Source organism: Intrasporangium sp. DVR, assembly GCF_040365325.1.
Lineage (GTDB): Bacteria > Actinomycetota > Actinomycetes > Actinomycetales > Dermatophilaceae > Intrasporangium.
The window spans coordinates 168,832-224,208 of record NZ_BAABZW010000009.1; the positions used below are offsets into that span (position 1 = coordinate 168,832).

At 72.0% G+C, this 55,377-nt stretch carries 55 protein-coding genes (2 of these 55 cut by a window edge); 32 read left to right on the top strand and 23 right to left on the bottom strand.

What is annotated here, in order from left to right:
• Both efeO and efeB read left to right on the top strand, forming a co-directional pair.
• Window positions 1-1,049, top strand: the 3' portion of a protein-coding gene (gene efeO / locus ABWV20_RS09175; protein ID WP_353354737.1) for an iron uptake system protein EfeO. 85 nt of this gene lie to the left of the window's left edge; the window shows 1,049 of its 1,134 coding nt (coding positions 86-1,134); its start codon lies beyond the left edge, outside the window; it ends in the stop codon at window positions 1,047-1,049.
• Entirely contained in the window at window positions 1,046-2,344 is a 1,299-nt protein-coding gene (efeB, locus tag ABWV20_RS09180) for an iron uptake transporter deferrochelatase/peroxidase subunit (protein ID WP_353354738.1), read from the top strand. The genes efeO and efeB overlap by 4 nt, the downstream gene beginning before the upstream one ends.
• A 17-nt stretch (window positions 2,345-2,361) precedes the next feature.
• Here efeB and ABWV20_RS09185 read toward each other — a convergent pair whose 3' ends face one another.
• Window positions 2,362-3,468 (bottom strand): diacylglycerol/lipid kinase family protein, encoded by a 1,107-nt coding sequence (locus ABWV20_RS09185; protein WP_353354740.1) that lies wholly within the window; start codon window positions 3,466-3,468, stop codon window positions 2,362-2,364.
• Between the two features lie 55 nt (window positions 3,469-3,523).
• Here ABWV20_RS09185 and ABWV20_RS09190 point away from each other — a divergent pair, with 55 nt between their 5' ends.
• The gene (locus ABWV20_RS09190; RefSeq protein WP_353354742.1) at window positions 3,524-4,081 is read left to right on the top strand and encodes a DinB family protein; all 558 of its coding nucleotides are present in this window, start codon (window positions 3,524-3,526) and stop codon (window positions 4,079-4,081) included.
• Window positions 4,078-5,136: a Gfo/Idh/MocA family protein gene (locus ABWV20_RS09195; protein ID WP_353354743.1), complete on the top strand. Its 1,059-nt coding sequence runs from the start codon at window positions 4,078-4,080 to the stop codon at window positions 5,134-5,136. Before ABWV20_RS09190 ends, ABWV20_RS09195 begins: the two co-directional genes overlap by 4 nt.
• A 165-nt stretch (window positions 5,137-5,301) precedes the next feature.
• Here the strand turns inward: ABWV20_RS09195 and zwf are convergent, their stop codons facing one another.
• Window positions 5,302-6,735: a glucose-6-phosphate dehydrogenase gene (gene zwf, locus ABWV20_RS09200; RefSeq protein ID WP_353354744.1), complete on the bottom strand. Its 1,434-nt coding sequence runs from the start codon at window positions 6,733-6,735 to the stop codon at window positions 5,302-5,304.
• Window positions 6,736-6,933: 198 nt separating this feature from the next.
• Here zwf and ABWV20_RS09205 point away from each other — a divergent pair, with 198 nt between their 5' ends.
• The 3 genes from ABWV20_RS09205 (at window position 6,934) to ABWV20_RS09215 (ending at window position 10,107) form a co-directional block, all read left to right on the top strand.
• Window positions 6,934-8,169 (top strand): endonuclease/exonuclease/phosphatase family protein, encoded by a 1,236-nt coding sequence (locus ABWV20_RS09205; protein WP_353354745.1) that lies wholly within the window; start codon window positions 6,934-6,936, stop codon window positions 8,167-8,169.
• A gap of 202 nt (window positions 8,170-8,371) precedes the next feature.
• Complete coding sequence (locus ABWV20_RS09210; protein ID WP_353354746.1) at window positions 8,372-9,271, top strand: ABC transporter ATP-binding protein; 900 nt, start codon at window positions 8,372-8,374, stop codon at window positions 9,269-9,271.
• Window positions 9,268-10,107 (top strand): ABC transporter permease, encoded by an 840-nt coding sequence (locus ABWV20_RS09215; RefSeq protein WP_353354747.1) that lies wholly within the window; start codon window positions 9,268-9,270, stop codon window positions 10,105-10,107. Before ABWV20_RS09210 ends, ABWV20_RS09215 begins: the two co-directional genes overlap by 4 nt.
• Before the next feature lie 109 nt (window positions 10,108-10,216).
• Here ABWV20_RS09215 and ABWV20_RS09220 read toward each other — a convergent pair whose 3' ends face one another.
• The 5 genes from ABWV20_RS09220 to ABWV20_RS09240 are packed head-to-tail and all read right to left on the bottom strand — an operon-like array spanning window position 10,217 to window position 13,013.
• Window positions 10,217-10,960: an energy-coupling factor ABC transporter ATP-binding protein gene (locus ABWV20_RS09220; protein ID WP_353354748.1), complete on the bottom strand. Its 744-nt coding sequence runs from the start codon at window positions 10,958-10,960 to the stop codon at window positions 10,217-10,219.
• Window positions 10,957-11,721 carry a cobalt ECF transporter T component CbiQ gene (gene cbiQ, locus ABWV20_RS09225; protein WP_353354750.1) on the bottom strand — a complete coding sequence of 255 codons (765 nt, stop codon included), beginning with the start codon at window positions 11,719-11,721 and terminating at the stop codon, window positions 10,957-10,959. The genes ABWV20_RS09220 and cbiQ overlap by 4 nt, the downstream gene beginning before the upstream one ends.
• A gap of 4 nt (window positions 11,722-11,725) precedes the next feature.
• Window positions 11,726-12,028, bottom strand: coding sequence for a PDGLE domain-containing protein (locus ABWV20_RS09230; RefSeq protein ID WP_353354751.1), 303 nt, complete (start codon window positions 12,026-12,028; stop codon window positions 11,726-11,728).
• Window positions 12,025-12,714 carry an energy-coupling factor ABC transporter permease gene (locus ABWV20_RS09235; protein ID WP_353354752.1) on the bottom strand — a complete coding sequence of 230 codons (690 nt, stop codon included), beginning with the start codon at window positions 12,712-12,714 and terminating at the stop codon, window positions 12,025-12,027. The genes ABWV20_RS09230 and ABWV20_RS09235 overlap by 4 nt, the downstream gene beginning before the upstream one ends.
• 59 nt (window positions 12,715-12,773) lie before the next feature.
• A complete protein-coding gene (locus tag ABWV20_RS09240) occupies window positions 12,774-13,013 on the bottom strand; it encodes a hypothetical protein (RefSeq protein ID WP_353354754.1) in 240 nt (79 codons plus the stop codon).
• Between the two features lie 312 nt (window positions 13,014-13,325).
• On the opposite strand from ABWV20_RS09240, the gene ABWV20_RS09245 reads away from it, so the two are divergent.
• The 10 genes from ABWV20_RS09245 (at window position 13,326) to ABWV20_RS09290 (ending at window position 25,155) form a co-directional block, all read left to right on the top strand.
• A complete protein-coding gene (locus tag ABWV20_RS09245) occupies window positions 13,326-15,068 on the top strand; it encodes an HNH endonuclease signature motif containing protein (protein WP_353354756.1) in 1,743 nt (580 codons plus the stop codon).
• Between the two features lie 130 nt (window positions 15,069-15,198).
• Window positions 15,199-16,524 carry a serine--tRNA ligase gene (gene serS / locus ABWV20_RS09250; RefSeq protein WP_353354757.1) on the top strand — a complete coding sequence of 442 codons (1,326 nt, stop codon included), beginning with the start codon at window positions 15,199-15,201 and terminating at the stop codon, window positions 16,522-16,524.
• A gap of 57 nt (window positions 16,525-16,581) precedes the next feature.
• On the top strand, window positions 16,582-18,009 hold the full coding sequence (locus ABWV20_RS09255) for a dihydrolipoyl dehydrogenase family protein (protein ID WP_353354758.1): 1,428 nt from the start codon (window positions 16,582-16,584) through the stop codon (window positions 18,007-18,009).
• A 24-nt stretch (window positions 18,010-18,033) separates the two neighbouring features.
• Window positions 18,034-19,038, top strand: a complete 1,005-nt coding sequence (locus tag ABWV20_RS09260) for a Gfo/Idh/MocA family protein (protein ID WP_353354760.1) — start codon at window positions 18,034-18,036, stop codon at window positions 19,036-19,038.
• Window positions 19,035-19,988, top strand: a complete 954-nt coding sequence (locus tag ABWV20_RS09265; RefSeq protein ID WP_353354761.1) for a TIM barrel protein — start codon at window positions 19,035-19,037, stop codon at window positions 19,986-19,988. The genes ABWV20_RS09260 and ABWV20_RS09265 overlap by 4 nt, the downstream gene beginning before the upstream one ends.
• Before the next feature lies 1 nt (window position 19,989).
• Window positions 19,990-21,006, top strand: coding sequence for a 5-dehydro-2-deoxygluconokinase (gene iolC, locus ABWV20_RS09270; protein ID WP_353354763.1), 1,017 nt, complete (start codon window positions 19,990-19,992; stop codon window positions 21,004-21,006).
• The gene (iolB, locus tag ABWV20_RS09275) at window positions 21,003-21,923 is read left to right on the top strand and encodes a 5-deoxy-glucuronate isomerase (protein WP_353354764.1); all 921 of its coding nucleotides are present in this window, start codon (window positions 21,003-21,005) and stop codon (window positions 21,921-21,923) included. Before iolC ends, iolB begins: the two co-directional genes overlap by 4 nt.
• Window positions 21,920-23,905: a 3D-(3,5/4)-trihydroxycyclohexane-1,2-dione acylhydrolase (decyclizing) gene (gene iolD / locus ABWV20_RS09280; RefSeq protein WP_353354765.1), complete on the top strand. Its 1,986-nt coding sequence runs from the start codon at window positions 21,920-21,922 to the stop codon at window positions 23,903-23,905. The genes iolB and iolD overlap by 4 nt, the downstream gene beginning before the upstream one ends.
• Window positions 23,906-24,087: 182 nt before the next feature.
• On the top strand, window positions 24,088-24,231 hold the full coding sequence (locus tag ABWV20_RS09285) for a (2Fe-2S)-binding protein (protein WP_353354766.1): 144 nt from the start codon (window positions 24,088-24,090) through the stop codon (window positions 24,229-24,231).
• 9 nt (window positions 24,232-24,240) lie between these two features.
• On the top strand, window positions 24,241-25,155 hold the full coding sequence (locus tag ABWV20_RS09290; RefSeq protein ID WP_353354768.1) for a YncE family protein: 915 nt from the start codon (window positions 24,241-24,243) through the stop codon (window positions 25,153-25,155).
• 27 nt (window positions 25,156-25,182) lie between these two features.
• Here ABWV20_RS09290 and ABWV20_RS09295 read toward each other — a convergent pair whose 3' ends face one another.
• Window positions 25,183-25,917: a sulfite exporter TauE/SafE family protein gene (locus tag ABWV20_RS09295; RefSeq protein ID WP_353354769.1), complete on the bottom strand. Its 735-nt coding sequence runs from the start codon at window positions 25,915-25,917 to the stop codon at window positions 25,183-25,185.
• Between the two features lie 100 nt (window positions 25,918-26,017).
• On the opposite strand from ABWV20_RS09295, the gene ABWV20_RS09300 reads away from it, so the two are divergent.
• The 6 genes from ABWV20_RS09300 (at window position 26,018) to ABWV20_RS09325 (ending at window position 31,383) form a co-directional block, all read left to right on the top strand.
• Window positions 26,018-26,260 (top strand): hypothetical protein, encoded by a 243-nt coding sequence (locus ABWV20_RS09300; protein ID WP_353354770.1) that lies wholly within the window; start codon window positions 26,018-26,020, stop codon window positions 26,258-26,260.
• A 50-nt stretch (window positions 26,261-26,310) separates the two neighbouring features.
• Window positions 26,311-27,153 carry an HAD family hydrolase gene (locus ABWV20_RS09305; protein WP_353354771.1) on the top strand — a complete coding sequence of 281 codons (843 nt, stop codon included), beginning with the start codon at window positions 26,311-26,313 and terminating at the stop codon, window positions 27,151-27,153.
• A gap of 127 nt (window positions 27,154-27,280) precedes the next feature.
• Window positions 27,281-27,721: a YciI family protein gene (locus ABWV20_RS09310; protein WP_353354772.1), complete on the top strand. Its 441-nt coding sequence runs from the start codon at window positions 27,281-27,283 to the stop codon at window positions 27,719-27,721.
• Between the two features lie 62 nt (window positions 27,722-27,783).
• The gene (locus ABWV20_RS09315; protein ID WP_353354773.1) at window positions 27,784-29,079 is read left to right on the top strand and encodes an RNA polymerase sigma factor; all 1,296 of its coding nucleotides are present in this window, start codon (window positions 27,784-27,786) and stop codon (window positions 29,077-29,079) included.
• A 79-nt stretch (window positions 29,080-29,158) separates the two neighbouring features.
• Window positions 29,159-29,998 (top strand): uracil-DNA glycosylase family protein, encoded by an 840-nt coding sequence (locus ABWV20_RS09320; RefSeq protein ID WP_353354775.1) that lies wholly within the window; start codon window positions 29,159-29,161, stop codon window positions 29,996-29,998.
• Entirely contained in the window at window positions 29,983-31,383 is a 1,401-nt protein-coding gene (locus ABWV20_RS09325) for an amidohydrolase family protein (RefSeq protein ID WP_353354776.1), read from the top strand. The genes ABWV20_RS09320 and ABWV20_RS09325 overlap by 16 nt, the downstream gene beginning before the upstream one ends.
• Here the strand turns inward: ABWV20_RS09325 and ABWV20_RS09330 are convergent.
• Window positions 31,312-32,394, bottom strand: coding sequence for a TerC/Alx family metal homeostasis membrane protein (locus ABWV20_RS09330; protein ID WP_353354778.1), 1,083 nt, complete (start codon window positions 32,392-32,394; stop codon window positions 31,312-31,314). The two genes, ABWV20_RS09325 and ABWV20_RS09330, sit on opposite strands and share 72 nt — an antisense overlap.
• A 146-nt stretch (window positions 32,395-32,540) precedes the next feature.
• On the bottom strand, window positions 32,541-32,957 hold the full coding sequence (locus ABWV20_RS09335) for a Crp/Fnr family transcriptional regulator (RefSeq protein ID WP_353354779.1): 417 nt from the start codon (window positions 32,955-32,957) through the stop codon (window positions 32,541-32,543).
• A 179-nt stretch (window positions 32,958-33,136) separates the two neighbouring features.
• Here ABWV20_RS09335 and ABWV20_RS09340 point away from each other — a divergent pair, with 179 nt between their 5' ends.
• Window positions 33,137-34,282 carry a DUF8462 domain-containing protein gene (locus tag ABWV20_RS09340; protein WP_353354780.1) on the top strand — a complete coding sequence of 382 codons (1,146 nt, stop codon included), beginning with the start codon at window positions 33,137-33,139 and terminating at the stop codon, window positions 34,280-34,282.
• Between the two features lie 24 nt (window positions 34,283-34,306).
• Here the strand turns inward: ABWV20_RS09340 and ABWV20_RS09345 are convergent, their stop codons facing one another.
• Entirely contained in the window at window positions 34,307-34,867 is a 561-nt protein-coding gene (locus ABWV20_RS09345) for a cysteine hydrolase family protein (RefSeq protein ID WP_353354781.1), read from the bottom strand.
• Window positions 34,868-34,914: 47 nt separating this feature from the next.
• Here ABWV20_RS09345 and ABWV20_RS09350 point away from each other — a divergent pair, with 47 nt between their 5' ends.
• Both ABWV20_RS09350 and ABWV20_RS09355 read left to right on the top strand, forming a co-directional pair.
• Window positions 34,915-35,781: an RNA methyltransferase gene (locus ABWV20_RS09350; protein WP_353354782.1), complete on the top strand. Its 867-nt coding sequence runs from the start codon at window positions 34,915-34,917 to the stop codon at window positions 35,779-35,781.
• 48 nt (window positions 35,782-35,829) lie between these two features.
• Window positions 35,830-36,465 (top strand): VOC family protein, encoded by a 636-nt coding sequence (locus ABWV20_RS09355; RefSeq protein ID WP_353354783.1) that lies wholly within the window; start codon window positions 35,830-35,832, stop codon window positions 36,463-36,465.
• A 35-nt stretch (window positions 36,466-36,500) separates the two neighbouring features.
• On the opposite strand, the gene ABWV20_RS09360 is transcribed toward ABWV20_RS09355, so the two are convergent.
• Window positions 36,501-38,168, bottom strand: a complete 1,668-nt coding sequence (locus ABWV20_RS09360) for an HAD family hydrolase (RefSeq protein ID WP_353354784.1) — start codon at window positions 38,166-38,168, stop codon at window positions 36,501-36,503.
• Complete coding sequence (locus ABWV20_RS09365; RefSeq protein ID WP_353354786.1) at window positions 38,165-38,593, bottom strand: MmcQ/YjbR family DNA-binding protein; 429 nt, start codon at window positions 38,591-38,593, stop codon at window positions 38,165-38,167. The genes ABWV20_RS09360 and ABWV20_RS09365 overlap by 4 nt, the downstream gene beginning before the upstream one ends.
• 193 nt (window positions 38,594-38,786) lie before the next feature.
• On the opposite strand from ABWV20_RS09365, the gene ABWV20_RS09370 reads away from it, so the two are divergent.
• Window positions 38,787-39,098: a metal-sensitive transcriptional regulator gene (locus tag ABWV20_RS09370; protein WP_353354787.1), complete on the top strand. Its 312-nt coding sequence runs from the start codon at window positions 38,787-38,789 to the stop codon at window positions 39,096-39,098.
• Window positions 39,099-39,181: 83 nt separating this feature from the next.
• Here the strand turns inward: ABWV20_RS09370 and ABWV20_RS09375 are convergent, their stop codons facing one another.
• Complete coding sequence (locus ABWV20_RS09375; protein ID WP_353354788.1) at window positions 39,182-40,528, bottom strand: choice-of-anchor B family protein; 1,347 nt, start codon at window positions 40,526-40,528, stop codon at window positions 39,182-39,184.
• 217 nt (window positions 40,529-40,745) lie between these two features.
• Between ABWV20_RS09375 and ABWV20_RS09380 the strand changes: the two genes are divergently transcribed.
• From ABWV20_RS09380 to ABWV20_RS09390, 3 genes are read left to right on the top strand one after another with little or no spacing between them, the layout of a single operon-like run.
• The gene (locus ABWV20_RS09380; protein ID WP_353354790.1) at window positions 40,746-40,961 is read left to right on the top strand and encodes a heavy-metal-associated domain-containing protein; all 216 of its coding nucleotides are present in this window, start codon (window positions 40,746-40,748) and stop codon (window positions 40,959-40,961) included.
• Window positions 40,958-41,902: a DUF8832 domain-containing protein gene (locus ABWV20_RS09385; RefSeq protein WP_353354791.1), complete on the top strand. Its 945-nt coding sequence runs from the start codon at window positions 40,958-40,960 to the stop codon at window positions 41,900-41,902. Before ABWV20_RS09380 ends, ABWV20_RS09385 begins: the two co-directional genes overlap by 4 nt.
• The gene (locus ABWV20_RS09390; protein WP_353354792.1) at window positions 41,902-44,256 is read left to right on the top strand and encodes a heavy metal translocating P-type ATPase; all 2,355 of its coding nucleotides are present in this window, start codon (window positions 41,902-41,904) and stop codon (window positions 44,254-44,256) included. The genes ABWV20_RS09385 and ABWV20_RS09390 overlap by 1 nt, the downstream gene beginning before the upstream one ends.
• Window positions 44,257-44,418: 162 nt before the next feature.
• Here the strand turns inward: ABWV20_RS09390 and purB are convergent, their stop codons facing one another.
• The 3 genes from purB to ABWV20_RS09405 form a co-directional block, all read right to left on the bottom strand.
• On the bottom strand, window positions 44,419-45,828 hold the full coding sequence (gene purB, locus ABWV20_RS09395; RefSeq protein ID WP_353354793.1) for an adenylosuccinate lyase: 1,410 nt from the start codon (window positions 45,826-45,828) through the stop codon (window positions 44,419-44,421).
• Window positions 45,829-46,014: 186 nt separating this feature from the next.
• A complete protein-coding gene (locus tag ABWV20_RS09400) occupies window positions 46,015-46,806 on the bottom strand; it encodes a VOC family protein (protein ID WP_353354794.1) in 792 nt (263 codons plus the stop codon).
• Between the two features lie 4 nt (window positions 46,807-46,810).
• Complete coding sequence (locus ABWV20_RS09405) at window positions 46,811-47,323, bottom strand: low molecular weight protein-tyrosine-phosphatase (RefSeq protein WP_353354796.1); 513 nt, start codon at window positions 47,321-47,323, stop codon at window positions 46,811-46,813.
• Window positions 47,324-47,413: 90 nt separating this feature from the next.
• On the opposite strand from ABWV20_RS09405, the gene ABWV20_RS09410 reads away from it, so the two are divergent.
• Together ABWV20_RS09410 and ABWV20_RS09415 are read left to right on the top strand one after the other, a co-directional pair.
• Window positions 47,414-47,863, top strand: coding sequence for a hypothetical protein (locus ABWV20_RS09410; RefSeq protein ID WP_353354797.1), 450 nt, complete (start codon window positions 47,414-47,416; stop codon window positions 47,861-47,863).
• A 9-nt stretch (window positions 47,864-47,872) separates the two neighbouring features.
• Window positions 47,873-49,216, top strand: a complete 1,344-nt coding sequence (locus ABWV20_RS09415) for an MFS transporter (protein WP_353354798.1) — start codon at window positions 47,873-47,875, stop codon at window positions 49,214-49,216.
• Between the two features lie 59 nt (window positions 49,217-49,275).
• Here ABWV20_RS09415 and galE read toward each other — a convergent pair whose 3' ends face one another.
• The 6 genes from galE to cydD all read right to left on the bottom strand — a co-directional run.
• Window positions 49,276-50,292 (bottom strand): UDP-glucose 4-epimerase GalE, encoded by a 1,017-nt coding sequence (galE, locus tag ABWV20_RS09420; protein WP_353354799.1) that lies wholly within the window; start codon window positions 50,290-50,292, stop codon window positions 49,276-49,278.
• A 184-nt stretch (window positions 50,293-50,476) separates the two neighbouring features.
• Entirely contained in the window at window positions 50,477-51,115 is a 639-nt protein-coding gene (locus ABWV20_RS09425; RefSeq protein WP_353354801.1) for a peroxiredoxin, read from the bottom strand.
• 100 nt (window positions 51,116-51,215) lie between these two features.
• Window positions 51,216-52,121, bottom strand: a complete 906-nt coding sequence (locus tag ABWV20_RS09430; protein ID WP_353354803.1) for a M56 family metallopeptidase — start codon at window positions 52,119-52,121, stop codon at window positions 51,216-51,218.
• 14 nt (window positions 52,122-52,135) lie between these two features.
• On the bottom strand, window positions 52,136-52,549 hold the full coding sequence (locus tag ABWV20_RS09435; protein ID WP_353354805.1) for a BlaI/MecI/CopY family transcriptional regulator: 414 nt from the start codon (window positions 52,547-52,549) through the stop codon (window positions 52,136-52,138).
• 12 nt (window positions 52,550-52,561) lie between these two features.
• Window positions 52,562-54,370: a thiol reductant ABC exporter subunit CydC gene (gene cydC / locus ABWV20_RS09440; protein ID WP_353354807.1), complete on the bottom strand. Its 1,809-nt coding sequence runs from the start codon at window positions 54,368-54,370 to the stop codon at window positions 52,562-52,564.
• Window positions 54,367-55,377, bottom strand: partial view of a thiol reductant ABC exporter subunit CydD gene (gene cydD, locus ABWV20_RS09445; protein WP_353354808.1) — the 3' portion only. It continues 666 nt past the right edge of the window; 1,011 of the gene's 1,677 nt are visible here — the last part of the coding sequence; the start codon falls outside the window, past its right edge; it ends in the stop codon at window positions 54,367-54,369. The genes cydC and cydD overlap by 4 nt, the downstream gene beginning before the upstream one ends.

A 55,377-nucleotide genomic window follows, 5' to 3' on the forward strand; every position in this document is an offset into this window, starting at 1 on the left:
CGCCGGCCGACCCCCGCGCGATCACCGTCACCGCGAGCGACACGGCGTGCGAGCTGAGCGCCACCACGGCACCGGCCGGGACGATCACCTTCGGGATCGTCAACACGGGCACCAAGGTCACCGAGTTCTACGTCTACGCCGACGGCGACCGGGTCGTCTCCGAGGTGGAGAACCTCACGCCCGGACTCAAGCGGGAGCTGAAGGTCGAGCTGGCCGAGCCGGGCCGCTTCACGACGGCGTGCAAGCCGGGCATGGTCGGTGAGGGCCTCCGGGGTGACTTCACCATCACCGGCAGCGCGGTCAAGGGCAGCGCCGACGAGAAGGTCGCCCGGGCCATCGCTGACTACCGGGCGTTCGTCGCTGCCCAGTCCGACGAGCTGCTCGTGGGCACCGAGGAGTTCGTCGCAGCGGTCAAGGCCGGCGAGGTCGCCCGGGCCAAGGAGCTCTACCCGACGGCCCGCCTGCCCTGGGAGACCATCGAGCCGGTCGCGGAGAGCTTCGGTGACCTCGACCCGCGCATCGACGGTCGGGAGGACGTGGTCGAGGAGGGCATGGAGTTCACCGGTTACCACCGTCTCGAGAAGGACCTCTGGGTCGACGGCCTCCAGCGCGACTCGGCGGCCGTGGCCGACCAGCTGCTCACCGACGTCACCGAGATCGTCCGCCTCAGCAAGACGGTCGAGCCGACCGCGCTGACCATCGCGAACGGCGCCAAGGCCCTCCTCGACGAGGTCGCCACCGGCAAGATCACCGGCGAGGAGGAGCGCTACTCCCACACGGACCTCTGGGACTTCCGCGGCAACCTCCAGGGCTCGCAGTCCGCCCTGGAGACGCTCCGCCCCGTCGTCACCGAGCGGGACGCCAACCTCCAGCAGTCCCTCGACGCAGCCTTCCGCGAGCTGAACCGGCTGCTCGAGGCACACCGCGTCAGCGGGCGCTTCGTCTCCTACGAGACGCTCACCAGCGACGACGTCAAGGCCCTCACGGTCGCGCTCGACGCGCTCGCCGAGCAGGTCGCCAAGGTGCCCGGGGTGGTGGCCGCCACGTGACGGGCGCACCCGCGCCCTCCCGGCGTAGCCTCCTCGTCGGAGGCGCCGGCGTCGCCGGGGTGGTGGCCTCCGCCGCCACCGGGTATGCCGCTGGGCTCGCCACCGGGGACAGCGGCCCCTCGGTGGCCGGCTCGGATCGGAGCGGAGCGGCGGCGACAGACCTCGAGGCCGCCGTGCCGTTCCACGGCGCACACCAGGCGGGCATCGTCACCCCGGCCCAGGACCGGCTGCACTTCGTCGCCCTCGACGTCGTGACGAAGGACCGGGCCGAGCTCGTCGCCCTCCTCCAGCGGTGGACGCGGGCCGCCGAGCGGATGACCGCGGGGGCCGAGGCGGCGCCCGGGGGCCTCGTCGGCGGCGGCCCGCACCGGGCGCCCGAGGACACCGGCGAGGCCTACGGCCTGCCCGCCTCGGGACTGACCCTGACGATCGGTTTCGGTCCATCCCTCTTCGACGACCGCTTCGGCCTGGCCGGTCGCCGGCCCGCCGCGCTCCAGGACCTGCCCGCGTTCAAGGGCGACCAGCTCGACCCGAACCGGTCGGGCGGCGACATCTGCATCCAGGCCTGCGCGAACGACCCGCAGGTCGCCGTCCACGCCGTGCGCAACCTCGTCCGGCTCGGCTTCGGCATCGTCGCCGTCCGATGGTCCCAGCTCGGCTTCGGGCGCACCTCGTCCACCTCGACCACTCAGGCCACCCCCCGCAACCTCTTCGGCTTCAAGGACGGGACGAACAACCTCAAGGCCGAGGACCCCGCGGCGCTCGCCGAGCACCTGTGGGTGTCGCCCGACGACGAGCGCGACGGCGGCGCCTGGATGGCAGGCGGGGCCTATCTCGTCGCCCGCAGGATCCGGATGCACATCGAGGTCTGGGACCGGACGCCGCTCCTCGAGCAGGAGGAGATCTTCGGCCGGGACAAGAAGGAGGGCGCCCCGCTCGGCCGGGAGGCGGAGTTCGACGAGCCCGACTTCTCCGCGAAGGGTGCCGATGGTGCACCCCTCATCCCCGCGGCATCGCACGTACGCCTCGCCCACGCGAGCCAGCTGAGCGGCATACGGATCCTGCGGCGTGGCTACAACTTCACCGACGGAACCGACGGCGTCGGCCACCTCGATGCGGGTCTCTTCTTCATCGCCTACCTGCGCCATCCGGGAAAGCAGTTCGTCCCCATGCAGCGGGCGCTCGCGGCGCAGGACGTGCTCAACGAGTACATCGAGCACAATGGGTCGGCGGTCTTCGCCTGCCCACCCGGCATCCAGCCCGGGCAGTGGTGGGGCCAGCCGATCTTCACCTGACCCGGGCCCGCACCGGGTCAGGCGATCGGGACGCGGACGGTCAGGGCGGCAGGCCGAACCGTGGCGTTGACCTCGGTCGCCTCGCCGACGACGTCGCCGTCGACCTGGACCGGTAGCGGGCGGTCGACGCGGACCCGGATCTCGCGGCACACCTTGTGGTCCAGCGTCGAGTGGCCCTTGCGCTGGCGAGTCAGGACCCGGGCGATCACGGGGGCCCACCCGACGAAGCCGCGGGGCGAGGCGATGACGACGTCGAGCCGCTGGTCGTCGACGCGGGCGTCCGGCATGAGGACCAGCCCACCGAGCAGTCGGCCGCAGTTGCCGATGACGACGGCGCGGGCCCGCCGCTTGAACTCCGGCTCGGTGTCGAGCCGGACCTGCGCGCGGAACTCCGGGGACACGAGGTGCTTGAAGCCCGACACCAGGTAGGCCGCCCAGCCCACGCGTTGCTTGAGCGCCTCGTTGGTGGCCCCCATGATGAGGGCGTCGAGGCCCATGCCGCCCATGACGAGGAACTGCTGGGTCACCAGCTCGCCGCTCACCGGGTGACCGTTCGCGTCCATCTCGCCGATGACCAGCTCGCCCACGTCGATGCGGCGGTTGCGTCCCGTCAGCGCGACCCGGACCGCCTCGTCGAGCGCGTCGACCGGCAGATCGAGGTTGCGGGCGAGCAGGTTGCCCGTCCCTGCGGGGAGGATGCCGAGCGGGGTCTCGGTGCCGATGAGGGCGCACGCCACGGCCCGGACCGTGCCGTCGCCGCCCAGGCTGCAGACGACGCTGGCACCCTCGGCCACCGCTCGCTCCGCCTGCCCGGTGCCGGGGTCGGCCACCGTCGTCTCGTAGAAGAGGGGGTCGCCCCAGCCGCACGCGTGAGAGGTCGACGTGATCCGCTCACGGATCATCGGCAGGTCGGCGAACTTCGTCGGGTTGATGACGACGGCGGCCTGCTTCACCGTCGCGCTGCGTTGACGCGAGCGGAACTGGTCGCGGCTCGGCCGCCCCGCACCCCGACGCCGCAGGACACTCGTGGACCGGGCGGCGGTCCGCATGCCGACGACGACCCCGATGACGAGTGCCAGCACCACGACGCCGACGACGATCCACGGCAGGTAGTCCTTGAGCACCCAGAGAATCTACCGGAGCGTAGGGTACGGCCCGGACGGGTCCTACGCTGTGGGCATGAGCGACGTGAGAGCGCAGCCCAGTGACCCCGGCCCCGCCACCCCCGACACCGCCGACTGGACGTGGGTGCTGACGCGGCCCTGCCCGGACTGCGGCTTCGCCCCCGAGGACGTGCGCCCGGACGGCGTGAGCGAGATCCTGATCGACGCCGGACGCCGTTGGGCCGCGGTGCTCGACCGTGACGACGTGCAGGTCCGCCCGGCGCCCGGGGTGTGGTCCCCGCTCGAGTACGCCTGCCACGTCCGGGACGTCTGCGACGTCATGCGCGGGAGAGTCGAGCAGATCCTCGCCGGTGGTGGGGAGACGGCGCAGTTCGCGAACTGGGACCAGGACGCCACCGCCCAGGAGAAGGCCTACTGGCGGGCCGACCCGGCGGAGGTCCGCCGGGAGCTCGAGGTCGCCTTCGCCGCCGCAGCCGCCGCCTTCGCCCGCCCGACGCGGGAACAGTGGTCCTGGCCCGGGCTGCGCAGCAACGGGTCGCCGTTCACGGTGGAGACGCTCGGCCGCTACTTCGTCCACGACATCCTCCACCACCTCTGGGACGTGCGCGGATGAGTGCCGCGGAGGGAGTCCTGGCGAGCCGGACGCTGCCCGAGTCGAGGGTGCCCGACCCGCGCGAGGCCCCACCGATCCGGTGGGGCATCCTCGGGCCCGGCTCCATCGCCAACGAGTTCGCCCGGGCCGTGACCGCCGGGACGGCGTCGAGCATCGCCGCGGTGGGCTCGCGAGACAGGCAGCGGGCGCTGGAGTTCGCCGAGCGCCACGGCGTGGCCCGCGCCCACGGGTCCTATGCGGAGCTCGTCGCAGACGAGACGATCGACGCCGTCTACGTCGCGTCGCCGCACTCGGAGCACCACGACCATGCCCTGCTCGCGCTGGAGGCCGGCAAGCCGGTGCTCGTGGAGAAGGCCTTCACCCGCAACGTCACCGAGGCCCGCGCCGTGATCCGAGCGGCCGCTGCGGGAGGGCTGCTCGTGGCCGAGGCGATGTGGGCCCGCTACCTGCCGCACTACGACGTCGTCCGCCAGGTCATCGAGCAGGGCATCCTCGGGGACGTCGTCCTGGTCCGGGCCGACCACTCCCAGCTGCTCCACCCCAACGGTCCGGAGCGCCTGGTCGACCCCCGGCTCGCCGGGGGCGCGCTCCTCGACCTGGGCGTCTATCCGGTGTCCTTCGTCGACCACCTGCTCGGGCCCCCGGCGTCCGTGGCCGCCCGCGGCTCCCTCACCGACGGCGGCGTCGACGCCACGGTCGGCATCGTCCTCGCCTACGCGTCCGGGGCCGTCGCGGCACTGACGAGCTCGATGCTGGCGCGGACGCCCTGCGCTGCCGAGATCGTGGGCACCGAGGCGCGGCTCGAGCTGAGCGGACCGTTCTACTCGCCCACCCTCCTGCGACTGCTGACGCCGGACGGTGACCTCCTCGCGGAGCGTCCCGGCGCACTGCTGGCCCCGCTCCGGGGTTTCAGCTACCAGGCCGCAGAGTTCGCCCGCTGCCTCGCGTCGGGCGCCAGCGAGAGCGCCTACATGCCGCATGCGGCGACGCTTCGGGTCATGTCGACGATGGACGAGATCCGGGCCCAGGTGGGAGTTCGCTACCCGGGCGAGTGACCCAGCTCGTCAGCTCGTCAGCTCCGACCACGAAGCCGGGCAGTCGGGCAGTCGGGACTCGAGGACGGCGAGGTCCCGCTCGGCGAAGAGCCGAGGGTGGTAGAGGTCGGCGTCGGTGAACGTCCCCATCCACCGACGGTAGCGCCGGGGCCGGACAGCGTCCCCTCAGGCGCCCATGAGGTTGGGGTCGCGCCACGGCCGTTCGAACGGTAGCCGCCAGGCGAAGGGGGCGACGAGCTGGTGGATCTGGTTCGGTCCCCACGTGCCCTGCTGGTAGGGGCGCACCGGCGGCGGGTTGTCCAGCAGCGGCTGGCTGATCTCCCAGAGCCGCTCGATGCCCTCGGCGCGGGTGAAGAGCGTCGCGTCGCCACGGGCGGCGTCATAGATGAGCCGCTCGTAGGCCTCCAGCGCCGCACCAGCCCAGTCGGTCTCCACCATGGAGAACTGCATCGACAGCTTGTCCAGGGCCATCCCGGGCCCCGGACGCTTGCCGTAGAACGAGAGGGACATCCGGGCGCGGTCGGCGAGGTCGAAGGTGAGGTGGTCGGGGCCGTTGTCGCCGACGCCGGAGCCGGGCGGGAACATCGTCCGCGGCGGCTCCTTGAAGGCGATCGAGATGATCCGGGCTCCTTCGGACATCCGCTTGCCCGTGCGCAGGAAGAACGGAACGCCCGCCCAGCGCCAGTTGTCCACGAAGCACTTGAGCGCGACGAAGGTCTCCGTCTCCGAGTCCCTCGCCACCCCCTCCTCGTCGCGATAGCCGACGTACTGCCCGCGGACGACGTCGTGCGGGTCGATCGTCAGCATCGAGCGGAAGACCTTGTTCTTCTCCTCGGTGATGGCCGCCGGCTCGAGCGACGTCGGTGGCTCCATGGCGGTGAAGGCGAGCACCTGGAACAGGTGGGTGACCACCATGTCGCGGTAGGCGCCGGTGGCCTCGTAGAAGTCCGCTCGCTGCTCGAGCCCGAGCGTCTCGGGGACGTCGATCTGGACGTGGTCGATGTGGTTGCGGTGCCAGATCGGCTCGAAGAGCCCGTTGGCGAACCGGAACGCGAGGATGTTCTGCGCCGGTTCCTTGCCGAGGAAGTGGTCGATGCGGAAGATCTGCTCCTCCGCGAAGACCTCGTGCAGCTCGGCGTTGAGCCGGCGGGCGCTCGCGAGGTCGGTCCCGAAGGGCTTCTCCATGATGATCCTGCTGCGCTCGACGAGCCCGGCCGCCGCGATCTGGCGCACCACGGCCAGGGCCGCGGCCGGTGGCACGGACAGGTAGTGGAGGCGGCGGGCGCCCGAGCCGAGGATCTCCTCCGAGTCGAGGACGGCCTGGCGCAGCGCCGCAGGGCCGCCTGACCCCGGGACCCAGTGGATCCGTTCCGCGAACTCGCGGAGGTCCTCTTCCGTGCACGCACGCTGTGAGTGCTCGCGGACCGCCTGGAAGACATGGTCGAGGAACGCGTCCCGCGTCAGGTCCTCGAGGCTCGTCGCGACGAGCCGTAGCCCGTCGAGCAGTTGGGACTCGTGCAGGTGGAGGATCCCGGGCAGCAGCTTGCGCTTGGCCAGGTCTCCGGTGGCGCCGAACAGGACAATCGTCGTCGCTGGCATGAACCCACCCTGCCAGCGTGCATCCGCTGCGGGGGCGCAACGGGCGCACCTCCCTCGTCTGGTCGACCGGGGAAGCATGCTCGCGTCGGCGTGGATCCTGCTCCGCGGCCGTCGTTGCCCCTCCCCCTTGCCTGAGGTTCACCAGGAGGTCACCGCGTTACCCGTCGTCGAGCCCGCTGGCGGCCTAGCGTGGAATCCATGCGCACGCGCCATCGACTCACCCGTCTCCTCGCAGCGAGCGTGGCCGCTGCGACCGCGGCGATCGGCTTCGCCACCGTCCCCGCCGCCCAGGCGGCCGACCCACCCGGGAAGCCCGACATGGACGTCCGCTTCGCGACCTTCAACGCATCCCTGAACCGCAATGCCGCCGGACAGCTCGTCGCCGACCTGTCGACGCCCGCCAACGCCCAGGCCCAGGCGGTCGCCGAGATCATCCAGCGAACCAGCCCCGATGTGCTGCTGGTCAACGAGTTCGACTACGACGAGGGGGGCGTCGCTGCCGAGCTGTTCCGCGACAACTACCTCGAGGTCTCCCAGAACGGCGCCGACCCCGTGCACTACCCGTACTCCTTCGTCGCGCCCTCGAACACCGGTGTCCCGAGTGGCTTCGACCTCAACAACAACGGCGTCGTCGGCGGACCCGACGACGCCTACGGCTTCGGCTTCTTCCCCGGCCAGTACGGCATGGTCGTCTACTCGAAGTACCCCATCGACGACGGCGCGGTCCGGACCTTCCAGCACTTCCTCTGGAAGGACATGCCGGGCAACCTCATGCCGACGGAGTTCTACTCCCCCGAGGAGCAGGCGGTCCTGCGCCTGTCGAGCAAGTCGCACTGGGACGTCCCCGTCTCCATCGGTGAGCGGACCGTGCACTTCCTCGTCAGCCACCCCACGCCACCGACGTTCGACGGCGCGGAGGACCGCAACGGCAGGCGCAACAACGACGAGATCCGCTTCTGGGCTGACTACATCGCGTCCCCGACCCGGTCCGCCTACATCTACGACGACGCGGGCGGCACGGGCGGGCTCGAGCCCGGCTCCCTCTTCGTCATCGCGGGCGACCAGAACTCCGACCCCAACGACGGCGACTCGGTCGAGGGCTCCATCGAGGCGCTGCTCGGCCACCCGAAGGTCAACACGTCGGTGACGCCGTCCAGCGAGGGAGCAGTCGAGGCCAGCCTGCTACAGGGTGGGGCGAACCTCTCCCACACCGGCAACCCGGCCCACGACACGGCCGACTTCAACGACAACCCCGCGCCGGGGAACCTCCGGGCCGACTACGTCCTGCCGAGCGCGTCCCTCCGAATCCTCGACGCGGCCGTCTTCTGGCCGGTCCAGGCGGACCCGCTCTCGCGGCTCACCGGCACGTTCCCGTTCCCCTCGAGCGACCACCGGCTCGTCTGGGTGGACGTTCGTCTTCCCCACCACCGCTGAGACACAACCCAACCCGTATGCCGCTGGGCCCGGTCGCGCGACCGGGCCCAGCGGCATACGGGGCGTGGTCCACCGGCCCCGTCGGGGAGGAGCGTCAGGGACGGGACCCTGAGGTGGCTCAGGGTCGACTCCTCCCTCGTAGGGGTCGGAATCAGGCTGATGACCGATGTGCGCCGCGCGGTCGTCCGGCACCGTGGGCCACATGATCCACGTAGACCGACTGACCAAGCGATACGGTCCCTTCACGGCCGTCGACGACATCTCGTTCGAGGTGAGGCCCGGCCAGGTGACCGGCTTCCTCGGTCCCAACGGCGCCGGCAAGTCCACCGCCATGCGCATCATGGCGGGCCTGACGCCCGCCACCTCCGGCACCGCGACGGTCCTCGGCCGGGCCTACGGGCACCTGCCGAACCCCGGCCGCCACGTCGGGGTCCTGCTCGACGCCTCCGCCCAGCACGCCGGGCGCACCGGCCGCGAGATCCTCACCCTGAGCGCCATCATGATGGGCGTCGACCGCAGGAGGGTCGACGAGATGCTCGACCTGGTCGGTCTCACCGACAGGGAGGCCGCGCGCCGGGTCCGCAACTACTCGCTCGGCATGCGCCAGCGCCTCGGCATCGCCAACGCGCTCCTCGGCGACCCCGAGGTCCTCATCCTCGACGAGCCTGCCAACGGCCTCGACCCGGCCGGGATCCGGTGGATGCGCGACCTGCTCCGTGGCTACGCCGACCAGGGCGGCACCGTCCTGCTCAGCTCGCACCTGCTCAACGAGATCGAGCGCGTCGCCGACGAGATCATCGTCATCGGGCGCGGCAGGATCGTCGCGCAGGGCAGCAAGGACGAGCTGCTCTCCGGAGCCGGAACCTTCGTCCGGTCCACCGACGACTCGGCGCTCGCAGCCGCACTCGCGGTGGAGGACGTCACGGTCGCGCCCGCGGCGACCGGCGGGCTCCGTGTCGACGCCGAGCCGATGACGGTCGGGCAGGTGGCCGCTGCATCCGGGGTGGTCCTCGTCGAGCTGCGCTCCGGCGAGAGCCGCGGTCTCGAGGAGATGTTCCTCGAGCTCACGGCGGCGACGGCCCGCGAGGAGGTGGCGGCATGAGCACCACCGTGATTGCACCTGTGGGATCGCCGGCCGCCGAGTCCCCGCTGCCCGCGACAGCCCGGGTCCCTGCGCGGATCCGGGGTGAGCGCCCCACCGCGGCGATCCCCTTCTCCCGGCTCCTCATGGTCGAGCTGCGCAAGATGGTCGACACGCGGGCCGGGCGCTGGCTCCTCATCGGCATCGGCGCCGTCATCGCCATCGCGCTGACGATCATGTTCTTCACCGAGTCCGGTCACCACCCCTTCGCCGGGTACCTGCAGGCGACGACGATGCCGATGGCTGTGATTCTCCCCGTGGTCGGCATCCTCGCCGTCACCTCGGAATGGTCGCAGCGGACCGGCCTGGTCACCTACACGCTGGAGCCGCGCCGGTCGCGGGTGACGTGGGCGAAGTTCCTCGGCGCGATCATCGCCGGCGTCGCGGCGATCGGGCTCTCGCTCGCGCTGGCCACGGTCGTGCACCAGGCAGCGATCAGTCTGCGGGGCTACAGCGGCGAGTGGTCGCTCGACAACAACACGCTTCTCGGCGCGTCCCTCTACGTGCTGCTCGGTGTCGCGCAGGGAGTCGGTTTCGGGATGCTGCTGCGCAACACCCCGGCAGCGATCGTGCTCTACTTCGTCCTCCCGACGGCCTGGGCCATCGTCGGCGACCTCGTCAGCTGGCTCGACGGGGCAGCGAGCTGGCTCGACATGAACCGCACCATGAACGCGCTCTTCGTCGTCGAGTCGATGACGGGCGAGCAGTGGGCGCAGCTCGGCACCTCCGTCGCCGTGTGGGTGGCGCTGCCGGTCGCCCTCGGCATCTGGATGCTGCACCGGGCCGAGGTGAAGTAGCCGCCGACGCCCCACCCCGCAACACACCCGCTTACCGACTGCTCGCCTGCCCTGCAGGGCAGGCAGCCAGACGGTAAGCGGGTGTGTTGCGGAGTTGGGGCTGGGTCCGTCAGGGGGTCGGCACGGTGAAGCCGTAGGGCAGCTCGAGCCGGTGCCGGGCCATGAGCGCGGCATCGGAGAGCAGCTTGCGCGTGGGGCCGTCGGCAGCGATCACCCCGCCGGAGAGAACCACGGCGCGCTCGCACAGCTCCAGGGCATACGGCAGGTCGTGCGTCACCATGAGGACGGTGACGTCGAGCGACCGGATGATGTCGGCGAGCTCCCGGCGCGACGCGGGATCGAGGTTCGAGGACGGCTCGTCGAGGACGAGGATCTCCGGCTCCATCGCGAGCACGGTAGCCACCGCGACCCGCCGCCGCTGACCGTAGGACAGGTGGTGCGGCGGACGGTCGGCGAAGTCGCCCATCCCGACCTCGTCCAGCGCCCGGTTGACCCGCGCCTCGAGCTCCGTGCCCCGAACGCCGAGGTTGGCCGGCCCGAAGGCGACGTCCTCCCGGACGGTCGGCATGAAGAGCTGGTCCTCGGGGTCCTGGAAGACGATGCCGACCCGGCGCCGGATCTCGGCGAGGTTGGGCCTGGTCACCGCCAGGCCGGACACCGTGACCGCGCCGGCCCCGGCGGCGAGGATGCCGTTGAGGTGCAGCACCAGCGTCGTCTTCCCGGCGCCGTTGGGTCCGAGCAGGGCCACCCGCTCACCCCGGGACACCTCGAGGTCCACGCCGAAGAGCGCCTGGTGCCCGTCGGGGTAGGCGTAGGCGAGTCCCCGCACGTCAAGGACCGGCGTGCCGCTCATGTCGCCAGCACCGCCACCGCGCTCACGACACCACACGTGACGGGAAGGAGCCCGCTCGCGGCCCATTGCCCTCCGGTGGCGGTGAGCGGCCGCAGGGTCGGCAGCCGCCCGGTGTAACCCCGGGACAGCATGGCGAGGTGGACCCGTTCGCCACGCTCGTAGGAGCGGATGAAGAGCGTCCCCATCGTCGCGCCGAGGGCTGGCCACTGGCGCACCGAGCGGGCCCGGAAGCCCCTCGACTCCCGCGCGATCCGCATCCGCCCGAGGTCCGCGGCGACCACCTCGGTGTAGCGCAGCATGAAGCTCATGATCTGCACGAGGGGCTGTGGCAGGCGCAGCTTCTCGAAGCCCGCGACGATGTCCCGCGCCTCCGTCGTCGCCGCGAGGAGCAGTGAGGCGAGGACTCCGAGGGTGCCCTTGGCCAGGAGCGCTGCCGCCGCCTCGAGGCCCGGCTGGGAGACCTCTACCGGGCCCACCACCGTCCGCGGTCCGGCCGCGACGAGGGGCAGCACGACAGCGAAGACGACGAACGGCACCTCGATGACGAGTCGCCTCGCCAGGTGCCGCCACGGGACCCGCGAGAGGAGGACGGCACCGGCGAGCGCGAGGAGGTGGGCGGCATACGGCCAGAAGACCCCGCGCGGAGTGGACACGACCGCGAGGACGTAGCCGACGAGGGCGACGATCTTGGCGTGCGCGGGGAGCCGGTGGACGGGGGAGTGGCCGTGGAAGTGGAGGGTGTGGCCGTGCGGGGCGCCCACGGGCTCAGTCCCGGTCCGGGTGGCGGCGCCGCAGGAGGAGGACCAGCCCACCCATGAGGAGGCCGGTGACGATGACCCCCAGGACTCCGGCGATCCCACCCGAGAGCCGGGAGTCCTCGACGCCCTGGGTCCGGTAGTCGGCGAGGGGGCTGCCGGCTGCGCCGCTCGGCTGCGCCGTCTCGGCGAAGCCGAGGACCCGGGCCACGTGCTCGAGCCCGTCAGGGCTGCGCGACGCGAACCAGGACAGCACCCCGGCGACGAGCAGGGTCACTGCGATCGCGATGACGGCGAAGCGGCGCAGGCTCATGCTGAGGCGCCTTGCCGGATCTCGAGTGGCTGCCCGGAGCCGACGCCTCGTGCGCCGGCGACGAGGTCGGGGCGGACGGCCATGACCGACCCGACGACGAGGGCGGTGATGAGAGCCTCGCCGAGGCCGATCAGGACGTGCCACGACAGCATGGCGGCGAGGACCGAGCCGACGGGGATCTGGACCTGTCCACCGATCGCGAAGAGGGCGACGAAGGTGGCAGCGGTCACCGGAACGCTGACGAACGCCCCGACCGCTGCTGCGACGGTGATCGAGGCCGACGAGCGACGGAGGAGCGTCCGGACGACGCGGAAGGCGAACCAGCCGGCCCAGACCCCGACGAGGCCCATGAGGACGACATTGGTGCCGAGGGCGGTGATCCCTCCGTCGGCGAAGAGGAAGGCCTGCACGATGAGGACGACCGCCAGGGCCAGGGTTGCCAGCCAGGGTCCGGCGAGGACCGCGGCGAGGGTGCCCCCGAGGAGATGGCCGGACGTGCCCGCGCCGACGGGGAACGTGATCATCTGCCCAGCGAAGACGAAGACGGCGACGAGTCCCGCGATGGGCGTCGTGCGCTCGTCGAGGTCGCGTCGGGCGCCACGGAGCGCTGCCGCGACCCCGACCGTCGCGACGGCTGCAGTCGCCAGCGAGGTCGGGACGTCGAGGAAGCCGTCGGGCACGTGCATGCCTGGAGTCTAGTTCCAGATGCGACGAGGTCGCATCTGGCGGTCCGGTAGTGGACTGCCTAGGGGCGTTGGGCCTGACGACGGGCGATCTCGGCGCGCAGGTCCTGCTCCCGGCGCCTCAGTCGTGCCAGCCGGGCGACGCGCCCCGGGGACGGGCGGTAGCCGCCGCTGGAGAGCTCCTCGTTGATCCGGTCCTCGATGAGGCGCAGGGTGGCCCGCAGCGCGGCGAGTGATGCGGTGGCCAGGTCGAGCCCTGGTTCACGCTCGGCGCCCGGCAGGGGAGGAGCGTCGTCCTTCACCTGTGGTCCATACCCGCTCAGGTCCGCGGCGTCACCCCCAACGAGGCCGTATGCCGCTGGGCTCGCTTCCGCCACCGGCCTCCCGGGCGCGTGGCCGGGAGTGGTGTCGGTGGCCGCTGGTAGCGTGGGCGAGCGATCTCGAATGGGCACGAACCATGTTGCGGCACAAGGTAATTCGTTGTCCACAGGGCGCGAGAAGTGGTTGACGCCGAGTGCGAACGGATGTTCCAATTGGGGTGGTTCGTCGGGGTTGTCCCCCGGGACTGGTCCGGGGCCCGAGCCCGGACGTGGCTGCGGAGGAAGGGGGCGCGCGTGCCGTACGCCAGTGCGCAGCTCTCCCCGTTCGAGCGGGTCCTCGCTCGCGGTGCGGGCCTGGGGACCGGACAGCCGGGTCCGGTTCGGATGGAGCTGGTGGAGGTCGAGCGGGTCACCGGCGCCGCGTGGCACCTCGAGCCGGGCCGGCACCCCTGGCCGGCGGGCGATGCGGGGGGCGGCGCCGGGCCTGAGACGGACCCGTCGTCCGAGGCGTTGTCGCTGCAGGGCGCGGCCGACGCGTTGGTCGCGCAGATCGAGGCACTGGAGGCGCAGCGGGCCACGCTGGACGCGCAGCTGGTCGCCGCGTACGGCGCGTTGCACACTGTGGTCGCCGAGCAGCACCGGGTGCACGAGTCGCAGCTTCCCGACGGCTTCGCGAGGGAGGGGCGGGCCGAGGCCGCGGTCAGCGTCGAGCAGCTCGTCGTGCACGAGCTCGCCCTGGCCACGGCGGTCCCGGCCGCCGAGGCCGCCCGTCGGGTCCGGCTGGGGGCGGCGCCGCGCCGGCACCGGGCTCTGCTCGCCCGGCTGGCAGCCGGGAGCGTGTCGCTGCACCACGCCACCTTGATCGCCGGCGAGGCCCGCAACCTGCCCGACGACGCGATCGCCCCACTCGTCGAGCGGGTCCTGGCCCCGATGCGCGACGGGTCCCGTGCGACTCACGCGGTCATCGTGCGCCGGCTGCGGCGGGTCCTCGCCTCCCACGCGCCCGCCGACCCGGGCACCCGTCGCGCCGAGGCGCTGGCCCGCCGCAGCGCTGACGGGCAGCTGCACGAGGACGGCACCGGCGTCCTGACGATCACCACCAGCACCGAGCGCACCGTGGCCGTCCTCGAGCGGATCGAGCCCCTGGCTCGCGCCCTGCGCGCCGCCGGTGACCCGCGCACCCTTGATCAGCTGCGCTCCGACCTGGCCACCGACGCCCTGCTGGGCCACACCTACGGTCCCTGTGCCGAGCACGCCGAACCACCCACCACCACCGACGATCGACCTCGCCCCGACCCGCTCCGGCCAGACCCGCTCCGGCCCGACGACCCACCCCGGCCCGGCGGCCACCAGTCGCCGTGCCAGCCGCAGCGCCCGGACCCGCTCCCCGGCCGCGCAGGGCAGGCCGGCCCGTGCGCGTGCACCCCGGAGGCGCCTCCGGCGACCGTGTGGATCGTCGTCCCGTTCGAGGTCGCCACCGGTGCCAGCGACGCCGCCTGCGAGATCCCCGGCCACGGCTGGGTCACCGCCGAGCACGCCCGTGCCATCATCACCGCCCCCGACTCGCAGTGGCGCTGGCTCGGCGTCGACGCCGTCACGGGCGCGGCCCTGCACCTGTCCACCGACCGCTACCGACCCACCCCCGCCATCATCGAGCAGGTCCGCGCCCTCGACGGGCACTGCCGCGGCCCCGGCTGCCAGGTTCCGGCGCACCGCTGCGACCTCGACCACCACCAGCCCTACCCCGACGGGCCCACCACCACCAGCAACCTCGGGCCCCTGCACCGCGCCCACCACAACCTCAAGACCACCCACTGGTGGACCTGCACGCCCGCCAGCGACCACGAGCACACCCGTGCCCTGCACTGGCGCACTCTCACCGGACGCGACCACACCACCTACCCCAAGGACTACCGCGAAGCGCTCGACGACCCCCGACCACCCCGACCATCACCGCGCCCACCCCGACCATCACCCCGACCATCACCCCGCCCATCACCCCGCCCATCACGACCCGAGGAGCCGCCACCCTTCTGACGCCCCGGACCCACCGACCCCTGGCGGCCAGACGTTCCTTCCCAGCACCCCAGCGACGGCGTCGGGCTCCGGAAGCGAGCCCAGCGGCATACGGCATCGTGACGGGTGGCGCCGCCGATAGGCTGGCCCGGTGATCGACATCAAGCTCCTGCGCGACGAGCCCGACCGGGTTCGTGCCTCGCAACTGGCCCGTGGAGAGGACCCAGGGATCGTCGACGCGATCCTCGCCGCCGACGAGCGTCGGCGTTCCTCCCTCGGCGAGTTCGAGGCGCTCCGGGCGGAGCAGAAGACGGTCAGCAAGGACGTCGGTGCGGCCATGGCCGCGTTTCAGCGGGCCAAGAAGGCCGGTGCGGCCGACGCGGCCCACCTCGAAGCCGTCGCCCACGCTGCCCGCACCAAGGCGGCCCACCTGAGCGACCAGGTCAAGGCCCTCGAGTCCAACGCCGACGAGGCGGCCGCCGAGCTCGAGCGGCTGCTGCGCCGGGTCGGCAACGTCATCATCGACGGGGTGCCGGTCGGTGGCGAGGACGACTACGTCGTCCTCGAGACGATCGGGACGCCCCGGGACTTCGCCGCCGAGGGCTTCGAGCCGCTCGACCACCTGGCCCTGGGGGAGCGGCTGGGAGCCATCGACATGGAGCGGGGAGCCAAGGTCGGCGGGGCGCGGTTCTACTACCTCACCGGCGTCGGAGCGCTCCTCGAGCTCGCCCTGCTCAACATGGCGATGGCCCAGGCCGCCGCCGCGGGGTTCACCCCGATGATCACCCCCACGATGGCCCGACCCGAGATCATGCTCGGCGCCGGCTTCATCGACGCGCACGCCGAGGAGGTCTACCGCCTGGAGGCCGACGACCTCTACCTCACCGGCACGTCCGAGGTGGCCCTCGCGGGTTACCACGCCGACGAGATCATCGACCTGTCGGCCGGGCCCAAGCGCTACGCGGGCTGGTCGGCCTGCTACCGCCGCGAGGCCGGGTCGCACGGCAAGGACACCCGCGGCATCATCCGGGTGCACCAGTTCCACAAGGTCGAGATGTTCAGCTACTGCCGCCCGGAGGAGGCCGAGGCCGAGCACGAGCGGCTGCTCGGCTGGGAGCGCGAGATGCTCGCCAAGATCGAGGTGCCCTACCGGATCATCGACACCGCCGCGGGAGACCTCGGCAGCCCGGCGGCGCGCAAGTTCGACTGCGAGGCGTGGGTGCCGACCCAGGGGAAGTACCGCGAGCTGACCTCGACCTCCAACTGCACGACGTTCCAGGCGCGCCGGCTCAACACCCGCGAGCGCGACCCCAACGGCTCAGGCACACGGACCGTCGCGACGCTCAACGGCACGCTCGGCACGACCCGGTGGCTGGTCGCGATCCTCGAGAACCACCAGCAGCCGGACGGCTCCGTCGTCGTGCCCGAGGCGCTGCGGCCGTTCCTCGGACTGGACGTGCTCAAGCCGGTCACCTGACCGTCCCGCGCCCGTCCGGTAGGGCATCCTGTGAGGAAGCCGCCGAGAGGACGCGACATGGAGACCTTCGACCTCATCGTCATCGGGATGGGACCGGGCGGCGAGCACGTGGCCAACACGCTCGCCGAGAAGGGTCTGCGGGTCCTCGGCGTCGACCACGGGCTGGTGGGGGGCGAGTGTCCCTACTGGGGGTGCATCCCCACCAAGATGATGGTCCGCGCGGCAGCTGCGTTGGCCGAGGCGCGGAGGGTGGACGGGCTGGCCGGATCGGTGGGCGACGTGCGGCCGGACTGGACGCGCGTGGCGCGCCGGATCCGCGACGAGGCGACCGATGGCTGGGACGACCGCGCCGCCGTCGAGCGCTTCACGGGCCAGGGCGGGACGTTCGTCCGGGGCACCGGGCGGATCGTCGGTCCCGGGCGCGTCGACGTCGACGGCCAGCCGTATGCCGCTGGGCTCGGGATCGTGGTCAACGCCGGCTCGCGTGCCGGCATCCCCCCGATCGCGGGTCTCGACCGGGTGCCCTTCTGGACGAACCGTGAAGTGGCCGAGGCACCTGCCCTCCCGGGATCCCTTGTGGTGCTCGGCGGGGGCGCGATCGGCTGCGAGCTGGGCCAGGTGGCGGCCCGATTCGGGACGTCGGTGACCATGGTCGAGTCGGCGCCTCGCCTCCTGTCAGCCGAGGAGCCGGAGGCGTCCGAGCGGATCGCCGCGGTCTTCGAGCGGGAGGGGATCGCCGTCCACACCGGATCGGCGGCCTCGCGGGTCTCGGGTGACGACGACGAGGTCGAGGTGGCCCTGGAGGACGGCACCGTGCTGCGGGCGGACCGCCTGCTCGTGGCAACCGGGCGCGAGACCGACCCGAGGGCCGTCGGGCTCGACACGGTCGGGGTGCCCCGGGACGCCACGGTGGCGCCGGTCGACGAGCGCTGTCGAGTCGCTCCGGGCGTGTGGGCGATCGGGGACATCACCGGCAAGGGCGCGTTCACGCACATCTCGATGTACCAGGCCGACATCGTGATCCGGGACGTCCTTGCCGAGGATGGCCCGCCCGCCGAGTACCGCGCGGTGCCCCGGGTCACCTTCACGGACCCGGAGGTGGCGACCGTCGGGCGCACCGAGGCGCAGGCCGGGAGCGACGGCATCGCCGTGCGGACGGCGGTCACGCCGCTCGGCGAGACGACACGCGGCTGGATCCACGGGCTGGGGGAGGACGGCTTCATCAAGCTCGTGGCCGATGGCGATCGCGGGGTCCTGGTCGGTGCGACGGTGATGGGCCCGGCGGCCGGTGAGGTGATCGGCGCGCTGGCCGTGTCGGTGCACGCCGCCGTGCCGGTGGACCGCCTCCGGTCGATGATCTACGCGTACCCGACGTTCCACCGGGGCATCGAGACGGCGCTGGCCGAGCTGAGCCTGTCGGGTGAGAGATCATCGGGTGAGCGCTCATCGGGTCGGCGCTCATCGATCATGACGTCCACGGAGTAGTTGGACAACAGGCAGGGTTGAGCCATGCGAATCGGACTAGCCGGCGTGGGCCGCATCGGAGCCTTCCACGCCGAGACCCTCCGCGACCTCGACGTCGTGGACGAGGTCGTCGTCGCCGACATCTTCGCCGACGCCGCTCGAGCGGTCGCGGACAACCTCGACGTCGGCTACGCGCCCGACGTCGAGGCGTTGCTCGCGTCGGGCATCGACGGCTTCGTCATCACCACGGCCACGCCGGCGCACGCGCCGCTGTTGCGACGAAGTCTGGAGCTGGGCATCCCGACCTTCTGCGAGAAGCCGGTCGCCGCAACCCTTGACGACACGATCGAGCTGACCCGCCTCGCAGCGGCGGCCGTGACTCCGGTGCACGTGGGCTTCCAGCGCCGCTTCGACACCGGCTACCGCAACGCCAAGGCGGCGGTCGAGTCCGGGGAGCTCGGCTTCATCCACACCATCCGTGCGGCCACGCACGACCAGTCGCCGCCCCACGTGGGCTACATCCCGACCTCCGGTGGGATCTTCCGCGACTGCAACGTCCACGACTTCGACGCGGTTCGGTTCGTCACGGGCCGCGAGGTCGAGACGGTCTACGCGACGGGCGCCAACAAGGGCGCGCCCTTCTTCGCGGAGGCCCGGGACGTCGACACCGCCGCCGCGGTCCTGACCCTCGACGACGGCACCCTCGTCCTCGTCAGCTCGACCCGCTACAACGGCGGCGGTCACGACGTGCGCATGGAGGTCCACGGCGAGAAGGGTGCCGTGGCCGTCGGGCTCGACGACTCCTTCGCGTTCCGCTCAGCGGAGGAGGGAGCCGACTTCCCGCACGGTCCGCCGAAGTGGTCGTTCATGGAGCGCTTCCTGCCCGCCTACCGGGCCGAGCTGACCGCCTTCGCCGGCGTCGCCCGCGGCGACACCCCGTCCCCCTGCACCGTCGCCGACGCCCTGGCCGCCTTCCGGGTCGCCGAGGCGTGCGAGCTGTCCCGTCGTGAAGGGCGCGTCGTGCGCCTAGAGGAGGTCGAGGACCTGTGACCAGTCACCAGCACCACGAGCCCACGCCGGGAGTGCACCCGCATCACGTCGGAGCCCGACCACTGGCCGAGCGGATCGCCGGCGCCCCGATCTCCTGGGGCGTCTCCGAGGTCCCCGGTTGGGGCTGGCAGTACGACCCTGCCACCGTGCTCGCGCAGATGGCCGACCTCGGCCTGGCCGCGACGGAGTTCGGCCCCGACGGTTTCCTCCCCGACGCACCGGAGGACAAGGCGCGCACCCTCGCCGCGGCCGGTCTCGAGGCGGTCGGTCAGTTCCTGCCGGTCGTCCTGCACGACCCCGGCACGGACCCGATGCCCCACGTCGAGCGGGCGATGGACGGCCTCGTGGCCGCGGAGGCCACCACGCTGGTCGTCGCTGCCGCCACCGGGGCCGAGGGCTACGACTCGCGCCCCGAGCTGGACGAGGCCGGCTGGCAGACCCTGCTCGGCAACCTCGACCGCCTCGCCGAGGCCGCTCAGGCCCGCAGCCTGGTTCCGACTCTGCACCCCCACGTCGGCACCATGGTCGCGTCGGGCGAGGAGACGCAGCGGGTCATCGACGGCAGCAGCATCGGCATCTGCCTCGACACCGGCCACCTGCTCATCGGGGGCGGGGACCCGGTCGCGCTGGCGCGCCGCCACCCCGACCGCATCGCCCACGTGCACCTCAAGGACGTCCGTGCCGACGTCGCCGACCGCGTCCACTCCGGGGAGCTCAGCTACACCGACGGGATCCGCGCCGGGCTCTACGCGCCGCTCGGCCAGGGGGACGTCGACGTCTCCGCGATCGTGGGTGCCCTCGAGGACGCCGGCTACGACGGGTGGTACGTCCTCGAGCAGGACACCATCCTCGATGACGACCCAGGTGCCGCCGGCCCGGTCCGCCAGGTCGAGCAGAGCCTCGACCACCTCCTGGCGCTCGCCGCCCAGTGGTCCGGGGTGGGGACCTGACGTGACCGCACCACGGAGTCCCGGCACCAGCACGAGCACGAGCCGCGAGGGTGGCCCGGGCACCTACGACCTCGTCGCCATGGGCCGGACCGGCGTCGACATCTACCCGCTGCAGAGCGGCGTGGGCCTGGCCGAGGTCAGCACCTTCCAGAAGTTCCTCGGCGGCAGCGCCACCAACGTCGCCGTCGCCGCAGCGCGGCACGGGCGTCGCACGGCGCTCGTCACCCGCACGGGCCGCGACCCCTTCGGGGCCTACGTCGCGAGCGAGGCGGAGCGACTGGGGGTCGATCCGTCCTTCATCGAGCCGGTCGACGGCCCTCCCACACCGGTCACCTTCTGCGAGCTCTTCCCGCCCGACGACTTCCCGCTCTGGTTCTACCGCTACCCGACGGCGCCGGACCTCCTCGTCACGCCGGAGTCCCTGCCGCTCGATGCGATTCGTCAGGCTCGGGTCTACTGGTCCACGGTGACGGGCCTGTCGCAGGAGCCCAGCCGCGCTGCGCACTTCGCCGCCTGGGGCGCACGGGGCCGGGCGACGCACACCGTCCTCGACCTGGACTACCGGCCGATGTTCTGGGCCGACGCAGCCGACGCGACGGAGCAGGTGTCCCGAGCGCTCGAGCACGTCACTGTCGCGGTCGGCAACCGTGAGGAGTGCGAGGTCGCCGTCGGCGAGACCGACCCGCAGCGAGCGGCCGACGCCCTGCTCGACAGAGGCCTGCAGCTCGCGGTCGTCAAGCAGGGGCCGAAGGGTGTCCTCGCGGCGACCCGTGAAGGACGCGTCGAGGTGCCGCCGCATCCAGTGGACGTCGTCAACGGCCTCGGGGCCGGGGACGCCTTCGGTGGCGCGCTCGTCCACGGCCTGCTCGCCGGATGGCCGCTCGAGGAGGTCCTGTGCTTCGCCAACGTCGCAGGGGCCATCGTCGCGGCCCGGCTCGAGTGCTCGACCGCGATGCCGACGGAGGCCGAGGTCCGCGAGCGACTCGCCGCGGGCCTCGTCCACGGGAGTTCCCGATGAGCTGGCACCGACCGTTCGGGACCACGATCCGCGACGGGTGGGACGTCGTGGTCGAGCCCGACGCGTCAGGTTGGGAACACACCGGACTGTATGCCGCTGAGCTGGGTCCCGGGGAGACGCGCGCTCTCGAGGCTCGTGGACGTGAGCTCGTCGTCATCCCCCTCAACGGGTCCGTGTCCGTCTCGAGCGAGGACTCGGCTGGACGCCACGAGGCCACCTTGTCCGGACGGGAGTCGGTGTTCGCGGGGCCGACGGACGTCGCCTACGTGCCTCCGGGGTCGTCCGTGACGGTCACCGCGGCGGGGCCTGCCCGCGTCGCCGTCGCCTTCGCCGTCGCGGGAAAGTCCGCCGCATCGCGGAGCTTCCGCCACGTGGCCGTCGGCGACGTGCCGGTCGAGCTGCGCGGCGCAGGAGCCGCGTCGCGGGAGGTCCGCAACTTCGGGATCCCCGGCGTTCTCGACGCAGACTCGATCATCGCGTGCGAGGTGATCACCCCCGCCGGCAACTGGAGCTCCTACCCGCCGCACAAGCACGACGAGGAGCGGCCGGGCGAGGAGACCCAGCTCGAGGAGATCTACTACTTCGAGGTCCGGTCAACCCACCGAAGCGAGCGTGATCGCACCTCTGGGGACCCTCCTGCCGACGGTGGCCCGGGGTTCGTGCGGGTCTACGGCACCCGGGAACGACCGATCGACGTCCTCGCCGAGGTCCGCACCGGGGACGTCGTCCTCGTCCCGCACGGCTGGCACGGGCCGGCCATGGCTGCTCCCGGCTACGACCTCTACTACCTCAACGTCATGGCCGGACCCGGCCCGGAGCGGGCCTGGCGCATCTGTGACGACCCCGACCACGCCTGGGTGCGCGACACGTGGGCCGACCAGGCCATCGACCCACGCCTCATCGGAGGCCAGCGATGACAGAGGCAGCACAGCGAGCCACGGTCCGGTTGACCGTGGCGCAGGCCGTGGTCCGCTTCCTCGCCAACCAGTGGAGCGAACGGGACGGCGAGCGCCAGAAGCTCTTCGCCGGCGTGTTCGGGATCTTCGGCCACGGCAACGTCGCCGGTCTCGGGCAGGCGCTGCTCCAGAACGAGCTCGCCGCCTCCGACCCGTCGGACCCCGACCACCTGCCCTACGTCCTGGCCCGCAACGAGCAGGCCATGGTCCACACGTCGGTCGCCTACGCCCGGCAGAAGGACCGCCTCCAGACGTGGGCCTGCACCGCGTCGGTGGGACCCGGCTCGACCAACATGCTCACCGGCGCGGCCCTGGCGACGATCAACCGCATCCCGGTCCTGCTCCTGCCCTCGGGCACCTTCGCGACCCGCGCGGCGTCGCCGGTGCTGCAGGAGCTCGAGGCACCGTATGCCGCTGACGTGACGGTCAACGACGCCTTCCGGCCGCTCTCGCGGTTCTTCGACCGCGTGAACCGGCCCGAGCAGCTTCCCTCCGCCCTGCTCGCTGCGATGCGTGTGCTCACCGACCCGGTCGAGACCGGCGCCGTGACGATCGCGTTGCCGCAGGACGTGCAGGCCGAGGCCCACGACTGGCCGGTCGAGCTCTTCGCGGAGCGCGTGTGGAGGGTCGCCCGGCCCGTACCCGAGCGCGTCGACGTCGAGGACGCCGCCGACCTCATCCGATCCGCCCGACGCCCGCTGATCGTCGCAGGCGGGGGTGTGCACTACTCCGGAGCGGAGGAGGCGCTGGCCGCGTTCTGCGCCCAGACCGGCATCCCGGTCGGTGAGACCCAGGCCGGCAAGGGGTCCTTGCCTCATGGCCATCCCCAGCTGCTCGGGGCGATCGGCTCGACGGGCACGACAGCCGCCAACGCCGTCGCTGCGCAGGCAGACGTCGTCATCGGCATCGGGACGCGCTGGAGCGACTTCACGACCGCGTCGCGGACCGCGTTCCAGGACCGGCACGTCCGCTTCGTCAACATCAACGTGGCTCGCTTCGACGCCGGCAAGCACGCGGGGCTCCCGGTCGTGGCCGATGCCAGCGAGGCGCTCGCGGCGCTCGCCCCGGCGCTGGAGGGGTATGTCGTGGAGCCGGCCTACCGACACCGGCAGGCGACGCTGTGGGCCGAGTGGGATGCCCAGGTCGAGGCGACGTACCACCCGTCGTCCGAGGTCACCGACGCGCTGGCGGAGGGTCTGCTCACCCAGGGCGAGGTCCTCGGAGTCGTCAACGAGCTGACCGACCCGCGGGACGTCGTCCTCTGCGCGGCCGGCTCGATGCCGGGCGACCTGCACAAGCTGTGGCGGGTTCGCGACCGCAAGGGATATCACGTCGAGTACGGCTACTCGTGCATGGGCTACGAGGTGCCGGCGTCGATCGGCATCCGGCTCGCCGACGAGTCGCGCGACGTCTTCGCGATGGTCGGCGACGGCGGCTACCTGATGATGCCCACCGAGCTGGTGACCGCGGTCCAGGAGCGGGTCAAGGTGGTCATCGTCCTCGTCCAGAACCATGGGTTCCACTCGATCGGTTCCCTGTCGGAGGCGCTCGGCTCCCAGCGCTTCGGCACGAAGTACCGCTACCGCGACGAGGAGACCGGTCGCCTCGAGGGAGCGACCCTGCCCGTCGACCTGGCCGCGAATGCGCGCAGCCTCGGCGCCCACGTCATCGAGGTCCACTCGCGCGATGAGCTCGCGGTGGCCGTCAGGGAGGCGAAGGCCGCCCCGGCACACGGCGGCCCGATCGTCATCCACGTCGAGACCGACCCGACCGTGTACGCCCCGGACAGCGCGTCCTGGTGGGACGTCCCGGTGGCCCAGGTCAGCGATCTGGAGACGACGCAGACGGCTTATACCGAGTACGAGGAGCGCAAGAGCATGCAGCGGCGGCTCATCACTGCACCGATCACCGAACCGCCGAGCGCGAGCGCCACGGACCGGTGACGCCCCGGACCTCGAGTCGCCCACCAAGGAGACCGTCGAGCGCCCCGGGCTCGTCGCCCGCTGTTCCGCTGCGCGGAAAGCGCATCGCCTCGGTCGTGGTGCATCGTCGACGCTCGGACGGTCGACGATGCAGTCGAACGTTGCAGCCGGGACCACCCACCCGGCCGCTTGCCGGAGCCCCCATGATCGTGTGCCACTGCGCCGTGGTGAGCGACCGCGACGTCGCCGGGGCCTACGCCGCCGGTGCCCGGACCTTGGCCACGGCCTGCCAGTCGGCCGCCGTCGCCGCCGAGCCAACCATGCACGGATCAACGATCCCGACGTAGCGTGGACGGATGAGGACACGACGCGCACTGGTGACGACCGCCCTGGCCGCTGTGATGACGACGGCCTCCTGGGGAGCGGCCACGGCCCAACCCTTCCCCGACATCATCCCCATCCCGACCGGCTCGCTCCCCGAAGGCATCGCCACCGGCACCGGGACCTCGATCTACGCCGGCTCCCGTGCGGACGGCTCGGTCTGGCTGGGTGACCTCCGCACCGGCGAGGGGGACCTCCTCGTACCGGGCACGGAGGGGCGGATGGCCGTCGGGATCAAGGTCCGGTTCGGACTGCTCTTCGTCTCCGGCGGAACGTATGGCGACGCCTACGTCTACGACGCCGCGACGGGGGCAGAGGTGGCCGTCCTCCACCTGACGGACGGACCCGCCTTCATCAACGACGTGACGGTGACGCAGGACGCTGCCTACTTCACCAACTCGGCAGCTGCGGAGATCTACGCCGTCGAGCTCAGCGACGGCACACCGACCGGCGCCGTCGAGACCCTCCCGCTCACCGGGGAGTGGCAGCAGGTCGAGGGCTTCAACGCCAACGGCATCGCCGCCACTCCTGACGGCGACACCCTGCTCGTCATCAACAGCACGACGGGAATCCTCTACGCCGTCGACCCGACGACGGGTGAGGCCGTCGCCGTCGACACGGGCGGCACGGTCCTGACGATGGGCGACGGAATCCTGCTCAGGGGCAAGACGCTCTACGTCGTCCGGAACCTGTCCAACGAGATCGTCGAGCTGCGCCTGTCGTCGGACCTCCTCTCGGCGAGCTACGTGGCGACGTTGACCGACCCCGACTTCGACGTCCCAACGACGATCGCGATGCAGGGCTCGAGGCTGTACGCCGTCAACGCCCGGTTCACGGCGCCTCCCGGCCCGACGACGGAGCACGACATCGTCAAGGTCGACGGCGAGTAGCCGACCCGCGGTCCGGTGCAGGGCAGGTCAGCCGAGCACGAGCACCAGGGCCGACACCACCGTCGCGGCGAGCACCGCCTGGTCGAAACGCGCCTGGCTCAGCCGCCGGGCCGCGTGCAGCCCGACCCACGTGCCGACCAGGACCAGTGGAGCGAGCAGTGCGGTGCGCCACAGGGTCTCGGCGCCAACCAAGCCGAGTCCGGCACTGAAGGGGACCTTGCAGAGGTTGACGCCGAAGAAGAAGAGGGCACCGGTGCCGAGGAAGCGGCGCTTCTCGACGCCCTGCGCCACGAGGTAGAGCGTCATCACCGCCCCGGCGGAATTCGCGGTCATCGTCACGAACCCCGACGCGATCCCGGTGGCGAGCGCCAGGGGATGGGACTCCGCGACCGTGCTCGTGTCCGGCGAGCGCCAGACGAGGAACAGCTGCAGCAGAGCCATCGCGAGGAGCAGCACCCCGATCGAGCGGCGCAACGTCGTGTTGTCGACCCAGGCGAGGAAGACGGCGCCGAGGACGAGGCCCGGGACCACGGCGGGGATGAGCCGCCTCAGCAGGTCGAGGTCGGCGTCGCCCCGGTAGTGCCAGACGGCCACGACGTCGCCGACGATCAGCAGCAGGAGGATCGCCGCGGTCGACTCCCGGGTCGGCAGCACCGCCGCGAAGATCGCGATGGCGATGCTTGCGAGCCCGCCGACGGCGGTCTTCGAGAAGCCGATGATGAGGGCGGCCGTCCCGAGGAGAAGGAAGTCCACGCCCGTCACGCCTCCGAAGCCTAGGCCCAGCCGGGAAGGCGCACGGCGGCGTTCCAGGTGGGTATGGGTCGGGGGAGTCTGGCGTCCAGACCACGAGAGGAGTGCAGCCATGGGAGCAGGAATCACGCTGGCGGTCATCGGGGCGATCCTCGCCTTCGCCGTCCGAGCGGACCCGGACGGCATCAGCCTGCCGACCGTGGGGGTCATCCTCATGGTGGCCGGGGGACTGCTGGTCTTCCTCTCGCGACGGGAGCACCACCGCAAGGTCATCACGAGCGTGGAGCCCGCAGAGGACCCTCGCGACCCGCCGCACGTCTACACCGAGGGCTCGCTGCGGGACATCGACGACTGACGCTGCTGGCCGCGACGCACCACCGCGCACGCCCCGGATAGCGTGTGACCATGGCCCTGCGCATGCTCGCCCTCGACCTCGACGGCACGACGCTCAACCACATGGGCGAGCTGTCCGACGCCGTGCGCGAGGGCGTCGCCGCGCTCCCCGACGAGGTCATCGTGGTCGTCGCGACCGGCAGGTCCATCATCGCGACGACGCCGGTCCTGGAGGTGCTCGGCATCCGAGAGGGCTTCGCCGTCTGTGCCAACGGTGCCGTCACCATCGAGCTCGACCCTCGCGCCTCGTCCGGCTACGCCATCGTCGACACCGTGACCTTCGACCCCAAGCCGGTCCTCGAGCGGCTTCGGGTCGCCCTGCCCGACGCGCGCATCGCGGTCGAGGAGCTCGGTGTCGGCTTCAAGGTGAGCCGGCACTTCCCAGAGGGTGAGCTGATGGGGCAGACCCGAGTGGTCGACTGGGAGGAGCTCGTCGCCCACCCCGTCACCCGCGTCACCCTCCGTCAGCCCGAGGCGACGGCCGAGGAGTTCATGGAGATGGTCGAGCGAGCCGGCCTCCACGGTGTCTCCTACGCCGTCGGCTGGTCGGCCTGGCTCGACATCAACCCCGAGGGCGTCAGCAAGGCCTCCGCGCTCGAGCTCATCCGTCGCCGCATCGGCGTCGAGCCGGTCCACACGGTGGCCGTGGGCGACCAGCGCAACGACCTCGAGATGCTGCGCTGGGCCGCGTGGGGCGTCGCGATGGCCAACGCCCCGGACGAGGTCCGGGCTGTCGCCGACGAGGTCACGGGACACGTCGAGGACGACGGGCTCGTGCCGGTGCTCGAGGGGGTCGCCGAGGCTGCGAGGAACGGCAGCCCGTTCCGCGACGGAGTGCCCTCCGGCGCGACGTGACGGTTCCCCGCCTAGCCGGCCCAGCGGCATACGGCCTGATCTGAGGCGTCGTTGTCGAAGGCGGCCCGCCCCGTTCGACGAGAGGATGAGGCGGTGGCCACCCGGCCCTGCGGAGAGGAAGGCTGCCATGCGTTTCATGATCATCGTGCCCGGGACCGCGGAGTCCGAGCAGGGCGGCACGGCCACGGAGCAGCAGTTCGCTGACATGCAGGCCTACCAGGAGGAGATGCTCCGGGCAGGGGTCTACGTCGACGGACAGGGGCTGCACCCGACGTCCCGGGGCGCCCGCATCACGTTCGAGAACGACGAGTGGGTCGTCACCGACGGGCCCTTCACCGAGGCGAAGGAGATCATCGCCGGGTTCTCCATCATCGAGGTGTCCTCCCGCGAGGAGGCGCTCGAGTGGGTCAGGCGCTGGCCCCGCTCCTGCGTTCCCGACCCGGGCCGAGCCTTCGAGCTGCGGCAGATCTACGCCCCGGAGGACTTCGGTGACACCTACACCCCGGAGCTGCGCGAACGCGAGGCCAGGATGCGCGAAGCAGCCGCCCGCAACGCGGCCCAGGGCTGAGTGACGCGGGTGACCGAGGATCACCTGCCGCGACCGTCAGGGGGACGTGCCAGAGTGGACCGGTGCCTCCACGCGCCCCCTCAGCCACCGACCCCGATGCCGTCCGTCGCACCGTCGAGGCGGTCTGGCGCCTCGAGGCGGCCAAGGTGACGGCGGTCGTGGCCCGACTCGTCGGCGACATCGGCCTGGCCGAGGACCTCGCCCAGGATGCGTTCCTCCAGGCCCTCGAGCAGTGGCCGCGCGACGGCCTGCCGGACAGTCCCGGGGCGTGGCTCACCTCGACCGCGCGCCGCCGCGCCATCGACCGGATCCGGCGAGACGTGAACCTCAGGGACAAGCTGCAGCAGGTCGGCCATGCGGAGGAGCTGCGCGTCGCCGACCTGGCCGAGTCCCACTTCGAGCGGGCACTGGAGGACATCGACGACGACGTCCTCGGTCTCGTCTTCGCCGCCTGCCACCCCGTCCTCACGGCACAGGCTCGGATCTCGCTGACGCTGAGGATGATCGGGGGGCTGACGACTCGCGAGATCGCCCGTGCCTTCCTCACCACCGAGTCGACGATCGGCCAGCGGATCTCCCGCGCGAAGAAGTCCCTCCGCGCCGACGGCGTGACCATCGAGGTGCCGTCCGGGGCTGACCTGGCACCCCGACTGGCCTCCGTGCTCGAGGTCGTCTATCTCATCTTCAACGAGGGCTACGCCGCCACGTCCGGCCGGGACTGGGTGCGCGGCGACCTCATGGAGGAGGCCATCCGCCTCGGCCGGGTCCTGTCCGCGCTCGCTCCCCGCGAGCCGGAGGTGCACGGCCTCGTCGCCCTCATGGAGATCCAGGCCTCGCGCACCCGCGCCCGGATCGCCCCCGACGGCTCGCCCGTCCTCCTCCTCGACCAGGACCGCACCCAGTGGGACTGGTCCCTCATCCGCCACGCGCTCACGGCGCTCGACCGCGCGACCGAGCTGAGCGGCATACGGGGCCCGTATGTCCTCCAGGCGGCGATCGCCGCGTGCCACGCCCGCGCCCGCACCCCGGACGAGACGGACTGGCCACGGATCGTCATGCTCTACGAGGAGCTTTCGCGGGTTCGCCCGTCCCCGGTCGTCGACCTCAACCTGGCTGTCGCGATGTCGTATGCCGCTGGGCCCGGTCCCGCTCTCGCCGTCGTCGACCGCCTGGTCGAGTCCGGGTCGCTCGCCGACTACCACCTCCTACCGAGCGTGCGGGGGGACCTGCTGCGCAAGCTGGGTCGTGAGGAGGAGGCCCGCGGCGAGTTCCGGCGCGCGGCGGCCATGACCGACAACGAGGCCGAGCGCAACCTGCTGCTCCGGCGCGCGGACGGGGAGCGCCCCGCCGTTCCCTGACGAACTGCCCTGCCGCGGGACGTATCAGGGCTACTGTCGGATCACCCTTCAGGACAGAGACGCCGAGGGAGAGGTCCGCATGGTCGTGCATCGCAGCTGCCCGGGCTACGGCGACGAGCCGTTCGCCGCACTCGTCGCTGACTACCCGGGAGCCGAGGCCTATCCCGCCGGGGACTTCCGGATCGAGTGGGGACCGGTCTTCCATCGCGGCCGGCTCGACGGCTCCGCACGGGTCCTCGTCATCGGTCAGGACCCGGCCACGCACGAGGCGATCAGCCGTCGCGTCCTCGTCGGTGAGGCGGGCCAACGCGTTCAGGGGCTGCTGGCGCGGCTGGGGATCACGCACAGCTACGTCATGCTCAACGTCTACCTGTACAGCGTCTTCGGGCAGTCGGCCGGCTACCGTCACGTGAAGGACCCGGCCATCGTCGCGTACCGGCACCGGTGGTTCGACGCGGTGCTGCTCGACTCGGGCGTCACGGCCGTGATCGCGCTCGGCACGCTCGCCAAGCGCGCCTTCGGCGTGTGGGAGGACAGCTCACCCGAGCGGTCGGGCCGTGCCGAGGGGATCCACCTCGCCGCGATCCGACACCCCACCTACGCCGAGGGGTCGGCCCGGGCCAGCGGGCAGCCGCTCGAGGACACGACTGCCGCGCAGCTCGCTGACTGGAGCGGGCACCTGCCCGCGCTCGCGGCGGCCGTGCTGCCGGAGGTGACGCCGAACCCCAAGCCCTACGGCGAGTCGTGGGCCGAGCAGGACCTCGTCGGGATCCCCGAGCAGGACCTGCCGCCCGGTGCGCCGGCGTGGTGGCGTGCCGTGGACGCGTGGGCGGTCCGGGACGGGGCCGACGCCCAGGAGAAGCGCTCGACGATCCGCGTCACCGTTCCCAAGGGGGCACGCTCATGGCCGACACTGTGACGAGCAACGCGAGCCGGACGGCCCACGAGTCGTTCGAGGAGGCCTACCACCGCGGCATCACGGACGAGCTGCCGGCCCCGCCGCGGCGGGCCCGGGCACTCCCGCCCGCACCCTTCGCGCTCCGGGGTGCCGTCATCACCCCCGAGGGCGCCTGGTCGGCCGGGTACGTCACGGTGGCCGACGGCCGGGTCGACCGGGTCAGCCGACGCCGCCCCACGTCGGTCCCGGTGCACGAGACCGACGGCGTGATCCTCCCCGGGTTGCTCGACCTGCACGGCCACCCCGAGTTCAACGTCTTCGCGGCCTGGGAGCCGCCCAAGCTCTATGCGAACCGCTACGCCTGGCGCCGGTCGACGGCCTACAAGCAGCTGGTCCGGGACCCGCAGAACGCGCTCCGCGACGCAGTCCCCCCGCAGACCCAGACCCGGTACGCCGAGGTGCGCGCGCTCGTGGGCGGCGTGACCGGCATCCAGGGGGCTGCGTCGGCGAGCAGCAGCGCGGCCGCCGAGCCGCTCGTCCGCAACATCGACCGCTGGGCATTCGGGGCGCACCGGGCCCGGTCGCTCGTGGACCTGCCGAGCGGGAGCTTCGGCAAGGAGTCGTTCGACCGGATCATCGCCCACATCGCGGCCGGCTCGGTCAACGCCTTCTACCTCCACCTCTCCGAGGGGCGCCGTGGCGACGAGGTGAGCGAGGAGGAGTTCCGCCGGTTCATCGACCTCGGGGCGGCCACGCCGGCGACGAACATCATCCACGGCAGCGCCCTGACGGCGGCCGACCTCCACGAGGTCGCGGACGCCGGCTGCCGCCTCGTGTGGTCCCCCCAGTCGAACCTCCGGCTCTACGGCGAGACGACGCTCGCCGGTGAGGCCCTGCGCGCCGGCATGCCCGTGGCTCTCGGTGCTGACTGGCTGCCCTCGGGGTCGACGAGCCTGCTCGCCGAGATGAAGGTGGCGCGGCGTGAGCTCGCCCGACAAGGTCACCCCGTTCCCGCCGCCGACCTCGTCGCGATGGTGACGTCAGTCGCGGCCCGGATGGCCGGGCTCGATGAGCACCTCGGGTCGGTCGCCGAGGGCCGGCCGGCCGACCTGCTCGTCCTCGAGCGGCACCACCGGGACCCGTACGAGAACGTCTGCCTCGCTGACCCGTCCTGGGTGGAGCTGGTCTGCATCGGCGGCGACGTCACCTACGGCCGGGCGGACTGGTTCGACGAGCTCTCCGGCGGCGCGGCCGGCTCCACGATCGAGGACCTCGCAGCGTGGGGCAAGCCGATGCGGCTCGACACCGGCTTCCAGTCGCACCCGACCGCGGCGTCACCCTCGTTGACGGAGATCCGGGCGCTGCTCACCTCGGCCTACCCGCCGGTCGGGCCGATCTTCGCGTGACGGCGAGGGATCGGCTCGTCCGCTCCTGCGCACGGACAGCAGGCTCGTCACCGTCACCGTGGCGAGGATGCCGACGATGACCCCGAGCGAGAGGAGCGTCGGGACCTCCGGCACCCCCGGCCACACGCCGTGTGCCCAGTGGAGCACCAGCTTGGCGCCGATGAACCCGAGGATCAGGGCCAGGCCGTGGCCGAGATGGACGAGCGAGGACAGGGCGTTCTCGAGCACGAAGTAGAGGGCACGGAGGCCGAGCAACGCGAAGGCGTTGGTGACCAGGACGAGGTAGGGGTCGCCGGTGATCCCGTAGACCGCCGGGACGGAGTCGACCGCGAAGACGACGTCGGTGCCGAGGATCGCGACCGTGACGAGGGCGAGGGGTGTCAGTGCGCGGCGACCGTCATGGGGAACCGTCAACCGGGTTCCCGCGTACGCGTCGGTGACGGGGAAGAACCGGCGGACGAGCCGGACACTGCGCAGCGTGCTCACGTCGACCGCGTGATCCGCAGGCGAGAGGGCGTCCCGGCCGACCTTGACGGCCGTGCCGAGCAGGATGGCCCCGAAGAGCAGGAAGGTCCAGGAGAACGTCGCGATGAGCTGCGCTCCGAGGAGGATGAAGACGGCGCGGAGCAGCAGGGCCCCCGCGACCCCGAGCAGCAGGACCCGCTGACGCAGCTCCCGTGGCACGGCGAAGGCGGCGAGCAGGACGATGAAGACGAAGAGGTTGTCGACCGACAGCGACTTCTCGACGAGGTACCCGGTGACGTACTCGAGGCCCTGCGCGGAGCCGTACGCGGACCAGAGCCAGGCGCCGAAGGCCAGCGGGACCGCGATGTAGAAGGCGGACCAGGCGGCCGCCTCCCGCAGGCTGGGGTCGTGTGGTCGCCGGGTGATGGCGAAGTCGAGGGCGAAGAGCGCCGCGATTCCGGCGATGGTGAGCCACCAGAGGCCCGGCGAGGCGATGGAGGGGGTCGCGGTGGACGGGGCAGCAGTGAGTGCGCTCGGCGTGAGCATGTCTCTCCTCAGATCGGCAGGTGCGGTCTGAGGTCTCCTTCGCCGGCAGCAGGGCCATCGGCGTCCGCCCGGGGTGGCAGGGCCACCGGACTGACCGGGACGGACTCTGGGAAGTACTCCCCTCGCGAACCAGTTTAACCGCAGCCTCAGGCCCGAGCGGCCTCCTCGAGTCGGCGCACCCGTCGGGTGAGGATCTTGAGCATCACCCGCTCGCAGTGCGGTGACCGCTCCAGCAAGCCCTGGAACGTCATCGGCGAGAGGACGAACGTGGTGGCTCCGCCGGGTCCGCTGGTCACGGTCGCGGAGTGCGGCGCCTTGTCGAGAAGGGACATCTCCCCGAAGTAGTCGCCGGGTCCGAGGGTCGCCACCGTGCGACCGTCGACGTCGACCACCGCCGTCCCGTGGAGCAGGAGGTGCAGCCCACCGCCGGACTGCCCCTGGCGGACGAGGGTGTTGCCGGCCGGCACCGAGATCTCGGATCCGCGGTCGATGATGGTGTCGAGCATGTCGTCCGGCATCTCGCTGAAGAGGTCCTCGTCCCTGAGGAATGCTCGCAGTGTCATGACGTCCCCTCCTGTCGACAGTGCCGAGCTGTCCCTCGACGGTACTGCCGGCCCGACCACGCGCCTCGGGCACAAAGTCCCTGAGTCTCGCTCCCGGGAGTCAGTCGGCAGCAGCGTCGCCCGGGCCCAGCACGGTTGCTATACGGTGCGCAGGTTGCTATAGGCGCTAGAGTCTGCACATGGCCAGGACCGCCAATCCCTTTCGTCCCGGCTTCAACGCCGCACCCCCAGCGTTCGTGGGGCGCGACCGGCTCCTTGATGCGGTGCGCGAGGCACTCGCGGTGGCCGCGCTCGACGGTCGCACCCCCCGACCGATCGTCATCACCGGCACCCGTGGGGTGGGCAAGACCGTCGCCCTGGGCGAAGCCGCCGTGCTGGCGGCGACGGACCACGGGTGGCCGACGGTCCACGTCGAGGTGCGGCCCGGGCGTGACTTCACGCCCCTGCTGACGGAGCGGATCGTCGCCGCCGGCCACCTGCTCCAACACACCACGGCCGACGACCGACGCCACCCCGTGGTGACCGGCGGCAGGATCGGCGCCTCCGCCCTCGGTGTCGGCGGCGAGGTGGAGGTCCACCTCGAGCGCCGCGAGCCCGGCCCGGCGGACCCTCTGGAGGCCGCGCTCCGTGGCACGATGCGAGTCGCCATGGCGGAGGGGGCCGGACTCGTCCTCACGCTCGACGAGGTCCAGTACGCCCAGCGGGCGGAGCTCGCCGGTCTCACCGCGATCCTCCAGGAGCACATGGCCGACGGCTGGCCGTTGGTCGTCCTCGTCGCGGGGCTGCCCTCGATCCGCGAGCCGCGCCGGACGGTGACCTACCTGGAGCGCGGCGAGTGGCACGAGCTCGGCCTGCTGACCCGCGACGAGGCAGAGCAGGCCCTGCGCGAGCCGGCCGCTGACGCGGGCCGACCCCTCGAGCCGGATGCCACCCGAGAGCTCGCCACCGCGTCCGGTGGTTATCCCTATGCCGTCCAGCTCTACGGGCACCATGCGTGGCGAGCGTCGGCCGGCTCCGACCGCATCCTCCGCGAGCATGCGGTGGCAGCCTTGGGTGCGGCTCGGCGGGAGCTGGAGGAAGGGCTCTACGTCGCCCGCTGGAACGATGCGTCCGAGCGCGAGCGCGAGTACCTGGGCGCGGTCGCCCGGGTGCTCGCGCGCACCGGTGAGGCCACCGGTGGTGCCGTGGCGGCGGAGCTCGGGAAGGCCGCGACGGAGGTGTCCTATCTCCGGGACCGCCTCATCAAGAAGGGCACGCTCTACACCGAGGGGCCGCGCCTGCTCTTCATCACGCCCGGTATGGCCGAGTGGGTCGCCGGCCGCTGAGCGGGTGCATCCCCACGGCGCGCGTCACGTGGCGCGGAAGCTCACCTCGGCGGTCGCCACCGTGTCGCCCGTGCGGCCGGGCGCCTTGGCCTCGGACCAGTAGGCATTGGTGTGCGCGATGACCTGCTCGGGGCTCACCGGGATGCCCCACTGCCGCAGGTCCTCGGTCGTGTGGGCGTCGGCGACCAGCGTCGCGTCGTAGCCGCGGACCAGCGCGCCGTGCAGGGTGGCGCGGACGCACGCGTCGGTCTGGGCGCCGGTGACGACGATGCGGCCGACGCCACGCTCGGACAGGACCGACTCGAGCATGGTCTCCTCGAAGGAGTCGCCGTAGTGCTTGGCGACGAGAGGCTCGTCCTCGCCGCGGCGCAGCTCGGGGACGTACTGCCAGCCCTCGCTGCCCTCGGGCAGGCCCTCGTCCGAGTGCTGGATCCAGACCACGGGCACGCCCTCGCCCCGGGCCTTGTCCACCAGGGTGCTGATGTTGGCGATGACCCCGTCACGGTTGTGGGCGGCGCCGACCACGTCGTTCTGCACGTCGATGACCAGGAGGGCCGTGTGGGGACGGTTGTCGAGTGTCGTCATGAATCGACGGTAGTCCGGTCCACCGACAGTGGGATGCTGGCGGAGCCATGAACTCCTCGCGCGACCACTACGTGTCCTCCGGCTCGAACCCTCGCCTCAAGGCGGTGATCGCGCTGCGGCGCCGTCGCACCCGGGAGGAGACCGGCCAGACCGTCGTCGAGGGCCACGAGGAGATCCGCCTGGCGCTGGAGGCCGGGGTGACGCCCCGGACCGTCTTCGTCTCCGAGGAGCTGTTCAGCCCGTCCGGGCGTGCGGGGTCCCAGGAGATCGGCACCCAGGCGGAGCTCGTCGACCGGCTCCGAGCGGCAGGGGTGGAGATCGTGCGACTCAGCCCAGCGGCATACGCCAAGGTGTCCTATCGAGAGGGACCCGACGGTCTGCTGGCCGTCGTCGACAACGTCGGTATGCCGCTGGGCTCGCTCCGGGTCGACCGTCCGGACTGGCTCGGGCTCGTCACCCAGGGCGTCGAGAAACCCGGCAACCTCGGCGCCATGCTGCGCACCGCGGACGCGGCCGGTGTCGACGCCGTCCTCGCGGCGGACCCCGTGACGGACTGGGGCAACCCCAACGTCGTGCGCGCGAGCAAGGGGACGCTCTTCGCCGTTCCGGTGGCCAGTGCCACGACCCCCGAGGCGCTCGCCTGGCTCGAGAGCAACGCCGTCACCCTCGTCGTGACCACCCCGGAGACCGGCCTGCTCCACACGGACGTCGACTACACCGGACGCGTCGCCATCGCGGTCGGCTCGGAGAAGCACGGCGCCGACGACGCCCTGCTCGCGGCCGCCGACCGCCGGGTCCGCATCCCGATGCGCGGCAGGGCCAACAGCCTCAACGTCTCGGTCGCCGCCGCTGTCGTGCTCTACGAGGCCGTGCGCCAACGCGCCTCACGGTCCGAACCCATCGATCCGGGCTGACCGGGGGGTGGTCAAAAGCACACCTTGGCGTGTGTCACGATTGACCGTATGCGAGTTGACCACGTGTCCTATGCGGCAGAGCACGACGGCCTCCAAGCAACGGCCGAGCGGCTCTCGAAGCTCATCGGTGTGGAGCCGGTCGACGGCGGGGTGCACCCCCGCTTCGGGACGCGCAACGTCATCCTCCCGCTCGCGGACCGCAACTACGTCGAGGTCGTCGAGGTGCTCGACCACCCTGCGTCGGACAAGGCGCCCTTCGGACAGGCCGTGCGCGCCCGGTCCGAGGCCGGCGGTGGCTGGCTCGGCTGGGTCGTCGCCGTGGACGACCTCACCTCTGCCGAGAAGCGACTCGGCCGTGAGGCCGTCGAGGGCAACCGCCACCGCCCCGACGGCACCGAGCTGCGCTGGAAGCAGATCGGGATCCGGGGCCTCATCGCCGACCCCCAGGTGCCCTACTTCATCCAGTGGGAGGACATCTCGCTCCACCCCGCCAACGGGTCGACGTCCCAGGTTCACATCGGTGAGCTGCAGATCGCGGGCGACCCGGCGCGGGTGCGAGAGTGGCTCGGCGTCGACCAGACCTTCGACAAGGGCGACATCCACTTCACCTTCGTCGCGCCCCATGGGACCCCGGGCCTGCTGTCCGTGACCTTCCAGACGCCGGACGGCGACGTCACCATCTGAGGACCGCCGTCCTGCCCGGACGACCTGGAGCCGGGTCAGCGGGTGAGGCGGTGCGCGTTGAGCAGCGGCACTCCCGCAGCGAGCGTCGCGAGGACCGCGGCAAGGACAGGGTGGACGAGGCCGAGCGCGCCCGCGACGAGGGCCACTGCGTCGTAGGCGAGCGCCCAGACGACGTTCTGGCGGATCACCGCACGGGTCCGCTGCGCCAGCTCGACCGTGTCGGCCACCCGGTCGAGATCGTCCCGGTCGAAGAGGAGCCCCGGACGCGGGTGGCCGACGACCGCGACCCGCCGCCCTTGGCGTTGGAGCTCGCTCACGAGATCCGGCGCGCCGTCGCGAGCCCGCGACCGCACCTTCCCCGGGTCGATGCCGACGGCTGCGGCGACGCCGCGGGCATGCGCCTCCCCCTCGTCGCTGAGCAGGTAGGTGGCGAGGCCGAGCTCCTTGAGGCGTGCGACGGCGGCACGCGAGGTGTCCCTCACCGCGTCCTCCACGGTGAGTGCTGCCCGTGCCCGACCACTCCAGCCGACGTACACCGTCCTGCCCGGGGTCTGGTCCGCGTGTGCCACGAGGGCCTCGTCCACCTCCTCGAATAGCGCCGCCTTCCCGACGGTGACTTCGGTGTCCTTGATGCGCGCCGAGGCGCCCTCGCCCTGGTTGGCCTCGAAGTCGCGGATCCGGGGCAGGTCGATCCGGGCGAGCTCCGCACCGGCGACGATGGCCCGGGCGACTGGGTGGCTGCTGCCCTGCTCGACGGCGGCCGCGGCGGTGAGGGCGGCCTTCTTCGACAGGCGGCCGGTGACGGCGATCGACGTGAGGGACAGGTCCCCGGTGGTGAGGACGCCGGTGCGGGTGATGACGACGGTGTCGACGAGGCCGGCTGCCGGCAGGAGGTCGGATCCCGGAGGTGGGTCGGCTGATCGGGCGGTGCGCCCTCGGGCCGCTGCGAGAGCGGCGGGCGCGGCGAGCGCCAGGGCAGGGAAGGAGGCGATGACGAGGACCGCGACCACCGCGACGAGCGAGCTCGTCAGGGACTGACCGGAGAGGAGCCGGACGACCAGCAGGGCGAGTGCGGTCAGCACGACGACGGGCGTGAACCACGTCTCGAGGCGGCCTGCTGCGGCCGGGGTCGGCGCGTCGGGTCCCGCCGCCTCGCGGATGCGCGCCTCGACGTAGCGCACCAGGAGCAGCAGCGCGGTGACGACGGCCGGGGTGCCGGACCATTCGTCCGGGGCATCGCGCAGCAGGGCGGCCACCGAGTGGACCCAGGAGACGGTCGCAGCGAGCAGCACCGGCACGTCGGGGTTGGGACGAAGGTGCCGGACGCCGGCCCACGCCGGCTCGACGAGCGGGCGGGCGCACCACCCGAGGACGGCGGCCGTGAGGACCACCTGCACCCAACGCGCGCCGGTGTCGCCCCCAGCGAGGAGCGCGAGGGCAACCACGGGCGTGGCGAGGGCCAGGGCGACGAAGAGGCGGGGGCGCAGCAGCGGCGCCGGTGGCGCAGGAACCAGCCCCCGAGCTGCGGCCGCCCGCGGTGTGCTCCCGCCGAGGTCCTGCGCATGGCGGCGCAGCGTGGTCAGCAGGTCGTCCGCGCGGGGACTGCGGTCGGTGTCCCGTCCGGTGTCCCGGTCGGTGCCCCGTCCGGTGTCCCGGTCGGTGCCCCGTCCAGTGTCCCGTCCAGTGCCTCGTCCGGTGCTCATCCCTCTCCTCCGCTGCTCCGAGGGTCGAGGAGCTCCTCGGCCAGGCGTTTGGGGGCTCGGACGAGCCACGCGTCGGTGATGACCTCGCGCAGCTCGTCGACGGTGAGCCGGTCGAGGTCGCACTCGCGCAGCAGGACGGCGTTGTAGCCGTTCCAGTGCGGCGTCGTGAACCAGGGGGAGTCGCCGACCATCGACTCCTTGTCCTCCGCGGAGCAGTGGAACGCGATGACGTCGTCGTAGAGCTCACCCGTCACCGGGTCGTGGGCGTCCTTGCGCGGGTCGCGAAAGAAGACGAAGGATTTCCCCTTCACGCGGTATGCCGCCCGGGCCGGCGACCGTGGGTCAGTCGGGTGTCGCTCGACCTCCGGCAGGGCTGCCGCGATGGCGTGGACATCGTGGACCGTGGCCTTCCGGGTGCGTGCCATGCCTTGCCACGGTAGCCCGATCCATCACCGTCCGCCACGACCGCAGCGCGCGCGGCGGCCACGAGCACCGGGTGAGCAGAGGTCCCAGTGCACCCGGGTGAGGGCGACGCCCGGTGGGGAGGCGTGACCCGGGAAGAAATACCCGGTTGGGGTATGTTGGCAGAGGCATCGCGTGTCGGGAGAAGGAGGGGCCATGGAGGACCTGACCGAGGTCGTGCCGCACCAGCACGGCTACATCCACCAGAAGGACGACTACCTGCGCCGGCTGCGCCGCATCGAGGGCCAGGCGCGAGGACTCCAGCGGATGGTCGAGGAGGAGCAGTACTGCATCGACATCCTCACCCAGATCTCGGCCATGACCAAGGCGCTGCAGTCGGTCGCCCTCGGGCTCCTCGACGAGCACATCGCCCACTGCGTCGTCGACGCGGTCCGCGAGGGGGGACCGGAGGCGGAGATCAAGCTCAAGGAGGCCTCCGACGCGATCGCGCGGCTCGTCCGCTCGTGACACCGGCCTGAGGCACGGGCCCCCCCGGACACGCGAGGGCCCGCCGGGTGAACCGGCGGGCCCTCGCTCCTCCCCCCGGAGGGTCAGCGCGTGGGCGCTGCCGTCTTCAGGCGCGTCTGGACGACGAAGAGCCCTTCTTCGGTTCCCGTGAAGACGACCTTGCCGTCCTTGAACCACGGGTAGTTGCTCCACGAGCCCGCGAACCCGGTGTGGTCGTCGGCCGGGTAGCCGTCGAAGAACCCGGCCTCCCGCATCCGGCCCTGGTCGAGCCGCCAGCCGTCGAAGATCCGCAGGCCGCTCGTGTAGTTCGACTCGTAGGCGAGCCCGTCCTTGATGAAGATGTTGTGGTCGATGGTGTTGAGCCCGCTGCTCGCCGTGCCGGTCAGCTTCGGCGCGTCGAGGTCGGACATGTCGAAGATGTAGGTCGTCGTCCTGTCCACCGTCCCCGCGAGCTCGTCGATCTCGTCACCCATGAGGAAGTACTTGTGGTCCTCGGAGAACCAGCCCTGGTGCGTGTAGGCGGACGTGTCGTAGGGCACCCGCGCCAGCTGCTTGACGTCGGCGGGGTCCGTCGCGTCGAGCACGGTCACGGTGTCCTCGTTGGAGGCGGAGCAGATCTCTCGACCCGTGTAGTCGGCGTCGGGCCCGTGGTAGGTGACGCAGTGGATGTCGTGCGTGTAGCCGTCCCCGCCGTAGCACCCGGCGAAGGCAGGGTTCTTCGGGTCGGAGAGGTCGAAGATGATCGGACCGCCGGCCACGCCCGGACACAGGGTGACGTCGCGACGGGCACCGATGACGTAGGCGGTGTCACTGTCCTCGTTGATCGCGAGGTTGTGCGCCTGCCCGAACCCGCCGACCCAGCTGTCCTCGGTCCACGTCTGCTCCTCGGTGACACCGCGCAGGCGGGTGAGGTCGAAGACCTGCATGCCGTGGCCGGCGTTCTCGCTGACGACGTAGGCGTGGTTGTCGTTGACCTTGATGTCGCGCCACACGCCGCCCGAGCGGACCATCGTGTGGGTCGGCAGCATGCCGAGATAGCGCACGTCGTGGCCGTCCGTCACGTCGAAGAACGCCGTCCCCTCGAAGGTCCCGAGGAGGGCGTACTCCCGCTGGGTCTCGGGGTCGGTCCAGCCCCACACGTCGTTGGCCCACACGGAGCCGATCTCCTTGAGCGGGACATAGGTCATGAGGTCGACCTTGTGGCAGGGGAAGATGCCTGCCATGTCGTCCTCGCACCGGACGTCGGTGATCCGCTCGGCGGGGACGCCGCCCGGGCTGACGTCCTCGATGACGAGGTCGAAGCCGGCCTCCTTCCCGGACCCGTCGTGCTCGGGATGGGCTGTCGCGGTGGTCGTGGCCGTGGCGGCCATCCCGACGGCGAGCAGGGTCGCTGCTGCCGCCGAGAGGATCGATTTCGCAGAGGTGCGCACCGGTTCTCCTGTCGTGTCAACGCGGTCCCGCCGAGCTGGGGGACCTGTGGCGCAAGTCACGCTAATCGGACAAATCGGGTTCGTCGCGTTGAATACGCGTTCGCACCTGAACCCGGTTGGGAATGGATACCCCAGCGGGGTATGTTTGAGAGGTACGGACGCGGAGGACCATCCGCCGCCGTGCACGCACCCTGACCCGAGCCAGAAAGGCACGACCATGAGCCAGACCAGCACCTACACCGTCGTCGGCATGACCTGCGGACACTGCGTGGCCTCCGTCTCGGAAGAGGTCGGTGCGATCCCCGGTGTCGAGGACGTCGACGTCGACCTGGACAGCGGCCGCGTGACCGTGACCAGTGGCGCTCCGGTCGAGGAGTCGCAGGTCAAGGCGGCGGTCGAGGAGGCGGGCTACGCGCTCGCACCCACCGCATGACGGCCGTCACCAGGATCGTCGGCTTCGTCGTCGGCCTGGTCGTCGTCTTTGCGCTCGCTCTCGGGCTCGGCCGCGTGGTCGGGCCCGTGGGGGAGCCCGCGGCTGCGCACGCGGGTTCCGCCGACGCCCATGGCGACGCCGACCGGTCCGCGGCAGCCGCCGACCTGCCCGGCGGTCTCCTGGTCAGCGACGCGGGACACACCCTGAGGCTCTCGTCACCGACGGCGCCCGCCGGGCAGGACGTCCCCGTGACGTTCACCGTGACCGGACCCGACGGCACGGCGGTGAGCGACTACGAGGTCGAGCACGAGAAGGAGCTCCACCTCATCGCGGTCCGCCGCGACCTCACCGGCTACCAGCACGTTCACCCGACCCTCGCGGCCGACGGCACGTGGACCACCGCGCTCGACCTCGAGCCGGGGACGTGGCGCCTGTTCGCTGACTTCACCGCCTCCGGTGCGGACCCCCTGACCCTCGGCACGGACCTCACCGTCCCGGGCACCGCGGCGCTCGCCGCTCCCGTCCCCGAGACACGCACCGTCACCGTCGACGGCTACACCGTGACCGTCACCGGCGACCTCGTCGCTGGACAGGACGCCGCGCTCACCCTCTCGGTGAGCAAGGACGGCAGGCCGGTGACGGACCTCCAGCCCTACCTGGGTGCCTACGGACACCTCGTCGCGCTCCGGGAGGGGGACCTCGCCTACCTCCACGTCCATCCCGACGGTGAGCCCGGCGACGGCCGCACCCAGCCCGGCCCGGACGTCGTCTTCCACACCTCGGTCCCGAGCGCCGGCGCCTACCGGCTCTACCTCGACTTCCAGCACGACGGGGTCGTGCGCACCGCGCCCCTTGCCGTGACGGCCACGGCGAGCGACCACCCGGCGGCGGCGACGCCCCGTTCCAGCAGCACCACGTCAGATCACGGAGATGATCACTGATGACCACCACGCCGACCACGACGCCCGACGGCGGCACGCTCGGCCTGCCCTCCGCGACCGGGGCGATCGAGCTCGAGATCACCGGGATGACCTGCGCCTCGTGCGCCAACCGGATCGAGCGCAAGCTCAACAAGCTCGACGGGGTGACCGCCACCGTCAACTACGCCACCGAGAAGGCCAAGGTCTCCTTCCCCGACACGATCTCGGCCGAAGAGCTCGTCAAGACCGTCGAGGCCGCGGGTTACGGTGCCTCGCTCCCGGCCCCGCCGGTCGCTGCGGAAGGCGCGGACGGCCACGACGGCGACGGAGCGAGCCCAGCGGCATACGACCGGGTTCGTTCTCTCCGTGACCGGCTCGTCCTCTCAGGGGTGCTCACGGTCCCGGTCATCGCCATGGCGATGATCCCCGCCCTGCAGTTCGAGTACTGGCAGTGGGCCTCGCTCACCCTCGCCGCGCCCGTTGTCGTGTGGGGCGCCTGGCCGTTCCACCAGGCCGCCTGGACCAACCTCCGGCACGGCACCACGACGATGGACACGCTCGTGTCGATGGGCGTGCTCGCCGCCTTCGGCTGGTCGCTCTACGCCCTCTTCCTCGGGACGGCCGGCATGCCGGGGATGGTCCACCCGTTCGAGCTGACCATCTCGCGCACCGACGGGGCCGGCAACATCTACCTCGAGGCGGCCGCCGGCGTGACGACGTTCCTCCTCGCAGGTCGCTACTTCGAGGCGCGTTCCAAGCGGCAGGCCGGCGCGGCGCTCCGGGCCCTGCTCGAGCTCGGCGCCAAGGAGGTGTCGGTTCTGCGCGACGTGCCCTCGGGCACCAAGGGCACCGAGGGCACCACCGTCGAGGAGCGGATCCCCACGTCACGGCTCGAGGTCGGCATGCGGTTCGTCGTGCGACCCGGGGAGAAGATCGCGACCGACGGCGTCGTCGAGGACGGCACGTCGGCCGTCGACGCCGCCATGCTCACCGGTGAGTCGGTGCCGGTCGAGGTCGGTCCCGGCTCCACGGTGGCCGGAGCGACGATCAACGCCGGCGGGCGCATCATCGTCCGGGCAACCCGGGTCGGATCCGACACCCAGCTGGCCCAGATGGCGCGTCTGGTCGAGGACGCGCAGAACGGCAAGGCCCAGGTCCAGCGGCTGGCCGACCGGATCTCCGGGTTCTTCGTCCCCGTCGTCATCGCGCTCTCCGCGGCGACGCTCGGCTTCTGGCTCGGGACCGGGGCCGGCGCCACCGCCGCCTTCACCGCCGCGGTCGCGGTCCTCATCATCGCCTGCCCCTGTGCCCTGGGCCTGGCCACGCCGACCGCGCTCATGGTCGGCACCGGCCGGGGAGCCCAGCTCGGCATCCTCATCAAGGGTCCCGAGGTGCTGGAGTCCACCCGCCAGGTCGACACGATCGTCCTCGACAAGACGGGCACGGTCACGACCGGGGCGATGGCGCTGCAGTCGGTCGTCGCCGCGGACGGCGAGGACGAGGTCGAGGTGCTGCGCCGAGCCGGAGCCGTCGAGGACGCCTCCGAGCACCCCATCGCGCGGGCCATCGCGGCCGGTGCCAGGGCCCGGCTCGACGGGCGCGGGTCGCTGCCGGCCGTGACGCGGTTCCAGAGCACCCAGGGCCTCGGCGTGCGCGGAGAGGTCGACGGGACCGAGGTGATCGTCGGCCGTCCCGCCTTCCTCACCGAGCAGAAGCACATGCGGTGCACCGACCTCGACGCGGCCGCCGCCGAGCACGAGCTGCAGGGCTCGACGGTCGTGGCGGTGGGCTGGGGCGGTCGGATGCGCGGCATCCTCGTCGTCGCCGACACCATCAAGCCCACCTCGGCACAGGCGATCCAGGAGCTGCGCGACCTCGGGCTCACGCCGATCCTGCTGACCGGCGACAACGAGCGCGTCGCGCGGACCGTCGCCGCCCAGGTGGGGATCGCCGAGTCCGACGTCATCGCCGACGTCCTGCCGGCCGACAAGGTCGACGTCGTCAAGCGACTCCAGCACTCGGGCAAGACCGTCGCCATGGTCGGCGACGGGGTCAACGATGCGGCAGCCCTGGCCCAGGCCGACCTCGGCCTCGCGATGGGCACGGGGACCGACGTCGCGATCGAGGCGAGCGACCTGACCCTCGTCCGAGGAGACCTGCGCGTCGCGGCCGATGCCATCCGGCTCGCCCGGCGCACGCTCGGGACCATCAAGGGCAACCTCTTCTGGGCGTTCGCCTACAACGTCGCAGCCCTGCCGCTCGCCGCGGCCGGCCTGCTCAACCCGATGCTGGCCGGAGCGGCGATGGCCTTCTCCTCGGTCTTCGTCGTGTCGAACTCACTGCGCCTGCGCGGCTTCAAGGCCACCGCGGCCTGATCCCGCTGACGACGCAACACACCCGCTTGTCGACTGCTCACCCCTGCTGCAGCAGGCGCGACCAGTCGACAAGCGGGTGTGTTGCGCGCTGGAGCGGGCGGGAGGTTGCGGGCGGACGGTCGGGCTGGGAGCCGGCTCAGCGGCTACGGTCTGGGTCGTGCCTCAGGGCAGGTGGTCGACCAACCGGCTGGCCAGGGCGGTGTAGGTCTGCGGGGTCAGCGCCAGGAACCGCTCCTCGACCTCGGCCGGCAGCCCCAGCCCACGCACGAACTCGCGCACCTCATCGCCACCGACCCGGCGCCCCCGCGTCAGCTCCTTGAGCCGTTCATAGGGCGCCTCCATCCCGGGGACGCCCTGCGCCCCGAGTGCCCGCATCGCCGACTGGATCGGCTCGCCGAGGACCTCCCAGTTGGCCTCGAGGTCCGCAGCCATCGCCTCGGGCACCGCGTCCAGTCCGGCGAGCCCGCGGGCGACGTTGTCGAGCGCCAGCAGCGAGTGCCCGAAGGCGGAGCCGATGTTGCGCTGCATCGACGAGTCGGTGAGGTCGCGCTGCAGCCGGCTCTGGACGAGGGTGGAGCCGAGGACGTCGAGGAGGGCGTTGCCGACCTCGAGGTTGGCCTCGGCGTTCTCGAAGCGGATCGGGTTGACCTTGTGCGGCATCGTGCTCGAACCGACCGTCCCCTGGCCGCGGACCTGGGCGAAGTAGCCCATCGAGATGTAGGTCCACACGTCGGTGCAGAGGTTGTGGAGGACGCGGTTGAAGCGAGCCACGTCGGCGTAGAGCTCGGCCTGCCAGTCGTGGCTCTCGATCTGGGTCGTGAGGGGGTTCCACGTGAGGCCGAGCGACTCGACGAACGCCTTGCTGACGGCGGGCCAGTCGACGTCCGGCAGGGCCAGCGCGTGGGCGCCGAACGTCCCGGTCGCGCCGTTGAACTTGCCGAGGTACTCCTGCCGCTCGATCCGCCGCAGCTGACGGCCCAGCCGCCAGGCGAGGACCGCCAGCTCCTTGCCCATCGTCGTCGGTGTGGCGGGCTGGCCGTGGGTGTGGGCGAGGAGGGGCACGTCGCGCAGCTCACGGGCCAGGGTCGACACCTGGTCGACGAGGGCCTGCGCCCTGGGCAGCCACACCTCCGTCACGGCCCCCTTGACCATGAGCGCGTAGGACAGGTTGTTGATGTCCTCGCTCGTGCACCCGAAGTGGATCAGCTCGGCGAGACCTTGGTCCTCCGCGCGGGGCACGACCTCGGCGAGGCGTCGCTTGAGGAAGTACTCGACCGCCTTGACGTCGTGCACCGTGACCTGCTCGATCTCGGCGAGCTCGGCCACCTGCGCGGGCCCGAACGACTCGACGACTCCGCGCAGCGCCGCGACCTCCTCGTCGGTGAGCCGGCGCACCCCGGGGACGATCCCGTGGGCGGTCTGGTGGATGAGCCACTCGACCTCGACGCGGATCCGCTCGCGGTTGAGCGCGGCCTCCGACAGGTGGTCGACGAGGGGGGCGACGGCGGCGCGGTAGCGGCCGTCGAGCGCGCCGAGCGCGATGGCGGGTTGGGCGTCAGCGAGGGAGGCCATGGGCCCATCTTCCCAGAGCGCGTGGCGTGCTTCAGACGCGTCCGTATGCCGCTGGGCTCGCCGGGTGCCCGCGTGCCCTCGCTCGCCTCCCGCCCTCCCCCACCGCAACACACCCGCTTGTCGTGCGGTCCTGCCGGCTGCAGGTGGGGGGACCGGGCGGTAAGCGGGTGTGTTGCCGGGGGGTGGTCAGTCGAGCTCCGGGACGAGGACGGAGAAGACCTCTCCCTCAGGGCCGCTCAGCACAGCGCCCACGCCGTAGGGGCCGTCGAAGGGGCCCTGGAGCAGGGTGCCGCCGAGGTCGAGGGCGTGCGCCACGGTCGTGACGACGCTGTCCGTGGCGAAGTGGGCCACCCAGTGGGCGGGGATCTCGGGCGGCCAGTCGGCCTCGATCTCGGCGAGGCCGAAGGCGGGGTTGCCGTCGCCCGTGTGGGCGGTCGACCAGCGCGGACCGCCGTCCTCCGTCTCGTCGATGAAGCCGTGCGCGAAGATGTTCTCGTAGAAGTCGAGCACGACGTCGTAGTCGCGGGTCAGCAGCTCGTTCCAGGTCAGCGAGCCGGGCTGGTCGAGGGTGCCGCTGCCCGGAAGGTCGCCCGGCTCCCACACCCCGAAGTAGGCGCCGCCGGGGTCGACGGCGACCAGGGTCCGGGCGAGAGCCCCGAGCTGCACGGGTCGCCCGAGCGGCCGCCCGCCGTAGGTGACGATGGCGTGGGCCGCCACGCTGATGTCGCCGACCCGCAGGTAGGTCGTCCACTGGCTCGGCACGGGTGCGGTGGGAGGACGGCGGCTGATCCCGGCGACGGGCTGGTCGGCGCGCAGCGCCATGGTGTAGCCGCCGCTCGCCGCGTCACCGGTGAGCCAGCGCCAGCCGAACAGCTCGTTGTAGAAGTGCTTGGCCCGCTCGACGTCACTGACGAGCAGGTCGACCCAGCAAGGGGCCCCGTAGGGATAGTGCGGAACGGTCAGCGTCAGGTCTCTCATGCGATCAGCGCGGCTCCATCTCCAGCCTTCCCCTGACGTGGTCGAGAATGCCTCTGCAGGCAGCCTCCACCTCAGTGAAGCACCGCCGGAAGTGTTCCTCGTCGCCGTACCAGGGGTCGCTCGTCTCGAGCGTCCCCGCAGCGACGGCGGCGGGGTCGAACTCACGGACCAGCCGGATCCGGTCCCGGTGCTCCGGGATGGGGGCCAGGCGTCGCAGGTGACGCACGTGGCCCTCGTCGGACGCCAGGACGAGGTCGATGTCGTCGAACTGCGCCGGATCGAACTCCCGGGCCCGGTGGTCGGAGCCGTCGTAGCCGTGCGCGGCCAGCACCATGAGCGTCCGAGGGTCCGCGCGCTCGCCGACGTGCCAGTCCCCGGTGCCGCTCGACGACACGGTGACCCGGTCGGCCAGCCCGGCCTCGTCCACGAGACGTCCAAGGATGACGTGGCCCATGGGGGACCTGCAGATGTTGCCGCTGCACACGAAGGTGACGTGGAACGGGCGGAGCGACGGCATGGCCCTATTCAACACCCGTCGCCCGTCGTCGCGGGTGCGCCTGCGTCATGGGCCCGGGGGACTGTCGGACCTCGATGGGACGGTGTGCCCATGACGACGAGCCGAGGTGCGAGGACCCCCAGAGAGCTGCTGGCCACCTTCGTTGCGCAGGTGGCGGCCCGCGACGTGGCCGGGATCGCCGGGTCGTACGCGGCCGACGCCGTCGTCAGCCTCCCGCACGGTCGCGAGGCGACGGGGTCCGCGGCGATCCGGGCGGCCTACGCTGCTGCCCTGGCGGCGGGGGCGCGCCTCGCCGTCGACGCCAGGGCAGACGAGTCGGCGGACGAGTCGATGGTCGGGGCCGTGGTGCAGGCCGTGGTCGACGGGGCACGTGTCATCGAGACGGGCCCGCTTTCTATGGTGTCGTTCACCGGCGTCGACGGCGGCGTCCGGACCTTGCTGGCCTGGCGTGGGGAGTCCGGCTGGGCCTGGGTCCGGGACGGGTCGATGCTGCGCGACGTCGAGGCCGCGCTCGGGACCGGGCTGTCCGACGTGGCGTAGGTTCCTCGTGTGAGCGAGGGGACTGAGGCGCGGCCCGCCGGACCGCGGCGGTCGCACCTGGTCGACCTCTCGCCGCTGCGCCAGAGTCCACCGTTCGCCCGGCTGTGGATCGGCAACACGCTCGCCGGGATCGGCGCCCACGTCACGGCGACCGCGGTGGCCCTGCACATCTACGACCTCACCGCCTCGACCTTCATGGTCTCGCTCGTCGCCTGGTTCGCCCTCGGACCGGTCATCGCGTCGGGGCTCTACGGGGGCGCGGTCGCCGACCGCTTCGACCGTCGGGCCGTCGCCCTGCTGGCCTCCCTGGCGGCCTGGTCCTCGACGGTGGGCCTGGCCCTGATCGCGTGGGCCGGTGTCACGACCGTGTGGGCCTTCTACGTCATCACGACGGTCAACGCGGTTGCTGCGACGATCGCCTCGGCGACGCGGCAGGCGATCACCCCTCGTCTTCTCCCGGTTCACCTGTTGCCGAAGGCCGCAGCGCTGATGGGCATCTCGATGGGCCTCATGGTCACGGTCGGACCCGGTGTCGCGGGGGTGCTCGTGGCCCGGGTCGGCTATGCCTGGACCTACACCGTCGACGTCGTCCTCTTCCTTGCCGGGTTCCTCGGCCTGTGGACGCTGCCGCGGATCAGGCCCGAGCCCGGCGAGGACGGGGCGGAGCCGGCCCGCGGGTTCCGTTCGGTGCTCGAGGGTCTCGACCACCTGCGCCACGCCCCGAACGTCCGGATGAGCTTCGTCGTCGACATCATCGCGATGACGTTCGGCCACCCGATGGTCCTCTTCCCGGCCGTGGGGGCCCTCGTCATCGGCGGTGGCTCGGTGACGGCCGGACTGCTCCTCGCGGCCTTCGCCGCGGGCGGGATCCTCTCGAGCCTCGGCTCGGGACGCGTCACGGGCGCCCGGTGGCAGGGTCGCGCCATCCGAACCGCCATCGTCGTGTTCGGCCTCGCCATCCTCGGCTTCGGGATCGTCCTCGCCGTCGTCATGGTCGGCGGTCACTCCGTGGCGAGCCGCGACTTCGGGGACGTCAACCGGCCCGCGCTCGCTGCGGCCGTCGTGTGCCTCGCGGTGGCCGGCGGGGCCGACAACGTCAGTGCCATCTTCCGTCAGTCGATCCTCCAGGCGGCGGTCCCCGACCGGTTGCGGGGACGCATGCAGGGCATCTTCACCGTGGTCGTGACGGGCGGGCCGCGCCTCGGGCAGATGCTCGCCGGCTCGGTGGCGACGCTCACCGTGACCTGGGTGCCGCCCGTCGTCGGCGGCGCGCTCGTGGTCGCTCTCGTCGTCGTCGCGGTCGCCCGGGTGCCGAGCTTCCGCGACTACGACGCCCTCCACCCGCGGGCCTAGCGCGCCGGGCCGAAGCCTGCGGTCACGTCGCGCCGGGACCGAGCCCAGCGGCATACGGCTCAGGCGTCGGGGTATCCCTCGGGGTTCTGGCTCTGCCAGCGCCACGTGTCGGCGCACATGTCGTCGATGTCGCGCTCGGCCCGCCAGCCCAGCTCGCGCTGGGCCAGGCTCGGGTCGGCGTACGTCGCCGGAAGGTCCCCGGTGCGCCGGTCGACGATCTCGTAGGGCAGCTCGCGGCCGGCGGCCCGCTCGAAGGCGTGGACGACCTCGAGGACGCTGGTGCCGACGCCGGTGCCGAGGTTCCACGTCGAGACGGGGGCGTCCGTGCGACCGAGCCGGTCGAGCGCGGCGAGGTGCCCGGACGCCAGGTCCTCGACGTGGATGTAGTCGCGCAGTGCGGTCCCGTCCGGGGTCGGGTAGTCGCCCCCGAAGACCTGCAGCTTGTCCCGGCGACCCACCGCCACCTGCGCGACGAAGGGCATGAGGTTGTTGGGGATGCCCTGGGGGTCCTCGCCGATGGTGCCCGACGCGTGTGCCCCCACGGGGTTGAAGTAGCGCAGCAGCGCGACCCGCCAGCTCGGGTCGGCCTGCGCGACGTCACGCAGCACCTGCTCGATCATCACCTTCGTCCAGCCGTAGGGGTTCGACGCCCCCGTCGGCATGTCCTCGGTGAAGGGTGGCTCGCTGACTCCGTAGACGGTCGCCGAGGAGCTGAAGACGAGCTTGCGCACGTTGTGGCGGCGCATGGCCCGAACGAGCGAGAAGGTGGTGCCGAGGTTGTTCTCGTAGTACTCGAGTGGCTTCTCGACGCTCTCCCCGACGGCCTTGAGCCCGGCGAAGTGGATGACCGCGTCGATCGGCTCCGCGGCGAAGAGGTGCTCGGTCTTGTCGTGGTCGACGAGGTCGAACGCGTGGACCGGCAGGTGCGTGCCGGTCAGGGCCTCCAGCCGGGCCACGACGCTCGGCTTGCTGTTGGCGAAGTTGTCGACGATGAGGACCTCGTGCCCGGCGGCGACGAGCTGGACGACTGTGTGGCTGCCGATATAGCCGGCGCCGCCGGAGACGAGTACACGCATGGGACGAGCCTAGCGACGCGGCGTGGGTCCCCCGATGCCGTATGCCGCTGAGCCGGCGCCCCGGGGCTCGTGGCCTCCCAGCCCTCCCGCCCCCTCACGACGCAACACACCCGTCTACTGGCAACACACCCGGGTCTGATGCGGGTGTGTTGCCCGGTAGAGGGTGTGTTGCGGTGTCAGCGGGTCAGGCGGGGGCGGGGACGGAGGTGAAGCGCAGGTACGGCTTGACCTCCTCGACGTCCACGAACCGGGCGCGGGCGTCCTCGGTGGAGAGCGTCGGGGCGACGATGACGCGGTCGCCGACCTGCCAGTCGGCCGGGGTCGAGAACGGCCCGGCGTCGGTGACCTGCAGGCCGTCGAGCGCGCGGAGGATCTCGTCGAAGTTGCGGCCGACCGACTTGGGGTAGGTCAGCGAGAGTCGCACCCTGTTGCTGCCGTCGACGAGGAAGACGGAGCGGACCGTCGAGGTGTCGCCCTCACCCGGGTGGATCATGCCGTAGGCCTCGGAGACCGAGCGGTCCTCGTCGGCGACGATCGGGTAGTCGACCGCGTGGCCGCTGACCTGCTCGATGTCCGGCTTCCACTGCTGGTGCTGGTCGACCGGGTCGACGGAGACGGCGATGACCTTGGTGTTGCGGCGGGCCCACTCGTCCTTGAGGGCAGCGACCCGGCCGAGCTCGGTCGTGCACACCGGCGTGAAGTCCGCCGGGTGGCTGAAGAGGACGGCCCACCCGTCACCCTTCCACTCGTGGAAGGAGAGGGTGCCCTCGGTGGTGTCGGCGGTGAAGTCCGGGGCGGTGTCACCCAGGCGGAGCGAGGTCATGACGGGTCCTTTCGGGGCGATACAGCGCGTTGGACAGCACTGAACCATAACCTTGACTTATGGGACGAGAGCCGTCCGATCCGCGGACGCCGGATGGCCGTCAGGCCGTGGCCCAGGCGACGACGAGCAGGGCGACCGGCATGATGACCACCGACGCCGCGAAGAGGTACATCACCGTGGCCGCCACCGGCCCCGGCAGCCCCGCCACCGGGCCTGGCTGGAGCAGCTCGAGGCGAAGCCGAGCGGCGGACGGCGACTCGCTCATCGCCAGCACGCCCTCCGGCTTGACCGCGCCGGTGGCCATCCCGACGATGGCACGCGCCGTCGAGAGGACACCGGTGGCGCGGACCGCGGCGCGGTCGGCGAGGACCTCGATGAGGAGCGTCACCTCACGCAGCGCGGCATCGCACCGGAACCAGCGGGGCATCGCCTCGTGGATGACCGTGAAGAACTCGAGGATGAGGTCGTGGCGGGCGCGCAGGTGGGCCCGCTCGTGCGCGAGGACGGCGTCGAGCTGGTCCTCTGGCAGCGAGTCCAGGGTGCCCTGGGTGAGCACGACGCGGCGGCGCATCCCGGGCACGCAGTAGGCGGTCGGTGTCGGGTGCTCGATGACGCGCATGTGCGCCCCGTGGGCGGGGGCACCACCCGGGTGAGCGGCCGGGACCGCCAGGAGGTCGACGAGCTGCCGGTGCCTGCGGCGGTGGGCTCGCAGTCGGGTGCCCACCCGGTGTCCCGAGACGATGAGGCGCCCCGCGATGAGGCCGGTCACGGTGACAGCGACGGCGATCTGGGCGGCGTTCTCGGCCAGCTCGTAGGTCGGGCCGATGACGTAGGGCAGGGCGGCCGGGGCCGCGAAGAGGGCCGCCAGCACGGCCGCCACGGAGGTCGACTGCCACACGACCAGCGCCGCTCTCGGGGCACGCCGGAACGTCGTCATGCCGGCCATGAGACGCGGCACCGGCCACGCGAGGGCGATCGTGAGGGTGAGCAGGGCCGCGATGACCATGGGCGACTCGAGGGCTAGCCGGTTTTGCGCTTGCCCTCGCGCTGCTCGAGGTCAGCCAGAGCCGCCCGGAGCTCGTCGAGCTCCTCGGGACTCGACTGGTCGAGGAAGCGGAGCAGCGCGCTGCGACGGTCGGACCCGGCGAGCTCGCCCAGGGTGTGGTGGAGCGCCTCGGACGTCAGGTCGTCGCGGGACGATGCGGGCAGGTAGCGCCACGCTCGGCCGTCACGCTCTCGCGTGACGAGCTTCTTCTTGGCCATGCGGTCGAGGACCGTCATCAGCGTGGTGTAGGCGAGGCCACGCTCGACGCCGATGGCGTCGTGGACGTCGCGCACGGTGAGACCCGCGGGGGCCGCCTCAGTGGCTGCCCAGAGGTGCTCCATGACGGCACGCTCGAGCTCTCCGAGTCGGGTGCGTGGATTGCTGGCCATGATGCTTCCAATCTACCTGTGCGGATGGGTGACAGTGAAAACGCGGTCCACGAGGTGGAGCCCCTCAGGCCGGTGTGTGACCAAGACGACAGCCGGCCGGCCGTCGTCCGGGCTCGCCTCAGGGGTGTCGGTCGGGTAGGTGAGGTCGCCGCGATCGTCGGTGTCGCGCCGGGGGGCGAGCAGGTCGGTCAGGACGCTGCGCGCAGTCGGTGGGTCGAGGTGGGCGACCGGCTCGTCGAGCGCGATCACCGGCCGGCCACTGAGGTGGGCCCGGGCGATGGCGAGCCGCGCTCGCTCACCGCCGGAGAGGCCACGGCCGCCCGCCCCGAGGACGGTGTCGAGACCGTCGGGAAGGCTCGGGGCGAGCCGGCCGAGGCCGGCCTGGCCCAGGGCCCGGAGCATGTTCTCGTCAGTCGCGCCGGGGCGGGCGAGCGTGAGGTTGTTGCGCAGCGTGGTGCCGAAGACGTGTGGTTCGTCGTCGACGACCGCGATCCGCGCGCGGGCCTGTTCCAAGGGCTCGGCGAGCGCGTCGCGCGGCCCGTCGGCCGTCTGGACGAGGTAGCGCCCGGAGCGCGGGTCGAGGTGGCGGGCCAGGACCGCGAGCAAGGTGGACTTGCCGCTGCCGTTGGGTCCGAGGACGGCGACGGACTCGCCCGGCGCCAGCCGCAGGTCGAACGGCCCGACGGAGGGAGCCGCCTCGACCGGGGCGGGCGAGTCTGCCGATGCGGTTGGGGCCCAGGTGGCGGTGACCCCCTCGAGGAGCAGGCCGCCGAACTCGGAGTCCGGCACCGTGCTGGGCGACGCGGGATCGTGCACCGCGGGATCCTGGGCGAGCAGGGTCGCCGTCCGCGCTGCGGCGGCACGGGCCTGGGCGCGGGCGCGCATCGCGTCCGCGAGGGGGGCGAGGGCGTCGGCGAGGGCGACGGGCGTGAGGACGAGCAGTGCCTTGAGCGGGTCGGACAGGTCGAGGCCGGTCGCGATCGCAGCGGTGGCGATGGTGGCGGCCGCGACGACGAGGAGGAACCCGCCGGCGGCGAGCGCGCGCCCCCGCACCGCCGTCCGGGTCGCCCGAGCCACGTCCGCGTGCGCCTCGTCGAGCCAGCGCGTCGCCGTCCCCCACGCTCCGATCGCGCGCAGCTCGTCGGCCTGCGACGTCACGAGCTCGCTGACCCGACCGACGTCGGCGCGGGCGGCGACGAGCGCTCCCAGCGTGCGCGCCTCGATCCGGTGAGCGACGACACTGACCAGCGCGACCGCGGCGCAGACGAGGGCGACGACGAGGCCGACGGCCGGCGCGATGACCGTCGTGAAGCCGATCGCGATGGCACCTGCGACGGCGCTCGAGACGACGGGCACGGAGACCCGCACCTGTGCCTCGACCTCGTCCGTGATGTCGTGGACGACGGCGGTCAGCACGTCCGCGCGCCGGCGTCGGCCGAGTCGGGCGGGGGTCAGCGGGATCAGGGCCTCGTATGCCGCTGACCTCCGGGCGGCGAGCGTCGCCAGGGACGCGTCGTGGCTGACGAGTCGCTCGAAGTAGCGGAAGACCGGCCGCACGATGCCGAAGGTGCGCACGGCGACGATCGCCGTCATCAGGGTCAGCATGATGGGCTGCTCGGCAGCCCGGGCGATGAGCCATCCCGAGGTCGCCGTGAGGGCGATCCCGGAGGCGGTGGCGAGGCCTCCGAGCAGGCCGGCGAGGGCGATCCGGCCGGGCTGGCCGGGCTGGCCGGGGGCCGAGCCGGGGAGGGCACGCTGTGGCTTCGTCAGCGCGTCCGCCCCGACCCGGACACTCGGCGACCGGGTCGTCGGCGGCGTCATGTCGCCACCTCCGGTCGTGCGGTCAGGGAGAGCTCACGGGGGCCAGGGGTCGCCGGCGCGGGGAGGGGCTCCGGCAGGGGGAGCAGGTGGAGGTGCTCGTCGGCGAGGGCGACGAGCTCGGGCCGGTGCGTGACGGCGAGGACGATCCGCTGCTCGGCGAGGTGGGCGATGAGCGCGTTGACGGCCTCGGCCACCTCGGGGTCGAGGTGTGCCGTCGGCTCGTCGAGGAGGAGCAGCGGCTCGGGTGCGAGCCACGCCCGGGCGAGCGCGAGGCGTTGCCGCTGACCAGCGGAGAGGCCGAAGCCGTCGTCGCCGAGGGGCGTCGACAGGCCCTCGGGCAGGCCGGCCACGACCCCGTCGAGCCCGACGGTCCGCAGCGCCTCCCAGAGGTCGTCGTCGGACCGCGCTCCGGGTCCCTGGGACGACGCCGCCTCACGGCCCAGCGTGAGGTTGGCGCGGATCGAGCCCGCGGCGAGGAAGGGTCGCTGCGTGACGTAGTGGGACGGCGGTGCGGACAGCGACCCTGCCGTCGGCGCCTTGAGCCCGGCGACGAGGTCGAGCAGGGTCGTCTTGCCGACCCCCGAGGGGCCGGTGATGACGTAGAGGCCCGACCCGGCCACGAGGTCGAGGTCACGGATGACGGGAGCCAGCCCAGCGGCATACGCGTAGCTGACGTCCCTCAGGTCGACCCGGGAGAAGGGGCCGACCGCGCCCGACCGCGGGAGCCTCTCGGTCTCCAGGACCTGCAGGATGTCCTCGAGGGCGGCGGCTCCGTCCGCGGCGGCGTGGAACTCCTGGCCGACGCGGCGGATCGGCCAGTACGCCTCGGGTGCCAGCAGGATGGCGACCAGAGCCGGCGCGAGCTCCATCGTTCCGTAGGAGAGGCGCAGGCCCACCGTCACGGCGACGATCGCGACACTGATCGTCGCGAGGAGCTCGAGGGCGGCCGAGCTGAGGAACGCGATCCGCAGCGTCTCCATCGTCGCCCGACGGTGGCGTTCGCTGAC

Excerpts from the sequence above, each read along its gene's own strand:
- ABWV20_RS09190 (WP_353354742.1), top strand. The coding sequence starts at position 3,524 with ATGAGCGACGTGAGAGCGCAGCCCAGTGACCCCGGCCCCGCCACCCCC.
- ABWV20_RS09350 (WP_353354782.1), top strand. The coding sequence starts at position 34,915 with ATGAACTCCTCGCGCGACCACTACGTGTCCTCCGGCTCGAACCCTCGC.
- ABWV20_RS09210 (WP_353354746.1), top strand. The coding sequence starts at position 8,372 with ATGATCCACGTAGACCGACTGACCAAGCGATACGGTCCCTTCACGGCC.
- ABWV20_RS09260 (WP_353354760.1), top strand. The coding sequence starts at position 18,034 with ATGCGAATCGGACTAGCCGGCGTGGGCCGCATCGGAGCCTTCCACGCC.
- ABWV20_RS09370 (WP_353354787.1), top strand. The coding sequence starts at position 38,787 with ATGGAGGACCTGACCGAGGTCGTGCCGCACCAGCACGGCTACATCCAC.
- ABWV20_RS09205 (WP_353354745.1), top strand. The coding sequence starts at position 6,934 with ATGCGCACGCGCCATCGACTCACCCGTCTCCTCGCAGCGAGCGTGGCC.
- ABWV20_RS09290 (WP_353354768.1), top strand. The coding sequence starts at position 24,241 with ATGAGGACACGACGCGCACTGGTGACGACCGCCCTGGCCGCTGTGATG.
- ABWV20_RS09325 (WP_353354776.1), top strand. The coding sequence starts at position 29,983 with ATGGCCGACACTGTGACGAGCAACGCGAGCCGGACGGCCCACGAGTCG.
- ABWV20_RS09235 (WP_353354752.1), bottom strand. The coding sequence starts at position 12,714 with ATGCACGTGCCCGACGGCTTCCTCGACGTCCCGACCTCGCTGGCGACT.
- cydC (WP_353354807.1), bottom strand. The coding sequence starts at position 54,370 with ATGACGCCGCCGACGACCCGGTCGCCGAGTGTCCGGGTCGGGGCGGAC.
- ABWV20_RS09410 (WP_353354797.1), top strand. The coding sequence starts at position 47,414 with ATGACGACGAGCCGAGGTGCGAGGACCCCCAGAGAGCTGCTGGCCACC.
- galE (WP_353354799.1), bottom strand. The coding sequence starts at position 50,292 with ATGCGTGTACTCGTCTCCGGCGGCGCCGGCTATATCGGCAGCCACACA.
- ABWV20_RS09340 (WP_353354780.1), top strand. The coding sequence starts at position 33,137 with ATGGCCAGGACCGCCAATCCCTTTCGTCCCGGCTTCAACGCCGCACCC.
- ABWV20_RS09255 (WP_353354758.1), top strand. The coding sequence starts at position 16,582 with ATGGAGACCTTCGACCTCATCGTCATCGGGATGGGACCGGGCGGCGAG.
- ABWV20_RS09305 (WP_353354771.1), top strand. The coding sequence starts at position 26,311 with ATGGCCCTGCGCATGCTCGCCCTCGACCTCGACGGCACGACGCTCAAC.
- ABWV20_RS09360 (WP_353354784.1), bottom strand. The coding sequence starts at position 38,168 with ATGAGCACCGGACGAGGCACTGGACGGGACACTGGACGGGGCACCGAC.
- ABWV20_RS09195 (WP_353354743.1), top strand. The coding sequence starts at position 4,078 with ATGAGTGCCGCGGAGGGAGTCCTGGCGAGCCGGACGCTGCCCGAGTCG.
- ABWV20_RS09330 (WP_353354778.1), bottom strand. The coding sequence starts at position 32,394 with ATGCTCACGCCGAGCGCACTCACTGCTGCCCCGTCCACCGCGACCCCC.
- ABWV20_RS09310 (WP_353354772.1), top strand. The coding sequence starts at position 27,281 with ATGCGTTTCATGATCATCGTGCCCGGGACCGCGGAGTCCGAGCAGGGC.
- ABWV20_RS09230 (WP_353354751.1), bottom strand. The coding sequence starts at position 12,028 with ATGAGCCTGCGCCGCTTCGCCGTCATCGCGATCGCAGTGACCCTGCTC.
- ABWV20_RS09400 (WP_353354794.1), bottom strand. The coding sequence starts at position 46,806 with ATGAGAGACCTGACGCTGACCGTTCCGCACTATCCCTACGGGGCCCCT.
- ABWV20_RS09215 (WP_353354747.1), top strand. The coding sequence starts at position 9,268 with ATGAGCACCACCGTGATTGCACCTGTGGGATCGCCGGCCGCCGAGTCC.
- ABWV20_RS09435 (WP_353354805.1), bottom strand. The coding sequence starts at position 52,549 with ATGGCCAGCAATCCACGCACCCGACTCGGAGAGCTCGAGCGTGCCGTC.
- zwf (WP_353354744.1), bottom strand. The coding sequence starts at position 6,735 with ATGCCAGCGACGACGATTGTCCTGTTCGGCGCCACCGGAGACCTGGCC.
- ABWV20_RS09385 (WP_353354791.1), top strand. The coding sequence starts at position 40,958 with ATGACGGCCGTCACCAGGATCGTCGGCTTCGTCGTCGGCCTGGTCGTC.
- ABWV20_RS09220 (WP_353354748.1), bottom strand. The coding sequence starts at position 10,960 with ATGAGCGGCACGCCGGTCCTTGACGTGCGGGGACTCGCCTACGCCTAC.
- ABWV20_RS09380 (WP_353354790.1), top strand. The coding sequence starts at position 40,746 with ATGAGCCAGACCAGCACCTACACCGTCGTCGGCATGACCTGCGGACAC.
- ABWV20_RS09365 (WP_353354786.1), bottom strand. The coding sequence starts at position 38,593 with ATGGCACGCACCCGGAAGGCCACGGTCCACGATGTCCACGCCATCGCG.
- ABWV20_RS09390 (WP_353354792.1), top strand. The coding sequence starts at position 41,902 with ATGACCACCACGCCGACCACGACGCCCGACGGCGGCACGCTCGGCCTG.
- iolD (WP_353354765.1), top strand. The coding sequence starts at position 21,920 with ATGACAGAGGCAGCACAGCGAGCCACGGTCCGGTTGACCGTGGCGCAG.
- purB (WP_353354793.1), bottom strand. The coding sequence starts at position 45,828 with ATGGCCTCCCTCGCTGACGCCCAACCCGCCATCGCGCTCGGCGCGCTC.
- ABWV20_RS09345 (WP_353354781.1), bottom strand. The coding sequence starts at position 34,867 with ATGACGACACTCGACAACCGTCCCCACACGGCCCTCCTGGTCATCGAC.
- ABWV20_RS09355 (WP_353354783.1), top strand. The coding sequence starts at position 35,830 with ATGCGAGTTGACCACGTGTCCTATGCGGCAGAGCACGACGGCCTCCAA.
- ABWV20_RS09300 (WP_353354770.1), top strand. The coding sequence starts at position 26,018 with ATGGGAGCAGGAATCACGCTGGCGGTCATCGGGGCGATCCTCGCCTTC.
- ABWV20_RS09335 (WP_353354779.1), bottom strand. The coding sequence starts at position 32,957 with ATGACACTGCGAGCATTCCTCAGGGACGAGGACCTCTTCAGCGAGATG.
- ABWV20_RS09405 (WP_353354796.1), bottom strand. The coding sequence starts at position 47,323 with ATGCCGTCGCTCCGCCCGTTCCACGTCACCTTCGTGTGCAGCGGCAAC.
- ABWV20_RS09425 (WP_353354801.1), bottom strand. The coding sequence starts at position 51,115 with ATGACCTCGCTCCGCCTGGGTGACACCGCCCCGGACTTCACCGCCGAC.
- ABWV20_RS09285 (WP_353354766.1), top strand. The coding sequence starts at position 24,088 with ATGATCGTGTGCCACTGCGCCGTGGTGAGCGACCGCGACGTCGCCGGG.
- ABWV20_RS09320 (WP_353354775.1), top strand. The coding sequence starts at position 29,159 with ATGGTCGTGCATCGCAGCTGCCCGGGCTACGGCGACGAGCCGTTCGCC.
- ABWV20_RS09430 (WP_353354803.1), bottom strand. The coding sequence starts at position 52,121 with ATGGTCATCGCGGCCCTGCTCACCCTCACGATCGCCCTCGCGTGGCCG.
- iolB (WP_353354764.1), top strand. The coding sequence starts at position 21,003 with ATGAGCTGGCACCGACCGTTCGGGACCACGATCCGCGACGGGTGGGAC.